This is a genomic window from Methylobacterium ajmalii (assembly GCF_016613415.1).
Classification (GTDB): domain Bacteria; phylum Pseudomonadota; class Alphaproteobacteria; order Rhizobiales; family Beijerinckiaceae; genus Methylobacterium; species Methylobacterium ajmalii.
The window spans coordinates 1-56,788 of sequence record NZ_JACWCT010000161.1 but is presented as its reverse complement, the minus strand read 5'-3'; the positions used below and the strand labels follow the sequence as shown (position 1 = coordinate 56,788).

The 56,788-nt window shown below is 69.6% G+C and carries 55 protein-coding genes and 1 rRNA gene (1 of these 56 cut by a window edge); 50 read left to right on the top strand and 6 right to left on the bottom strand.

The annotated features are described in order from the left end of the window. From HPY23_RS28610 to HPY23_RS28575, 9 genes are all read left to right on the top strand, one after another. Positions 1 to 439 carry the 3' portion of a DUF3310 domain-containing protein gene (locus tag HPY23_RS28610; RefSeq protein WP_200601544.1) on the top strand. It extends 251 nt beyond the left edge of the window, so the window shows 439 of its 690 coding nt (coding positions 252-690); the start codon falls outside the window, past its left edge; its stop codon occupies positions 437 to 439. Beyond that, positions 436 to 609, top strand: a complete 174-nt coding sequence (locus HPY23_RS28605; RefSeq protein ID WP_200601545.1) for a hypothetical protein — start codon at positions 436 to 438, stop codon at positions 607 to 609. The genes HPY23_RS28610 and HPY23_RS28605 overlap by 4 nt, the downstream gene beginning before the upstream one ends. Further along, entirely contained in the window at positions 606 to 926 is a 321-nt protein-coding gene (locus HPY23_RS28600; protein WP_200601546.1) for a hypothetical protein, read from the top strand. Before HPY23_RS28605 ends, HPY23_RS28600 begins: the two co-directional genes overlap by 4 nt. Before the next feature lie 225 nt (positions 927 to 1,151). Further along, positions 1,152 to 1,364 (top strand): hypothetical protein, encoded by a 213-nt coding sequence (locus HPY23_RS28595; RefSeq protein WP_200601547.1) that lies wholly within the window; start codon positions 1,152 to 1,154, stop codon positions 1,362 to 1,364. A 3-nt stretch (positions 1,365 to 1,367) separates the two neighbouring features. Continuing rightward, positions 1,368 to 3,071, top strand: coding sequence for a portal protein (locus tag HPY23_RS28590; RefSeq protein ID WP_200601548.1), 1,704 nt, complete (start codon positions 1,368 to 1,370; stop codon positions 3,069 to 3,071). Between the two features lie 3 nt (positions 3,072 to 3,074). Then, positions 3,075 to 3,992, top strand: coding sequence for a hypothetical protein (locus tag HPY23_RS28585; protein ID WP_200601549.1), 918 nt, complete (start codon positions 3,075 to 3,077; stop codon positions 3,990 to 3,992). Continuing rightward, positions 3,992 to 4,309 carry a hypothetical protein gene (locus HPY23_RS28580; RefSeq protein WP_200601550.1) on the top strand — a complete coding sequence of 106 codons (318 nt, stop codon included), beginning with the start codon at positions 3,992 to 3,994 and terminating at the stop codon, positions 4,307 to 4,309. The genes HPY23_RS28585 and HPY23_RS28580 overlap by 1 nt, the downstream gene beginning before the upstream one ends. Positions 4,310 to 4,328: 19 nt before the next feature. Further along, positions 4,329 to 4,460, top strand: a complete 132-nt coding sequence (locus tag HPY23_RS33680) for a hypothetical protein (RefSeq protein ID WP_268926646.1) — start codon at positions 4,329 to 4,331, stop codon at positions 4,458 to 4,460. After that, positions 4,457 to 5,512, top strand: a complete 1,056-nt coding sequence (locus tag HPY23_RS28575) for a major capsid protein (RefSeq protein WP_200601551.1) — start codon at positions 4,457 to 4,459, stop codon at positions 5,510 to 5,512. Before HPY23_RS33680 ends, HPY23_RS28575 begins: the two co-directional genes overlap by 4 nt. Positions 5,513 to 5,563: 51 nt before the next feature. Here the strand turns inward: HPY23_RS28575 and istB are convergent, their stop codons facing one another. Continuing rightward, positions 5,564 to 6,307 (bottom strand): IS21-like element helper ATPase IstB, encoded by a 744-nt coding sequence (istB, locus tag HPY23_RS28570; RefSeq protein ID WP_091891940.1) that lies wholly within the window; start codon positions 6,305 to 6,307, stop codon positions 5,564 to 5,566. A gap of 11 nt (positions 6,308 to 6,318) precedes the next feature. Further along, positions 6,319 to 7,857: an IS21 family transposase gene (istA, locus tag HPY23_RS28565; RefSeq protein WP_091891943.1), complete on the bottom strand. Its 1,539-nt coding sequence runs from the start codon at positions 7,855 to 7,857 to the stop codon at positions 6,319 to 6,321. A gap of 296 nt (positions 7,858 to 8,153) precedes the next feature. Between istA and HPY23_RS28560 the strand changes: the two genes are divergently transcribed. From HPY23_RS28560 to terL, 14 genes are all read left to right on the top strand, one after another. Beyond that, complete coding sequence (locus tag HPY23_RS28560) at positions 8,154 to 8,780, top strand: hypothetical protein (protein ID WP_200601552.1); 627 nt, start codon at positions 8,154 to 8,156, stop codon at positions 8,778 to 8,780. A gap of 1 nt (position 8,781) precedes the next feature. Then, positions 8,782 to 11,337: a phage nozzle protein gene (locus HPY23_RS28555; protein ID WP_200601553.1), complete on the top strand. Its 2,556-nt coding sequence runs from the start codon at positions 8,782 to 8,784 to the stop codon at positions 11,335 to 11,337. A 179-nt stretch (positions 11,338 to 11,516) separates the two neighbouring features. Beyond that, entirely contained in the window at positions 11,517 to 11,822 is a 306-nt protein-coding gene (locus HPY23_RS28550; RefSeq protein WP_200601554.1) for a hypothetical protein, read from the top strand. Then, positions 11,813 to 12,364 carry a virion core protein, T7 gp14 family gene (locus HPY23_RS28545; protein WP_200601555.1) on the top strand — a complete coding sequence of 184 codons (552 nt, stop codon included), beginning with the start codon at positions 11,813 to 11,815 and terminating at the stop codon, positions 12,362 to 12,364. The genes HPY23_RS28550 and HPY23_RS28545 overlap by 10 nt, the downstream gene beginning before the upstream one ends. A 404-nt stretch (positions 12,365 to 12,768) precedes the next feature. Then, positions 12,769 to 13,044, top strand: coding sequence for a Thoeris anti-defense Tad2 family protein (locus tag HPY23_RS28540; RefSeq protein WP_329618765.1), 276 nt, complete (start codon positions 12,769 to 12,771; stop codon positions 13,042 to 13,044). A gap of 17 nt (positions 13,045 to 13,061) precedes the next feature. Continuing rightward, complete coding sequence (locus HPY23_RS33675) at positions 13,062 to 16,718, top strand: CHAP domain-containing protein (RefSeq protein ID WP_200601557.1); 3,657 nt, start codon at positions 13,062 to 13,064, stop codon at positions 16,716 to 16,718. Between the two features lie 9 nt (positions 16,719 to 16,727). Beyond that, on the top strand, positions 16,728 to 20,648 hold the full coding sequence (locus tag HPY23_RS28530; protein WP_200601558.1) for a hypothetical protein: 3,921 nt from the start codon (positions 16,728 to 16,730) through the stop codon (positions 20,646 to 20,648). Positions 20,649 to 20,654: 6 nt separating this feature from the next. Further along, positions 20,655 to 21,407, top strand: coding sequence for a phage tail fiber domain-containing protein (locus HPY23_RS28525; RefSeq protein WP_200601559.1), 753 nt, complete (start codon positions 20,655 to 20,657; stop codon positions 21,405 to 21,407). Beyond that, positions 21,407 to 21,745 (top strand): hypothetical protein, encoded by a 339-nt coding sequence (locus HPY23_RS28520; protein WP_200601560.1) that lies wholly within the window; start codon positions 21,407 to 21,409, stop codon positions 21,743 to 21,745. Before HPY23_RS28525 ends, HPY23_RS28520 begins: the two co-directional genes overlap by 1 nt. Positions 21,746 to 21,755: 10 nt before the next feature. After that, positions 21,756 to 22,145, top strand: coding sequence for a hypothetical protein (locus HPY23_RS28515; protein WP_200601561.1), 390 nt, complete (start codon positions 21,756 to 21,758; stop codon positions 22,143 to 22,145). Positions 22,146 to 22,148: 3 nt separating this feature from the next. Further along, a complete protein-coding gene (locus HPY23_RS28510) occupies positions 22,149 to 22,430 on the top strand; it encodes a hypothetical protein (RefSeq protein ID WP_200601562.1) in 282 nt (93 codons plus the stop codon). A gap of 4 nt (positions 22,431 to 22,434) precedes the next feature. Further along, positions 22,435 to 22,722, top strand: a complete 288-nt coding sequence (locus HPY23_RS28505) for a hypothetical protein (RefSeq protein WP_200601563.1) — start codon at positions 22,435 to 22,437, stop codon at positions 22,720 to 22,722. Positions 22,723 to 22,786: 64 nt separating this feature from the next. After that, positions 22,787 to 23,002 carry a hypothetical protein gene (locus HPY23_RS28500; RefSeq protein ID WP_200601564.1) on the top strand — a complete coding sequence of 72 codons (216 nt, stop codon included), beginning with the start codon at positions 22,787 to 22,789 and terminating at the stop codon, positions 23,000 to 23,002. After that, a complete protein-coding gene (terL, locus tag HPY23_RS28495; protein WP_200601565.1) occupies positions 22,995 to 25,007 on the top strand; it encodes a phage terminase large subunit in 2,013 nt (670 codons plus the stop codon). The genes HPY23_RS28500 and terL overlap by 8 nt, the downstream gene beginning before the upstream one ends. 913 nt (positions 25,008 to 25,920) lie before the next feature. On the opposite strand, the gene HPY23_RS28490 is transcribed toward terL, so the two are convergent. Continuing rightward, entirely contained in the window at positions 25,921 to 26,088 is a 168-nt protein-coding gene (locus HPY23_RS28490; protein ID WP_200601566.1) for a ribbon-helix-helix protein, CopG family, read from the bottom strand. Positions 26,089 to 26,479: 391 nt separating this feature from the next. Between HPY23_RS28490 and HPY23_RS28485 the strand changes: the two genes are divergently transcribed. The 18 genes from HPY23_RS28485 to HPY23_RS28405 all read left to right on the top strand — a co-directional run bounded on the left by HPY23_RS28485 (position 26,480) and on the right by HPY23_RS28405 (position 39,174). Continuing rightward, a complete protein-coding gene (locus HPY23_RS28485; protein ID WP_200601567.1) occupies positions 26,480 to 26,746 on the top strand; it encodes a hypothetical protein in 267 nt (88 codons plus the stop codon). An 89-nt stretch (positions 26,747 to 26,835) separates the two neighbouring features. After that, the gene (locus HPY23_RS28480) at positions 26,836 to 27,069 is read left to right on the top strand and encodes a hypothetical protein (RefSeq protein ID WP_200601568.1); all 234 of its coding nucleotides are present in this window, start codon (positions 26,836 to 26,838) and stop codon (positions 27,067 to 27,069) included. 254 nt (positions 27,070 to 27,323) lie between these two features. Further along, positions 27,324 to 27,827 carry a hypothetical protein gene (locus tag HPY23_RS28475; protein ID WP_200601569.1) on the top strand — a complete coding sequence of 168 codons (504 nt, stop codon included), beginning with the start codon at positions 27,324 to 27,326 and terminating at the stop codon, positions 27,825 to 27,827. Positions 27,828 to 27,995: 168 nt separating this feature from the next. Next, entirely contained in the window at positions 27,996 to 28,862 is an 867-nt protein-coding gene (locus tag HPY23_RS28470; RefSeq protein WP_200601570.1) for a tyrosine-type recombinase/integrase, read from the top strand. Beyond that, positions 28,853 to 29,080, top strand: coding sequence for a hypothetical protein (locus HPY23_RS28465; RefSeq protein WP_200601571.1), 228 nt, complete (start codon positions 28,853 to 28,855; stop codon positions 29,078 to 29,080). The genes HPY23_RS28470 and HPY23_RS28465 overlap by 10 nt, the downstream gene beginning before the upstream one ends. A gap of 367 nt (positions 29,081 to 29,447) precedes the next feature. Next, positions 29,448 to 32,141 (top strand): DNA-directed RNA polymerase, encoded by a 2,694-nt coding sequence (locus HPY23_RS28460; protein WP_200601572.1) that lies wholly within the window; start codon positions 29,448 to 29,450, stop codon positions 32,139 to 32,141. Between the two features lie 186 nt (positions 32,142 to 32,327). Next, a complete protein-coding gene (locus HPY23_RS28455) occupies positions 32,328 to 32,687 on the top strand; it encodes a hypothetical protein (RefSeq protein WP_200601573.1) in 360 nt (119 codons plus the stop codon). Next, entirely contained in the window at positions 32,687 to 32,998 is a 312-nt protein-coding gene (locus HPY23_RS28450) for a hypothetical protein (RefSeq protein WP_200601574.1), read from the top strand. The genes HPY23_RS28455 and HPY23_RS28450 overlap by 1 nt, the downstream gene beginning before the upstream one ends. Positions 32,999 to 33,138: 140 nt before the next feature. Further along, positions 33,139 to 33,534 carry an HNH endonuclease signature motif containing protein gene (locus tag HPY23_RS34155; protein ID WP_413231085.1) on the top strand — a complete coding sequence of 132 codons (396 nt, stop codon included), beginning with the start codon at positions 33,139 to 33,141 and terminating at the stop codon, positions 33,532 to 33,534. Next, positions 33,464 to 34,102, top strand: coding sequence for a hypothetical protein (locus HPY23_RS28440; RefSeq protein WP_200601576.1), 639 nt, complete (start codon positions 33,464 to 33,466; stop codon positions 34,100 to 34,102). Before HPY23_RS34155 ends, HPY23_RS28440 begins: the two co-directional genes overlap by 71 nt. A gap of 1 nt (position 34,103) precedes the next feature. Further along, complete coding sequence (locus tag HPY23_RS28435) at positions 34,104 to 34,463, top strand: hypothetical protein (RefSeq protein ID WP_200601577.1); 360 nt, start codon at positions 34,104 to 34,106, stop codon at positions 34,461 to 34,463. A gap of 9 nt (positions 34,464 to 34,472) precedes the next feature. Next, complete coding sequence (locus HPY23_RS28430) at positions 34,473 to 36,143, top strand: hypothetical protein (protein WP_200601578.1); 1,671 nt, start codon at positions 34,473 to 34,475, stop codon at positions 36,141 to 36,143. Positions 36,144 to 36,212: 69 nt separating this feature from the next. Continuing rightward, positions 36,213 to 36,668: a hypothetical protein gene (locus HPY23_RS28425; protein ID WP_200601579.1), complete on the top strand. Its 456-nt coding sequence runs from the start codon at positions 36,213 to 36,215 to the stop codon at positions 36,666 to 36,668. Continuing rightward, positions 36,665 to 36,871, top strand: a complete 207-nt coding sequence (locus HPY23_RS28420; RefSeq protein WP_200601580.1) for a hypothetical protein — start codon at positions 36,665 to 36,667, stop codon at positions 36,869 to 36,871. The genes HPY23_RS28425 and HPY23_RS28420 overlap by 4 nt, the downstream gene beginning before the upstream one ends. Then, positions 36,868 to 37,005, top strand: coding sequence for a hypothetical protein (locus HPY23_RS28415; RefSeq protein WP_200601581.1), 138 nt, complete (start codon positions 36,868 to 36,870; stop codon positions 37,003 to 37,005). The genes HPY23_RS28420 and HPY23_RS28415 overlap by 4 nt, the downstream gene beginning before the upstream one ends. Then, complete coding sequence (locus tag HPY23_RS33910; protein WP_200601582.1) at positions 37,006 to 37,704, top strand: N-acetylmuramoyl-L-alanine amidase; 699 nt, start codon at positions 37,006 to 37,008, stop codon at positions 37,702 to 37,704. It abuts the gene before it with no gap. A gap of 106 nt (positions 37,705 to 37,810) precedes the next feature. Continuing rightward, the gene (locus HPY23_RS34150; RefSeq protein WP_353890304.1) at positions 37,811 to 38,143 is read left to right on the top strand and encodes a helix-turn-helix domain-containing protein; all 333 of its coding nucleotides are present in this window, start codon (positions 37,811 to 37,813) and stop codon (positions 38,141 to 38,143) included. Next, positions 38,029 to 39,174: a tyrosine-type recombinase/integrase gene (locus HPY23_RS28405; RefSeq protein WP_200601583.1), complete on the top strand. Its 1,146-nt coding sequence runs from the start codon at positions 38,029 to 38,031 to the stop codon at positions 39,172 to 39,174. Before HPY23_RS34150 ends, HPY23_RS28405 begins: the two co-directional genes overlap by 115 nt. A 626-nt stretch (positions 39,175 to 39,800) precedes the next feature. Here HPY23_RS28405 and HPY23_RS28395 read toward each other — a convergent pair. The 3 genes from HPY23_RS28395 to HPY23_RS28385 form a co-directional block, all read right to left on the bottom strand. Continuing rightward, positions 39,801 to 40,499 carry a hypothetical protein gene (locus tag HPY23_RS28395; protein ID WP_175540096.1) on the bottom strand — a complete coding sequence of 233 codons (699 nt, stop codon included), beginning with the start codon at positions 40,497 to 40,499 and terminating at the stop codon, positions 39,801 to 39,803. Between the two features lie 1,048 nt (positions 40,500 to 41,547). Then, on the bottom strand, positions 41,548 to 41,967 hold the full coding sequence (locus HPY23_RS28390; protein ID WP_060848820.1) for a hypothetical protein: 420 nt from the start codon (positions 41,965 to 41,967) through the stop codon (positions 41,548 to 41,550). Positions 41,968 to 42,406: 439 nt separating this feature from the next. After that, positions 42,407 to 44,614: a TonB-dependent receptor gene (locus HPY23_RS28385; RefSeq protein ID WP_210344322.1), complete on the bottom strand. Its 2,208-nt coding sequence runs from the start codon at positions 44,612 to 44,614 to the stop codon at positions 42,407 to 42,409. 560 nt (positions 44,615 to 45,174) lie between these two features. Between HPY23_RS28385 and sbnA the strand changes: the two genes are divergently transcribed. The 9 genes from sbnA to HPY23_RS28340 form a co-directional block, all read left to right on the top strand. Beyond that, positions 45,175 to 46,173, top strand: a complete 999-nt coding sequence (gene sbnA, locus HPY23_RS28380) for a 2,3-diaminopropionate biosynthesis protein SbnA (protein ID WP_091891393.1) — start codon at positions 45,175 to 45,177, stop codon at positions 46,171 to 46,173. Between the two features lie 44 nt (positions 46,174 to 46,217). After that, the gene (gene sbnB / locus HPY23_RS28375) at positions 46,218 to 47,228 is read left to right on the top strand and encodes a 2,3-diaminopropionate biosynthesis protein SbnB (protein ID WP_091891389.1); all 1,011 of its coding nucleotides are present in this window, start codon (positions 46,218 to 46,220) and stop codon (positions 47,226 to 47,228) included. Between the two features lie 12 nt (positions 47,229 to 47,240). Beyond that, positions 47,241 to 49,061 (top strand): IucA/IucC family protein, encoded by a 1,821-nt coding sequence (locus HPY23_RS28370; protein ID WP_091891386.1) that lies wholly within the window; start codon positions 47,241 to 47,243, stop codon positions 49,059 to 49,061. Beyond that, positions 49,058 to 50,254 carry an MFS transporter gene (locus tag HPY23_RS28365; protein WP_091891383.1) on the top strand — a complete coding sequence of 399 codons (1,197 nt, stop codon included), beginning with the start codon at positions 49,058 to 49,060 and terminating at the stop codon, positions 50,252 to 50,254. Before HPY23_RS28370 ends, HPY23_RS28365 begins: the two co-directional genes overlap by 4 nt. Further along, on the top strand, positions 50,251 to 53,703 hold the full coding sequence (locus tag HPY23_RS28360) for an IucA/IucC family protein (protein ID WP_091891380.1): 3,453 nt from the start codon (positions 50,251 to 50,253) through the stop codon (positions 53,701 to 53,703). The genes HPY23_RS28365 and HPY23_RS28360 overlap by 4 nt, the downstream gene beginning before the upstream one ends. Further along, positions 53,700 to 54,482, top strand: coding sequence for an HpcH/HpaI aldolase family protein (locus tag HPY23_RS28355; RefSeq protein ID WP_091891377.1), 783 nt, complete (start codon positions 53,700 to 53,702; stop codon positions 54,480 to 54,482). The genes HPY23_RS28360 and HPY23_RS28355 overlap by 4 nt, the downstream gene beginning before the upstream one ends. Continuing rightward, positions 54,479 to 55,687, top strand: a complete 1,209-nt coding sequence (locus HPY23_RS28350; protein ID WP_091891372.1) for a type III PLP-dependent enzyme — start codon at positions 54,479 to 54,481, stop codon at positions 55,685 to 55,687. Before HPY23_RS28355 ends, HPY23_RS28350 begins: the two co-directional genes overlap by 4 nt. A gap of 2 nt (positions 55,688 to 55,689) precedes the next feature. Then, the gene (locus HPY23_RS28345) at positions 55,690 to 56,208 is read left to right on the top strand and encodes a ParB N-terminal domain-containing protein (protein WP_175540095.1); all 519 of its coding nucleotides are present in this window, start codon (positions 55,690 to 55,692) and stop codon (positions 56,206 to 56,208) included. A gap of 321 nt (positions 56,209 to 56,529) precedes the next feature. Next, positions 56,530 to 56,788: ribosomal RNA gene (locus tag HPY23_RS28340) — 16S ribosomal RNA — on the top strand; the annotation flags it as partial.

The following is a 56,788-nucleotide window of genomic DNA, read 5'->3' as shown; positions in this document are numbered from 1 at the left end:
CCTGGAGCAGGCCGTGACGGAGAACCTCCTGGCGGCCGAGGCCATGGGCATGGTGGACGCCGGGGAGCTGGAGGCAGCCTGCGCGGCCTCCCTCGCCAACCCGCCGCAGCCCGCAGGCACAGGCAAGCCCTTCAAGCCCTACGTGGCGGGGTGCCGGTACTGTCGGGACGGAGAGGTGGCCTGCGGACTCCCCGAGGCGTGCAAGCGCCAGGCGGGGGCCCCGGGCGACAACGTCCACCTCCCGAAGCACTATGCCCGCTTCAAGATCGAACCCATCTCGTTCATTTGCGAGAACGGGCTCAACTTCTTCCAGGGCAACGTCGTCAAGTACGTGCTCCGGCACGACGCGAAGAACGGGCTCGAAGACATCCGCAAGGCCAAGCGGTACCTGGAGATGTACGAGAAGTACCTTCAGGGCGACAAGGAGTGGTGGAGATGAGCCTGCCCGTCGTTCTCCTCCTCGTCCACTGGAACAGCTCCGGGGGGCCCACCGTCGTCACCCAGCGGTTCACCACCGTGGCCGCCTGTGAGCGGTTCGCAGCGGACTACCGCGAGCTGCGCCCCTACAGCGGCACCCCCTCCTGGCGGTGCCGGAAGGACCCCGAATGATCCCGCACAAGCCCAAGAACCACGTCCAGGAGGTCATGGAGACCATCCGCCAGGACGCCGCCACGGGCACCGTCTGGCCGGACATCCCGGAGGACCTGGTGGACTTCCTGGACGCCACCTTCCCGCCGCGCTGCTACCAGTTCGGCGCGGAGGCCTTGGAGGAGCACCTCCTGTACGCCGGCTCGGTCGCCCTCGTGCAGGTCCTCCGGGGCGTCTTCGAGCGCCAGGCCAAGGAGGCCGAGGACGACGCGGAGGATGGCAGCGAGGAGTCATACTGGGCCGACCGGGCCGCCGCCGGCCTCGACACCGGGGGCTGACTGTGTGCTTCGGCGGCTCCAAGTCCACCAACAACGTCAACTCGCCGGCCTACGCCGCGACCCCTGAGGGCGGCGCCACGGCCATCCAGCGGGACAGCGTCGCGTCCCCGGCGGACAACACCCCGGCCGGCCGCGGGCTGGCTGACAGACCCACCCAGGCTGACGTGACCTCCGTGGACCGGAGGACCAACGCGGCTGGGATCAACGTGAGAGGAATGCTCTGACATGTGCTTCGGTGGTGGTGGCGACGACAAGCCCACACCGGCCCCCGCGCCGGCTCCCCCGCCCCCGGCCCCGCTGGCCGAGGAGACCGACCCCACGGCCCCGCGCAAGGCCGAGGACAAGGCGAACTACGACAGCACCACCCCGAGCCTGAGGGTGGACCGCTCGACCACCTCCGGCGGCGTCGGGGCGGGTGGTAGCGGTCTTCGGATGTAGCGGGTGGCTGACAACTTCCTGCCCGCCACGGGCCAGGGGGTAGCCGCAGACGAGGACTGGGAGGAGGGGGAGGACCGGGGCGAGTACAGCCTCGGGGAACCGGCCAAGGACGCCTACGAGGCCCTCTCGACCTATCGCGAGTCCGTCAACTGGATGGCCCGCCGGATGGCCGAGCTGACCATCCCCTCCGTCTTCCCCCCGCAGGGCTACCGCGCCGGGGACGACCTCCCGGGCAACAACCACTCGCTCGGCGCCCAGTGCGTCAACACGCTGGCCTCGAAGCTCCTCTTCATGGCCTTCCCCCCGGGCCAGCCCATCGCGAAGCTGGAGCCGGTGGTCGCCTCGATGCAAGAGGCCATCGACCAGGACCCGGAGCTGTACGCCAAGACCCTCCTGGCGCTCTCCCAACTGGAGCTGATGCACCGCAACAGGTTCGCATCGACCCCGCTCCAGGCCACCTACGTGGGGTACCTCAAGCTCCTGCTCATCGCCGGCAACGCGCTCTGGAAGCACATCCGGCTGGGCTCCCCCACGTTCCACCGCTCGGACTGCTACGTGGTCTCCAGGGACCGGAACGGGCACCCGCTGGTCACCATCCACCACGAGAAGGTCCGCGTCACCACGCTCCCGAAGGACGTGCAGGAGGCCATCTACGAGGACCGCCCCGAGCTGCTGGACGTGAAGCCGGAGTGGTCCCGCGAGGCCGACATCTACTCCGTCTGCAAGCTGAAGACCGGCGAGGCGGACGATGATGGGGACGAGGACCGCTCCTGGCTCTACTGGCAGGAGACGTGCAAGGGGAAGCTCATCCCCGGCACCGAGGTGGAGACCGACTACGACGACGCCCCCATGTGGCCGGGCTGGCTCATCGCCAACTACGGCGACAACTGGGGCCGGTCCTACTGCGAGGAGTATCGAGGCGACCTCTTCTCCGCGGAGGTCATGGCGTCAGCCCTCAACGACGGCACGGCGCTGGCCTCGTGGGCCCTTACGTTCGTCAAGCCCGGCTCGCGGACCTCCGTGCGCCAGGTCCAGAAGGCCCGCAACCTCGACATCCTCTCGGGTGCCGCCGAGGACGTGACGGTCTTCCGCTCGGACAAGACGGCCGACTTCAACTTCGTGGTCAACCGCGAGGCCACTGTGGGCCGCCGGCTCGGGGCCGCCTTCCTGCTGGACAGTGCGACCCGCCGTGAAGGCGAGCGCGTCACAGCCGAGGAGGTCGCCCGGGTCGGCCGCGAACTCGACCAGGCCATGGGCGGTCTCTACACGCAGATCGGCCACGGCGACCAGCGGCGGATCATCATGCGGGCCATCCGGCTCCATGAGGAGGAGAACCGCAAGGTCCCCGCGCTCCCCAAGGGCGTGGTGGATGTCAACGTGGTCACCGGCGTGGACGCCATGGGCCAGTCCACCGAGGTCAACAACCTCACGGGGTTCGTGAAGGTCCTCGCCGAGACGTTCGGCAACGAGGCAACCGCGAGTCTCCTCAAGGCCGGCAACTTCGCCTCCCGCCTCGCCGCCGCAATGTCGGTCAAGCCGGATGGCCTCGTGCCGTCCCAGCAGGAACTCGACCAGGCCAAGGCCCAGGCCCAGCAGCAGGGCATGGCCCAGGAACTCATGGGCAAGGCCGCCGGGCCGGTCGCCGGAGCGCTCGCCGCCCGCATGGCGGATGGCGGGCAGTCACCCCCAACAGAAGCAGGACAGTAACGCATGAGCGACACCAAGCCGGGCGCCGTCGAGGTGGAGATCGTCCGCCCCGGTACCGCCACGGAGAAGCCGACCGGCGCCAACCCGCAGACCGTCCAGTCCGACGACACGGAGCTGGACTTCGGGTCGGGCCTCGGGCCGGAGGACCAGGAGGACGAGGAAGACCTCCCGGAGACCACCCCCGAGGACGAGGACAAGCCGGAGGGCGACGACGAGCCGTCCGAGGGCGACCTCCCGGACTACGACCCGGACAACGAGGAGACCAAGGCCGCCTACGACAAGAAGTACTTCACCGACGGCGGCAAGGTGAACCTCCAGGTCCTCTCCGCGGAGTACTTCACGAACGCCGAGAAGGGCGAGGACAAGGCGGGCCTCAACGCCGGCACCTACGCCTACCTGGAGGATACCCTCGGGCTCGACAAGGCGGCGGTCCAGGAGATCGAGCGAGGGCAGCTCGCCCTCCGCGACCAGGCCACCCAGGCCTTCTACACCAAGGTCGGCGGCAAGGAGGGCTACGAGGCGGCCCTCGCGTGGGCCAAGGACGGCGGCTACAGCGAGGCCCAGCGCCAGCGCTACAACGCCCTCCTCGCCAAGGGCGGCGCGGACTTCGAGGACGCCGCCGAGGCCCTCATGGCCCGCTACGCCAAGGCCACCGGCAAGGCGGCCCCCGAGGCCGGCCGGCGTGGTCCCCCGCGGGGCCGGCGCCCCAGCTCGCCCCAGCGTGACGTGACCGGAAGCTCCCGTACGGGGTCCGGCGAGGGCGGCCCGAAGATGACCCAGGCGGCCTACGGTCAGGCCTGGCGCGGCGTCCTGGACGAGGTCCATGCGGCCAAGAAGTCCGGCGACAAGGCGGCCATCCGTGCGGCCGAGGCCAAGCGGGACAACCTGCGGGCCAAGGCTCGCCGGCAGGGGCTCGTCTGATGGGCGGCGCCGTCCTCTCCTTCCAGGTCAAGCAGGCCATCTCCTCGGGCCTCGCGGCCCTGGTGGCCCTCGCGGCCATCTGGGGGTTCGACCTCTCGGCCCTCAACAACCCGGTGGTCCAGGGCATCATCATGTCGGTGGCCGCCGCGGCGGCGTCCTTCCTGGTGAAGCCCCCGGCCAAGTCCCCGCCCACCCTGGAGGAGGCCTACCATGTCGTGGACAAGGCCAACCAAGCTCGCGAGCGCAGCGTGCTTCGCGATGCTTCTCCCGATCGGCTGCATGAGGACGACGGGTTCAAGCGGCCCGACCCGCAGTAGCCCGCCCAGTTACCAGGCGGTGGTCTGCAAGACCCTGAAGCCCATCGCCTGGTCTGACAAAGACACCGCCGAGACCATCCGCCAGGTCAAGGCCAACAACGCCGCCTACAAGTCCCTCGCCTGCGGGCAGGGCACCAAGGAGAACCAATGAGCGTCTACACCGACTCCCGCTCCCGCCCCGGCGCCAAGGGCACGAACGACACCAACGACCGGACCACCTTCCTCACCGAGTTCGGCGGCATGGTGCTCAAGGCCTGCGACGAGGTCATGAACTACGACTCGATGCGCTGGACCAAGCAGATCACCCAGGGCAAGGCGGACACCTTCCCCGTGATCGGCCGGAAGCGCGACGGGCAGGAGCACGAGCCGGGCGAGCTGATCCTCGGCGGCAAGATCGACCACGACGAGGTCGCCATCTCGCTGGACAAGATGATCGTGGACTCGGTCTTCATCGCCGAGATCGATGAGCTGATGCTCCACTATTCCATCCAGGAGCCCTACGCCAACCAGCTCGGCCAGTCGCTCGGGTCCATCACGGACAAGCGCATCGCTATCATGCACATCCTGGCGAGCCGCGGCGCCAGCATCCACCAGGACGCCGGCAACCTCCCGGTCCCGGGCTACTACTGGGCGGCGGACCTGAAGACCAACGCCGCGAAGCTGGAGGAGGCCCACTACGCCGCCAGCCTCTACGCCCGGCAGAACGACATGTCCGGCGAGCCCTGGAAGTCGATGCTGCCCCACCAGCAGGTCCTCCTCCTCGCCCGCTACACCGGCATCGAAGGCGGCCCGGTCTCGACCGGCTCGGCCAACCGGGCGCAGGGCACCGTGGGCCCGCTGGGCGGCATCCAGCCGAACGGCACCAACCACATCCCGAACGTCAACATCACCACCGGCAACACCAAGTACCGGGGCAACTTCTCGACCACGGTCGGCCACATCTCGAACCGCATGGCGGTCGGCACCCTGGAGCGCCGCGGCCTGCGGATGAACATGGTGGACCAGAAGGACCGCCTGGGCACGCTCATCATCGCGTCCATGCTCAACGGCCACGGCACGCTGCGCAACGAGTGCAGCATCGAGCTGCGCACCGACGCCATCTCGGTGCGTATTCCGACGAAGCCGGCCGGGTGTTCCGATCTGATGCCGGCCATCACTCCAAAGCGAAGCCGGCCACCGGCCCGATCTGAAGGCGGCCGGTGACGGGGTGCTCCCACGGGTCAGAGAGGAAGATCACGAGGTTGGGTCAACGGGTCAAGCGGCGGGCTCGGCAGCCTTGCGCTTGCGCAGGCTCTCGCCGGCCAGCTCGATGCGATGAGCGTTGTGGACGAGCCGGTCGAGAACGGCGTCAGCCAGCGTCGGGATGCCGATGATCTCGTACCAGCGGTCCACCGGCACCTGGCTGGTGATCAAGGTCGAGCCGGCGTCGTAGCGATCCTCGACGATCTCCAGGAGGTCGCGGGCTTGCTCGGGCAGGAGCGGCTCGGGTCCCCAATCGTCGAGGATCAGCAGGTTCACCTTGGCGATCTGACGCAGCAGCCGGCCGTAGCGGCCGTCGCCACGGGCAAGGCCGAGCGCCGCAAACAGGCGCGGGACCCGGTAGTACAGGACCGAGAAGTCGTCCCGGCAGGCCTTGTGCCCGAGCGCGCAAGCCAGCCAGCTTTTGCCGAGGCCGCACGGGCCGGTGATGATGAGGTTGCGCCGGGTTCGGATCCAGTCGCCGGTGGCGAGCCTGAGGAACAGGGCCCGATCCAGGCCGCGATGGCTGCGGTAGTCGACGTCCTCGATGCTTGCGGGGTGACGCAGGCGGGCCGCACGGGCGCGGGTCTCGAAGCGCTTCTGGCGGCGCGCCGTCGCCTCGTGCTCGAGCAGCAAACCGAGCCACTCGGCGTGGTCGAGCGCACGGGCCTCCGGGTTGGCCTCGAGCGTCTTGAACCCCGCCGCCATGCCGCTCAGGCCGAGGTCGTGCAGGAGATCGAGAGTGGGATGGGTCAGCATCATCGTCTCCGTCACTGGAAGTAGCGCGGGCCGCGCAGGTTGGGATGGAGCAGCACCGGGGCTGGCTCGGGAGGCGCTGCGGCGCGTTCCAGACCGTTGGCCAGGATCGAGGCAATGCTCGCGTAGGTGAGCGCCCCGATGGCCACGGCCCGAGCCGAAGCGGCCTCCGCCCGGCCAGGGGCGAGCCCGCGATAGAGGCGCAGGATGCCGAGGCAGGTGCGGAAGCCCTGTTCGGGATGCGGCCGATCATGGAGGACGGCGATGACCAGCCCTTCGGTCTCCGGTCCGATGCTGCGCGCCCAGCGCCGGAAGCGCTCGGGGCTCCACTCGGCGTAGCGCCGATGCGCGCTGGGCATGTGCGCGGGATCGGTCCCGTGGCGCCGGCCGCCGTAACGACGTTCGTGAGCGGCGACGCGCTGACCGCGGTGGAACACCTCGACCGTGTGCGTCGTGAGGCGGACGTCGACCTGCTCGCGGATCAGGGCATGGGGCACCGAGTACAGGAACCCGCCCGCCTCGACGTGGTAGTCGAGGTTGACCCGGGCCAGCCGCCACTCGGCGAAGATGTAGTCCTCCTCCGGCAGCGGACGCAGAGTTGCCCGCTCGATCGCCTCGAACAGGGCGCGACGCGTGGTCCCGAGCCGGCGCATGAGATGAGCGTTGATGCGCTCCACCATCTCGGCAATTGCGGCGTTACATTCGGCCAGTGAGAAGAACGTCTGCCGGCGCAGCCGTCCCAGGATGTAGCTCTGGGCAAAGCGGACGCCAGCTTCCACTTTGGCCTTGTCGCGTGGCTTGCGGGGCCGCGCCGGCAGGATCCCGATACCGTAGTGGTCAGCCATCATGCCGTAGGAGCGGTTGATCTCCGGGTCATAGAACGAGGCCTTGTGCACCCCGCTCTTGAGGTTGTCGGGCACGACGAGGCGGGGAACGCCGCCAAGGAAGCGGAACAGGCGAACGTGGGCGCCGATCCAGTCGGGCAGCGCCTGGGTCCAGGTTGCCTCGGCGTAGGTCAGGCTCGACGCGCCGAGCACCGCCACGAAGATCTCGGCCTCGCGTACGACGCCCGTGGCAGGATCGACGATCCCGATCTTCTTGCCGGAGTAGTCGACGAAGATCTTGTCACCGGCCGCGTGGTGCTGGCGCATCACCGGCGTGAGACGGCCCTCGAACTCGCGGTAGAGGTCACAGAAGCGAGAGTAGCCGTAGCCCTCCGGATGAGCCTCCCGGTACTCCTCCCACAGCACCATCAGGTTGACCCCGGGCCGGCGCATCTCCCGCACCAGCGACGGCCAGTCCGGTTCGGGCAGCCTACGCAGTCCCGGCTTCACTCCGGCTCGGGCGAACAGGCGCTGCTCCAGCATCGCGTCGCTGACCTCGGGGCCAAGCGGCCAAGTCACGCCGGCGGCGCTCGCCCGGGCGAGGTTGTCCTGCACGGTGGAGCGGGCAATGCCCAGTGTTCGTCCGATCTCGCGCGAACTCACACCGTCGTGGGCGAGCCGCAGCATCTGTCTGATCTGTCGCATGGTCAGCTCTCTCCTGGCCGGCATTCCGCTCTCCTCGTCGTCGAGGACAGGATTGCCGCGGTTGCTGACCCATGGGAAAACCGCCGCCGATTTCGGCTACAGACTGGCCGGCTTCATCTCGGAAAGGTGGCCGGCATCAAATCGGAACGCTGGCCGGCTTCGTCTCGGAAGAGGTGGCCGGCTTCCTTCGGAATCCGCAATCTCGGGCCGCACGCCCATCTCGGCCTGACGCCAAGGGACCCCCGGGAGCAATCCTGGGGGTCTCTCCTTTCGCGTGGGCTGTCGCCTCCCGCTGCCCAGCCGCAAGGAGAACCCCAACGATGTCCTCAGGTATCGAACCGTCCGGCCTCACCGCCGCGAACGGCACCACGCTGCTGCAAGCCGTCAACCAGATGCTCCAGGCCATCGGCCAGGCGGGCGTGATGAGCTTGCAGACGGAGAACATGACGGAGCCCGCCCAGGCAGCCCTCCAGATGCTCTCGGACACCAACGCCGAGGCCCAGAGCCGGGGCTGGCACTTCAACACGGACGAGGAGCTGCTCCTGGAGCCGGATGTCTTCGGCTTCATCAACCTCCCGGCCAACGCCCTGTCGGCCACCATCAACCCCCGGAGCTACCCCGCAGATTTCACCTGGCGGGGCCAGCGGCTCTACGACCGGGGGCGGCACACCTACCAGTTCACCGGGCCGGTCTACGTGGACCTCACCTCGGCGCTGGAGTTCGAGGAGACCCCCCAGCCCTTCCGCTGGTACGTGATGGCGTCCTCGGGGCGGAAGTTCGGGGTGAGCCGCCTACCCGACAGCGCCACCTACAAGTTCACCAGCCAGGTGGAGCAGGACGCCTGGGCGGCGCTCCTCCAGTTCGACCAGGACGCCCGATCGGCGGACCTGTCCAGCACCAGCCCGCACTTCGCCAGCTTCAGGCGCGGCCAACGGAGGATCGTCTGACATGGCGATTACCTCCAAGACCGTCCCCAACCTGGTCCAGGGCGTCTCCCAACAGTCGCCCCAGCAGCGCCGGGACAGCCAGTGCGAGCTTCAGTATGACTGCGTGAACTCGCCCAAGGACGGCGCAGTGGCCCGCAATGGGGCCGAGGTGGTCCGCTACCACGCCGGCTTGGACCTCCGAAACGCCTACTGCTACGAGCTGATCCGGGGCCGCCAGGAGCACTACCTGGTGGTCTGCCGTCGGCGGGCGGAAGGGGGCGTGACGGTCTTCGACTTGGCGACAGGCCAACCGTGCGTCGTCACCTACCCCGCGGGAGCGCCGCCGGCCTACTTCGACAGCGACGAGGTGGCCGAGTACGCTTTCACCGCTCAGACGGTGGACGACTACACCTTCATCGCCAACAAGACTGTCCGCCCCGGCTTCACCGCGGACCGCACCCTGTCCCGCCCCCGGGAGGCCCTGGTCTTCTTCAAGGCCGGCGGCTACTCGATGACCTACGCCATCTCCATCCTGTGGAACGGCGTCACCTACCGCTGGCTCTACCAGACCCCGGACAACTCCACCTCGGCCAACGCCCCGTATATCGCCACCAACTACCTCGCCGCCATCTTCTACCGCGCCATGTCCGGCTCCGTGCCCGGCGGGACGGTCTCCGGCGAGGCGGTGGGCGGGGTCTACGACGGTAACCCTGGGACGGGCAGTCTCCGCGCGGAGACCTCTCAGGATGCCGGGGCCGCCCCGACGCTCCCCGAGCTGGGCTTCTCCATCGCGATCAACGGCAACCTCCTCCGCATCTGGCGGAACGACGGCCGGAACTTCACGATGGACACCTCGGACAGCGCCGGGGACACCTACCTGCTGTGCTTCAAGGATACCGTCCGGTCCTTCACCGAGCTGCCCCGGGGCGGATTCCAGGGGTTCCTCCTGAAGGTCAAGGCCAAGCCCAGCTCGCAGGACAACACCGCGGACTACTTCGTGGAGTACGTGGCTGGCGGCGCGGCGGCCTCCTACTGGCAGGAGCGGGCGGCGCCCAACATCCCCTACGTGCTCGACCCCGACACCATGCCCCACGCCCTCATCAACACGGGCCCCGGGCTGTTCGAGGTCCGGCCCCAGGTGTGGTCCACCCGGATCGCGGGGGATGGGGAGGACACGGCGAAGGACCCAAGCTTCGTCGGGAAGCCGATCGAGCGGATGTTCTTCCACAAGGGCCGCCTGGCGTTCCTCACGGAGGGGTCCGTCATCTTCTCGAAGGCGAGGAACCCCTTCACCTTCTTCCCCGACACCGTTCAGACCCTCCTCGCGGACGCGCCGATCGACATCACCCTCACGGCCTCCGAACAGGTCGCCCTCATGCGGGATGTCGCCCAGGTGGACGAGAGCCTCCTGCTGTGGGCCCAAGGCGCCCAGTTCCGGGTGGCATCGGGCAACGACCCGTTCCGCCAGGACACCGTCGAGGCCAGCCTCACGACCGCCTACGAGTTCGCCGAGAAGGCTAACTTCGCGCGGGTGGGGGCGAGCCTCTACTTCGCCACGGAACCCAACGCCTACGCCACGGTGCGGAACCTCCTGTTCAACCAGGGGCGCCCCGTCGGAGACACGGATGTCACGGCGCACATCTCCGAGTACATCCCGGCCGGCATCAAGCGGCTGTCCCCGAGCGACACCGGGCAGTTCCTCTTCGTGCGCTCCGGTGGCGCCCCCGGCGACCTCTTCGTCTACAACTACCTGGTCCAGGATCGGACGGTGGTCCAATCGGCTTGGAACCAGTGGCGCTTCCCCGTGGTGGGCATCCTCTGGGCCGCCGTCTACCGCCTCGACCTCCTACTCCTGGTCCAGCTCCAGTCCGGCGTGGCGTTCCTCAAGCTGCCCTTGAGCGCCCGCGCGGTGGACGACGAGGCGGGCTCCGGCTACCGGACCCGTTTGGACCTCCGCGTCACCGAGGCGGCGTGCTCGGTGGTCTACGATGCGGATGCCGACACGACCACCGTGCGGCTGCCCTACGCCGTGTCCGACCTCCAGGCCATCGGCTGGCTGTTCGTCAGTCGGGCCAGCTCGGCGGCTCGGCCTCGGGGGCGGGAGGCCATCATCGTGGGGAGGACCACCGAGCTTCCCGAGACGGGCCGCGGGTTCATCCTCAAGGGCGACTGGAGCACCACCCCGTTCTACGCCGGCAACCGGATCGTCTCGGAGCGGCTGGAGAGCACCTTCTACCTCCGCACCGAGGAGGGCGTGGTGCCCACCGACAGCATCACCCTTCGAGAGTTCAACCTCCGCTACGCTGACACCGGGTACTCGCGCGTCGAGGTGGACCGGGGGGCCGGCCGCGAGCTGGCCCGCTACGAGCTGCACCCCATCTCGGTGGGCACTTCCGACGCTCCGGTTGGGGCGCCCCCGAGCCTCGCCAAGGGGACCCTCAAGGCCACCCTCGACGCGCCGCACGAGTCCGTTCAGGTCCGCCTCATCAACGACTCGTGGCTGCCCTCGCGCTGGCAGACGGCGGACTGGCGGTACGATGCGGTCCTCCGGGCCAAGACGGGGGCTGGGGGGCGATGATGGAGTTCGAGGTGCGCCCCGCCCACCCGGACGACACCTACTGGGTAAACCGGGATGTGCGGCGGGACGATCGCGTGGAGTGGGCTCTGGCCGCCGGCCGTCCGCTCCGCCGGACCCTCCGCGAGGCCATCGAACTGGGCGAAGGGCACGTCAGAACGATGTGGCTTCTGCGGCCCTTCATGGACCGCCCCCTCTGCATCTGGGGCGCCACCCCGATCCCCGAGCGGCCCGGTGTCGGCCGCGCCTGGCTCATCGGGACCAACCTTGGGCAGCGGCACGTCCGCCGCGTCCAGCGCCACTTCTGGGCCGGCCTCGGGGAGCTGCACGCCCGCTTCCCGCTCCTGGAGGCCTGGGCCTACGAGGGAAACACCCTCCATCACCACTGGATGGAGCGCCTCGGGTTCGAGCGGACCGGCGACCGGCAGCTCATGGGCCTGGGCGCCCCCTTCATCCACTTTGAGAGGAGAGCCTCCGAATGTGCGTAGCGGCCCTGCCCATCCTCGGGCTGGCCATGTCTGCGGCGTCCGCTGTCGTCGGCTTCGCTGCCAAGCAGCAGCAGTACGAGAAGGACGTTAAGCAGTACAACCAGAACTACCAGAACGCTCTTGCGGCCAACCGGGATGACCAGCGCCAGATCGCGGTCCGGCAGATGCAAGAGGAGCAGGCGTTCCGACAGAAGGACCATGTGGCTGCCATTGAGCAAGCCCAGAAGGAAAGCCAGGTCTCCGTTGCGGCGGCCTCGGCCGGCGTCGGGGGTCTGTCTGTCGGGAACCTCATCGCCGACATCCACCGCAACACCGCCCAGAACCGCTCCGTCATGGAGACCAACTGGATGAACACGGCGGCGCAGCTCCAGACCCAGAACGACGCGGCCACCAACCGGGCCCAGTCCCGCATCCAGTCCATGCCGGTGCCCACGGCCCCGAGCCCCCTGTCCATGTTTGTGGATATTGGCGGGAGCGCGGTGAAGGCTTTCAGCGGCAGCGGCAGCGGCGGGGCGGGCGGCGGAGTGCAGTTCGCCACCTAACAGGAGAGCACCATGAATATCGGGTTCTTCGTCATTCGGGGTTGATCGGGGCTCACAGCAGCCCAGATCGGCACCAGTCTGGGCCCGGCCGGAAGGGTGCGCGTTAAATGAAACACAACTTAGAGGGCTATAGCGCTGTTCTCGCGGTCGTTCGCTCCGCTTGGGCGCTCGTGGACAACACTGCTTATCACGATTGGCTTCCGCTCACCGTTAGCCGCGATGATTGGAATGACTTGGTGGCCGACCTCAACAGGCTGAAAGCGTTCATCCCGCCTGACGAGCTACCAGCCGAGCCGCCTCACGCGGTTACCTGTCTGTTGTTTGGACGGCCATCAACCCCGAACGACGAAGCGGGCTTCAAGCCCGCCTCTCGTCCATCAACCTCGAATGACGAATGACCGAATATCGGAGAAGCGGTCTCCGCCATGCGGGATGCCCGCTGGGTGCGCCGCGCCGGCTGGAACGGGCAAGGGATGCACCTCTACCTGGAGGATCACCTCTACCGCACCATGCCCCGCGCCGACGCCAAGGGGCGGGTCACCTACGAGGACCAGGGCAAGTACGAGCCCTGCGTGGTCCTCTTCACCGCGAACGGGCGCCACCAGCCTGGCTGGAACGCTTCGACCCCGGACCTCCTCGCCGAGGACTGGGAGGTCGTCCCCTGGGACGAGATGCGATAACCCCCTAGGAGCACCGGATGGCCCGTGAGCCTTACCGTGGCGTTGAGCTGACGGAGGCCTACCGGCCCGTAGCTGCGCCCGTCGATACCTTCGTCCAGGCCCAGGCCCCCTCCCGCGACACCTCCCTCCAGGACCTCGCCCGCTCCCTCGCGGGGCTGGGCGGGAGCCTCGGGGAGCTGATGGGGAAGCGCGACAAGCAGGAGGAGGAGGACCAGCGCCTCCAGGGCGAGGCCGCCTTCCACACCAGCAACCAGCAGGGCTACGCCGAGGCGGTGGCGTCGGGGGCGATCCCGGCGCAGGCCTCCAAGACCTTCGTGTCCGGCTTCAAGCAAGCCCAGGGCACCGCCGCCGGCAATGACATGGAGCAGCGGTTCGCCGCCGCCTATGACACCTGGGAGGGGAAGAACTCGGCGGACCCGAAGGCCTATGACGGCTTCGTGGCCAAGTTCATGAAGGACAACATCGGGACCAGCGACCCCGATGTCCTCCGCGGTCTCCTGCCCAAGGTCCGCCAGATCACGGCGAACTACCAGCAGAAGCACATCGGCGACGTGTCGGCGGCCATGATGAAGGACGCCGTGCGCACCGAGGGCGCCATCAACGACCAGGCCATCGAGACCGCGGTGTCGGCCGGCCTGGCAAGCAAGAAGGGCACCGACTACGCCACCGTGGCGGCGACCCTGGAGGCGAACCGCGCGGCTGCCCTCAAGCGGGGCATCACCGAGGACGCCTACGACCGCTCCCTGGTGGACGGCATCACCGCCCAGGCCATCAAGCAGAACGACCCCAAGCTCCTCGGCATCCTGGACCGCAAGGTCCCCGGCAAGGATTATACCTGGGCCAACACCCCCTATGGCCGAGACGAGAAGGCCAAGGCCCAGGAGACCATCGACGTGGCGGCCCGCAAGGCTGTCGTGGAGGCCGAGAAGGCCCGGCGAGAGGCCAAGCAGGCCGACAAGGACGCGGTCACCCGCGACACCATCAACTTCATCCTCAAGGACCCCAACGCCCCCGTCCCGGAGGCCCTCCTGGCCCGCGGCGAGAAGGTGGACCCGGACTTCCGGATCAACGTCATCACCTGGCGGGACAAGATCGGCAAGGGGACCCAGACCTCGGACAACGGGGACCTCCTGCGGGTCACCCGGGACATCCTCGACGGGGGCGGCCCCGCGGTGGTCCAGAAGGCCATGCGGGACGGGGTCTTCAAGAACCCCGAGGACCTCCGCACGGCCTGGAAGTTCGCCGAGGGGATGCAGAAGGAAGGCCCGAAGATCGACGGCATCCTCAAGGGACAGTCCGTCAAGACCCTCTTCGACACCATCAAGGTCCGCACGGCCAACGACAAGGATGCGTCGAAGGTCTTCGATGATGGGTCTGTGTCGAACGAGGGGCTCCAGGCCCAGTACGACTTCCGCACCCAGCTCCTCCAGTGGGCCATCGACAACCCGAACGCCAACGTCCTCCAGCAGGAGAAGGCGGTGGCCGACATCGGCGCCGGCATCCTCAAGCGCCTGGAGCAGCCCGGAGGCGACCTCACGGGCATGACGCTGAACCGGCAGGGCCTCCCCGAGCCCAACAAGTTCGGCGCGGCGACCTCGCCTCAGCCCGGTGCCCCTGGTGCCCCGGTGGTCCAGACGGTGCCCAACCCTCTGGTGCCGCCCCCGGCCGCCTCGCCGCAGCCCCAGGCACCCGCCCAGCCACAGCCGCCGGTCCCCGGGCTTCCTGGCGCCGCCACATCCGCGACCCCGGGGGATGTCGCCCGAGACGAGTACGGGATGCCCCGGCTCGATGCCCCGGCTCCGCAGGCCCAGGCCGCCCCGGTGCCGGCCCCAGCGCCAGCTCCGGCCCCCGCTCCGGCCCCCGCTCCGGCCCCGCAGGCCCAGCCTCCAGCCGCCCCGGCGAATGCCACCGAGTGGCTCGGCTCCCTCCCGCCCGCCACCCGGTCCGCCCTGGAGGGGATCGCGGCGAAGAAAGGCCAGACCTTGGAGCAGACCGCGGCGGAAGCCTACCAGAAGGGGGTTGCCTCAGGTCGCATCCCCGCCCCGCCGGCCCCCGGCAAACAGAGCATGGCGGCCCCGGATGGGACCCCGATCGCGCCTGCCTCCCTGGCGCCCGTCACCGATCCGGCAACCGGGCTTTCGGATGCCATCGAGCGGGCCGCCCAGGGCGCCTACGTCGGCCGAGCCACCTTCAACGGGAGCACGGCCACCCTCAACGGCCAGACCTTCACCGGCCCCGCCAGCCCGGACCAGGTCGCCCGGAAGTTCGAGGGGTTCAGCGAGAACGATCCCCAGCAGCGACAGGCCCTCACGGCCTTCCTCTCCAAGGCGGCCGGCAAGGAGATCGACCCCCAGAAGATCCCCTGGTGCGCCGCCTTCGTGGATGCCGTGCTGGACGCCTCGGGCAAGCCCAAGCGCGGCTCCCTCATGGCGGTGGACTTCCTCGACTACGGTACCGCCACCGAGAAGCCGACCAAGGGCGACGTGGTGGTCTTCAAGTCCATGGCCGCCGGCTCCTCGGGGCACGTCGGGTTCGTGGTCGGGATCGAGGGGGATCGGGTCCGCTACATCGCCGGGAACGACGACAACAAGGTGCAGGAGGACACCCTCCCGCTCTCCAAGGTGGCCGGCTTCCGCCACCCGCCCGAGGCCGGCACCGCGCTGCCCGAGCCTGGCTCCAGCCCCACCCAATCAGGCTTCGCTCGCGCCTTGACCAGCGCCGAGCCCACCCAAGGGAACTACACATTGGCTGTCATCAAGGACAACCCGAAGGCCGCCCGTATCCTCGACTTCGTGGCGGGCCCCGAGAGCCGCGGCAACTACAACGCCTACTTCGCCAACGCCGGGTCCACCGAGGACCTCTCCAAGCGGACCCTGGACCAGACCATCGAGTGGTCCCAGAGCCGCGGCACCAAGTCCTCGGCCACCGGCCGCTACCAGTTCATGGCGGCGACCCTGAAGGACCTGAAGTCCAGCATGGGACTGAAGGGCAGCGAGCCGTTCACCCCCGAACTCCAGGACCGCATGGCGGTGGCCCTACTGGAGCGCCGCGGCTTCTCGAAGTGGCAGGCGGGGAAGATCACCGACGCCCAGTTCGCCAACAACCTGGCGCTGGAGTGGGCGAGCCTCCCGAACGTCACGGCCCAGAATGGGCGCCAGGCCGGCCAGTCGGCCTATGCGGGCGACGGTCTCAACAAGAGCCTCGTGACCCCGGACCAGGTGCTCGGCGCCCTCCGCGGCTCCGGTGCGCTCCCCGGCGCCCAGCTCGCCCAGGCGGCCCAGCAAGCGGTCAAGAAGCCGGGCCTCGTGGAGCGGGCCAAGCGCATGTTCGGGATCGGCACTGCGCCGGCTCCCGAGGCCGCGCAGTCGCCCGTCAAGCCGGTCCCGCTCCCGGCCCCGGTCAAGGCCGCCCATGACCAGGTCCTCGCCGGACTGGAGCCGGATGTCGCCGCCGTGGTCCGCCGGGCCCAGGCCGACAACCCGAACCTCCGCCTGGCGCCGGTCGCCGGCCGCGGGGGCTACGTCACGGTCCGCCGGGTGGATGCCTCGGGCCAGCCCACCCAGTCCGGGGACGAGGTCGGCGCTGCGCTCCAGCGGGCCGCCGGCCAGCTCGGGGTGGGCGTCAACTTCGCCAACGGCACCCTCACCAGCACCAAGAAGACCACCCGAGCCTAAGGACCACCCATGAGCATGACCCCCGAGGAACTCGAAGCCCTGATGGCGGAGGAGGCCCCGGCCGCCCCGAAAGCCGCCCCGCAGGCGCAACCGGCTCCCTCGGGGGTCACCCCTGCGCCGGCACCCGCAGCCCCCGCTCCGGCCCAACCGGCCGCACCCACGGAGCCCCCCGCCCAGCCCACCGCTACCGGCCGCGCCATCGACCGCCTGGACGCCGCGGGCCAAATCGGTGGGGCCATCGTCACGGGCGCCGCCAAGTCCATCTATGAGACGAAGGACTTCCTCTTCGGCCAGACCGCGGAGGCCGACAAGTCCGAGCTGCGGCGCAACATCGAGACCCTGGACAAGGACCTCGGCAACGCCAGCATTGCCAACTCCTTCGTCTCCGGCCTCTCCCAGTTCGCCACCGGGATGCTCGGCGCCGGGAAGCTGGTGGGCATCGCCAAGGCTATTCCGAAGGTCGGCGCGGCGGTGGGCGCCCTGGAGGCCACCAGCAAGGGCTCCGCGGCGCTCTCCTCCGCCAAGGCGGCGGCGGTAGGTGCGGTGGCGTTCGACCCCTCCGGGCCCCGCCTCTCGGACCTGGTGCAGAAGTTCCCCGCCCTCCAGAACCCCGTGTCGGACTTCCTCGCCAGCAAGCCCGGGGACAGCGCCGCCCTGGGCCGGACCAAGAACGCCCTGGAATCCATCGGCGTGGATGCCGCCCTTGCGGGGGTCTTCGCGGCGAGCGTGGCGGGCTTCAAGGCCCTCAAGTCCGGGGAACAGGCGGTCACCGACGCCGCCCTGAAGGACCTCTCGGCCGCCGTGGCGCACAAGGACGCCAAGCTCGCGGCCAGCAAGGGAGACCTAGAGACCGTCGAGGCGCTGCGGCTGGAGCACCCCGAGGCCGTGGCTCAGGCGGAGGCGGCCCTCCCGCCGCCCCCGGCGCCTGCCCCCGTGGATGCCATCCAGTCCGACGCGATGTCGGCTCGCAGCCCCCGGCGGTCCCTGGCGGAGCGGGAGGCGGCCGGCGAGGCGGTGGACTACGGGCCGGATGCCCCGGCGGCGCTCCAGGAGGGCGGAGGTGGGCCCAGTGTCCCCTCCGTGCCCCAGGCCAAGGATGCCCTCGCCTCCGAGGCCATGAGCGCCAAGCCCCCCGCGCGGCCCAACCGGGCGGCGGAGCTGGAGGGTGACATCGCGCTCCCAGCCATCGACGTGCCGCCGGAGGCGCCCACGGTCACCCGCGTGGACTCGCCGACCCAGGGCGCCGGGCCCGAAGGACTACCCGCCAAGCCCCGCCTGATCCCCGTCTCCGAGGAACAGGTCACCAAGCTCATCTCGGACGGGATCACCGACACCGTGGAGCTGATGGGTCCCGGAGGCTGGGACGGTGCCGTGGCTCGCGGCCACCGCTTCGGCGACGGGGGGTCCATCCCCTGGCAGAAGCTCCATGCCGACCTCGGGATGGGCGACCAGGGCCAGGAGGGGCCCATGGGGGCCATGATCGGCCGGGTTGCGGAGATGCTGGAGCCCCAGCTCAACAAGGCGAAGGGCGGGAACGCGGAGGGGGTCCTCACGGACGCCGCCGTGGATCGTCTCGTGGCCCAGCGCACCCAGCTCTACAACGAGGACCCCCAGGCCCTCCTCGGGGCCATCCAGGTGGCCGGCAAGAACGCCAAGACCATGGTGGCCAACATGGAGGCGGCCCAGCTCATCGGGAATCGGGCGATGCTCGACACCCTCAACCTCCGGTCCCGCATCCAGCTCGGGATGCTGGAGGAGTTCGGCGGCGACCTCGGCAAGGCCCGCGAGGCGCTCATGCAGCACCTCGAAGTCGCCTCCTCGTTCTGGGCCGAGGGGCAGGCCATGCGGGCCTCCGCCGGCCGGGCGCTCCGTCGCAACCGCTCGGAGTTCGCCTTCACGGCCGAGGACCTGGCGGCGATGAAGGGGCTCGATGACGCCCGCTTCTTCAACCTGCTGGACAGCGTCGGGCACGACTTCCAGGTCGCCACCAAGCTCATCAAGCCCGGCTTCTGGACCCGCCTCAAGGAGGACGCCGCGTACCTGTACGTGAACAACCTCCTCTGGGGTCTCCGAACCCACTTCGTGAACACGCTCACCAACAGCTACATGCTGGTGGGACGGCCCATGGAGCGGATCATCGGGCACGGCATCCTCGGGGATGTCGGCGCGGTCGCGGAGAACGCCCGCCAGTACGGCTACATGGCGGCCAGCATCCAGGAGTCCTGGCGGGACGCGGTCCGCACCTGGAAGACGGGCGACAGCATCATGTCCCCGCACACCGCGGAGATAAGCCCCCAGGGCACCGCGGACGGCACCGGCGGCACCAACTGGGTCGCCGAGGGCTTCAAGCAGTGGGACAGCGTGCCCAACATCCTGTCCAACGCCTACACCGGCTTCATGAAGGCCGCCGGCACGCCCACCCGCCTCCTCGGGACGGTGGACGAGCTGGCCAAGCAGGTGACCTACCGCTCCAAGGTGATGGCCTCCGCCCATGCGGACGGCATCGCGGCGGGGCTGGAGGGGCAGGCGCTCAAGGACCACGTCAAGTCCACGCTGCTGAACTCCTTCGATGACGCCGGCCGGGCGGTGGACCTCCGGGCTCTGGAGGAGGCCAACATCGCCACCTTCCAGCAAGACCTCCTCCCGGGGTCCATCGGCAAGACCATCCAGACCTCGGTGGCCAACCACGAGTTCCTCCGCTACGTGGTCCCCTTCGTGAAGACGCCGACCAATGTCCTCCGGCTCGGCTGGAAGATGACGCCGGGGCTCAACATGGCCCAGGCGGAGTACCGGCAGATGATCCGGGGCGACATGGGCCCGGAGAAGCAGGCCCAGGCGATCGGCCAGATGGCCATGGGGTCCCTCTTCATGGGAACCGCGGCCACCCTGGCGGTCCAGGGCCACATCACCGGCGGCGGGCCCACCGACCCGAAGCTCCGGCAGGCCCTCCAGGCCACCGGCTGGCAGCCCTACTCCTTCGTGATCCCGCGGGAGGACGGCACCAAGACCTACGTCAACTTCGGGCGGTACGACCCCGTGGCCATGCCCATGGGGATCATCGCGGACATCATCGACATCGCCTCCCGCGACCAGGACGGGGACGGCTACGGGGAGCAGGCCTGGAATGCGGCTGCGGGGCTCGGCATCGCGCTGGCCAAGCAGATTACCTCCAAGACCTACCTCACCAGCCTCCACGATACGCTGGACGCCATCATGGACCCGGACCGGAACATGCAGAAGGTCGCCGGGTCCACGGCGGCCAACTTCGTGCCGTTCGCCTCGGCGCTCCGCTTCGGCAACCCCGACCCGCTCCTCCGGGAGACCCGCGGGGTGGTGGACAAGATCATGGCCACTGTGCCGGGGCTGTCCGAGAAGCTGCCACCCAAGAGGGATGTCTTCGGGGACCCGCTCACGGTCCACAAGGGTCTGTGGGTGGACGGCGAGCCCACCGCGGTGGACGCCGAGGTCCGCCGGATGATCGATGAGTCCGGGATGGCCCCGCTGGGCCCGCCCAACCCCAACTACAAGGGGACCGACCTCCGGGACGTGTCCATGTCGGACGGGCGCAACGCCTTCGACCGCTACCAGGAACTCGCCGGCCATCCCGCCAGGGGCCCCTCCCTCAAGGAGACCGTGGCGAAGGTCATGAAGACGGAGGCCTATCGCAAGGCCCCGGACGGCGACCCGGAGACCAAGGGCACCCGGGCGGCCATGCTCACCGGCACCGTGGCGAAGTACCGGGAGGCCGCCATGAAGGCGCTCAAGGCCGACCCCGCGGTGCGGGCGGCCATCACCAAGCGGGACATGGAGGCGAAGGCGGCGGTCGCCAAAGCCTACGCCCCGAAGTCCAACACCCAGACCGGAGCAGAGCAGCTCAACGCCCTCGGTAAGGCCGCAGGCGTGGACCTCTCGGGCTTCCTTCCGCAGTGAGGTAACATGCCCTACAGCCTCGTCGAGACGCCAGCGCTCGGCGACACCAACGCCTTCCCGGTTCCGTTCCCCTTCCTGAAGCGGCCCGACATCCACGCCTACGTGGACGAGGTGGAGGTCCGCCCCCTCACCTGGCTCACCAGCAACCTAGTGCGCCTCCCGGTGGCCGCGGGGGACCTCGCGGGGAAGGTGGTCCGCATTCAGCGGATCACGCCCAACCAGGACGCCGTGGTCACCTTCAAGCCCGGCCAGCTCGACCAAGGCGACCTCAACCGGGCGGTCTTGCAGCTCCTCTACGTGTCGCAGGAGGCCGCCGACCGCGTGGCCGCCCTGCCGACACCGCTCCCGGGGAACCGCTACGACTTCAAGGGCCGCCGGGCGGTGAACCTCGGGGACCCCGTGGACCCCCAGGATGCCGCCACCGCGGCGTGGACGCGGGAGCAGACGCAGGTGGCCATCGAGCAGGCCCTCTTGGCCGACCTCCTGTCCACCACCTCGGCAGCCTTCCGCATCCTGTTCGCGCGGTTCCTGGCGGGGCTCCCGAACCAGCCCCCGCCCGGCGACCTCCAGCCCTGGCTCAACGGCGGCCTTCTGGCCGTCACGGACGGGGAGATAGCGCCGACGAGTCCCCAGCAGGCCGCGTTCAACGCCACGTTCGGTCCCTTGTTCGTGGCGTACCTCCAGAACCGGCCCACGGTCCCCTCGGGCGCCCCGCAGGAGGTCTACCTCAACGGTGGCCTCGTGGCTCTCGCGCCCTGATGGCGTCCACCGCCGAGCCGGAGGGTGATGCCCCCCGCAAGGGCCGCGGCAACGCCATCCTCACCTACGAGACGGTCGCGGCGCTGGACGCCAAACTGGTCCGCCTCGACGCCAAGATGGACGGGGTGGTGGACGGTATCCGCCGCCAGGAGGCCGACCACGCGGACCACGAGGCCCGCCTCCGCTTCCTCGAAGGCCAGATGGCGGGCATAGCCGCCGCCTCGGCCGCAACGAATGCCGCCCGCGTCTCCACTCGGACAGAATACCAGTGGGCGTGGGGGGTTCTCCTGACGGTCATATCCCTCGGATTGTCCGTCCTCACCTACCTACACAAGTAAGGATCACTCCATGTCGTCTTCCCAGGTCGGCTTCAAGCCCCGCGTCGAGGTCGGTATCCCGGCGGCGGACCTGCCGAACAACGTCACCCAGAACTTCCTCTGCCCGGACGACGGCACGCTCTCGGAGCTGTCCGTGGTGGTCCAGGCGGCGGTCACCACCGGCGGCACCATCACCGTGCAGAACTCGGCCGGTGTCGCGGTCGGCGGGCTCCAGGTCACCGTCCCGAACGGCGCGGCAGTCGGCACGATCCTCAAGGCCACCGCCACCAAGGGCGACACCAACCGCCCGTGCGTCCGTGACGGCCTCGCCAAGCTGGTCCCGGCGGGCTTCGCCACGGCCGGCGCCGTGCGCTGCTACGTGACGGTCCGCACCAACGACAACCCGCAGCAGCCGTTCTGACGCATGGAGGAGCCCGAGGGCGGTAACCCCGCCGAGGAGGCCGCCTTCCTCGACCTCGCGGGGAAGACCCTCCACGAGGTCCTCCTGGCCGGCCATGAGGCACTCCTGCGGCGCTACGTGGCCAAGGCCCAGGCCGGCACGATCGGCCACCAGGAGGCGGCGATCCTCCGCAATCTCCTCCGCGACAACGGCATGACCTACGCGCCGCCCCCGATGAAGACCATCGAGCACCAGGAGCGGAAGGCCCTGCCGTCCTTCGATCGACCCGACTACGAGGACGCCTGACGCCATGGACACCAAGGTCACCATCACGAACCTGGACGGACACTACGCCCTCTTCCACGCCACCCCGGCCGCCGTCGAGGAGTTGGAGCGCTACGACACCCAGGACCAGGGCGTGGCGGGGCTCAACGCCGCCCTCGGCGACCAGCCGGCCACCTTCTTCCTCGTGGACCGGCAGGCCCGCGAGCGGGTCTACGAGGTGGCGTGGCCGGGCCGCTCGGCTGCCCCTGCGGAGCCGGTGAAGGACGAGCCCGAGGCCACCCCGGCGCCGACCGCCGAGCCCGACACCAAGTAACCACCAAGTCCCCGCGCTGCCCTCCCCGGGTGGTGCGGGGCTATCTGTTTTAGAGGAGAGCCGTATGCCCCGCTTCATGCTTCTCACTGATCTCGCCGACGACCCGGTGATGGTCAACGTCAACGACATCGTCGCGGCCATTCTCAGCTTGGAGCACAACGGCGCCACCTCCGTGGTGATCCGCCAGCACGCCGAGGCCATGGGTGTGGCTGCCATCCGCGTGAAGGAGACCCCGGAGGTCATCTTCAACTCCATCGAGATGCTGTTCGGGCGTGCCTAAGCTCATCGACCCCCTCAAGGCCCTCCAAGAAGACCGCGAAGCCACCGGCGGGACCTCCTCCGCCGAGGTGACGGGGGCTCGGAAGAAGACCGCCAGACGGCCGGCGAACGCGAAGGTGGTGGGGCCGGCCCAACAACGCCACCTCGACAGCACCACCAGTCACACCCACCCGGGCGGCCTCCCCGACGAGCAGAGCGAGGAGGCCCGCTACATGGCGGCCATCCTGGCGGACTTCCGGGTCTTCCTGACGTTGGCCTGGCGGTTCCTCCTCGGCAACGACCCGAACGAGGCCCAGCTCGCCCTCGCGTACCGGCTCCAGCACGGCCCCGAGCGGGACGTTATTATGGCCTTCCGTGGGTTCTCCAAGAGCTGGATTGCAGCCCTCTTCGGCATCTGGCTCCTGTTGAACAACCCGCAGCTCAAGGTCATGGTGGTGTCGGCCAGCTCGAAGCGGGCGGTGGCCACGGTCAACTGGTGCTTGCAGGTCATCATGACCATGCCGGAGCTGGAGAGCCTGCGGCCGAAGGCCCACCAGCGCCAATCCAGCCAAGGCTTCGACGTGGGGCCGGCCCTTCCGGAGCAGAGCCCCTCGTTCTTCGCGCTTGGCATCACGGGCCAGCAGGCCGGCTGGCGAGCGGACTTCATCCTGCCGGACGACGTGGAGTCCGACCAGAATTCCCTCACCGTGGACGGTCGGGAGAAGATCAGCGAGGCGGTCAAGGAGTTCGACGCTATCCTGAAGCCCTACGCGCCGGAGGTGCATGGGGCGAACTTCAAGCCTAGCGTCAAGTTCCTCGGGACGCCGCACGATGCGGCCTCTCTCTACAATGAGCTGCCCAAGCGCGGGTACGGCGTCTTCATCATGCCCGCCCGCTACCCGGACGCGGCGCAGATCAAGCGGTACGGTGACAGGCTGGCCAAGTGGGTCCTCGCCCAGCTCGCCAAGCACGGCCCGGGGCTGGTCGGCCGGTCCATCATGCCCCTGCGGTTCACCGACGAGGACTTCGCCAAGCGCGAGCTGGCGGTGGGCAAGAGCGAGTTCCAGCTCCAGTTCATGCTCGACACCTCGCTGTCGGACAAGGACAAGTACCCGCTCAAGGTCCGCGACCTCATGGTGATGTCCCTGGACCCGCGGCTCGGCCCCGAGACTGTCTTCTGGTCTGGCGAACCGGCCCACCGTGACTCGACGTTGCCCGCCCACGGCTTCGACGGCGATTACTGGCAGAAGGCCCAGGTGGAGGAAGGAACCGCCAGGGTGCCCTACAGCCGCATTGTGGGGCACGTTGATCCGTCCGGCCGCGGCACCGACGAGACGACCTTGTGGATTGCCGGCGAGCTGAACGGTTTCGTGTTCCTCCTGCACATGTGGGCGGGCATGGGCGGGTCTACTCCGGCGAACCTTCAGGCCATCGCTAAGTGCTGCGTTCGCTACCGGGTCAACACGCTCAACGTCGAGGAGAACTTCGGCTCCGGTATGTTCGCCCAGCTCCTCCGGCCGGTCATCGAGAAGGAGTGGGAACGGGCCAACAAGGCGGCTCGTGCGGCCCGCAAGGAGGAGGGCGGCACCGCGGTGGAGGACGTGAAGGCCACCAACCAGATGAACAAGGAGCGGCGCATCCTGGAGGTCCTGGAGCCGCCCTGCCAGGCCCACCGCATCATCGTGAACCGCTCCATCATCGAGTACGACGAGGAGTCGGTCCGCGCGATGGAGGGCGTGGACACGCGACACCGCTACGGCTGGGGCTACCAGCTCACGCACCTCACCCGCGAGAAGGACTGCCTGCACCACGATGACCGCATAGACGGCATGGCGGGGGTCGTAGGGGCCTTCGCGGATGTGCTGGGGGTGGACCCCCAGATGATGGCCACCCGGGCCTCAGAGGAGCGCCAGGACGAGGAGTGGGAGCGCCTCTTCGGCCCTGACGATGGCGAGGACGAGAATGGCCTGCCGATCATGGGCCGCTCGGATCGCAGGGCGGTGGGCCTGAAGCCGACCGCGAGGTAGGCAAAAAGCCACCTCAATGAAATCAATGACTTAGACCCCCTAATTAGCTTCGTATATGAAGGGGGCACCTCCAGGTTACCTATAGGAGATAGATAGAGGGAGAGACCCATCCATCTCCCTCCTCCAAGGGGTCGCAGAGAGCACCGGGGTACTGTGCTTAAAGTGACCGACTAGAGGCCCCTCCTCGCCCACCACCAGGTATCGAGGAGCTGTGCGCAATATGACCGAGAAGACCCTAGGCCTCCTCGAAGCCACCCTCACCTTCCTCGCCAGCATGGTGCCGCTCCTCCTGGTACTCTGGCGGGGGAGGCGGGATAGGGGACAGCCCCCGTAGCAAGGCAGATGGTCACCCACCCGAGGGGACACCCACGCGCAGCGGCGGCGAGGTTTCCCCCCTATGGGGTGCCCGACGGCCCTCCTGGCCGCCAAAAGGGCACCGGGTGGGGGCCTCGGGCTGCCATGGGCCGCTAACCCATTGAAATCATTGGGATCAGATGTCCTCGGCTAAGGACATTGGGCCGGCCTGGGGCTACCATCGAGGGGGCATCGAGCCGCCTCGGGCCCTCAGGCTGTCACCTCTCCTCGTGTGATACCATCTGTGGACCTCTAGTCGGTCACTTTGAGCACCACAGGCGCAGAGGGGTCTTGATGCCCGCCTAGGGCAGCCCCGATGTCTCCGCGGGGCCGGCCTGAGGGGTGCTAGGTGCTGGCGCGGGGTCCGCCCCGAAGGGTGAGCACACGGGCGCCCTCAGGAGGCTCACGGCCCGGCACACGGACACGGCGCCTGTCTTGCGGTCGATGCGCCAAGCCACGTCCCGGGAGGGGGATGCGAGCCCGTAGGGGCCGGCCGAGCTGGCCCACGCCAGGCCAGCCGCCAGGGCGACCACAGCGCCGCCTACGGCGAGGATGTCTCTCATGTGGCCTTGCCCATGGCCTTAGCGTGCGCCTCCAGCAGCCGCTCGATGTAGGCAGCCACCGTGCGCCCCTCGGCCTGCGCAAGCTCCGTGATGGTGCGCTTCAGGTCGGGCGTGATGCGCACCGTGAAGCTCTCCGACCGGATCTGCTTGGGCAAGGGCGTCATGGGGTGCGTTGTCCTGCCGCACCCAATGAGTGCGGATGAGTGTTGACGAGTGCGGTTCGCCCATACAACTTAGGGCCACAGACGGCGAGCGCCAAGCGGCCAGCCGGCTCCCTCCCCAAACCTTCGGCTCAAAAGCTCTTCCCAGAGGACGACCCGTCATGCCCGACGCCCTGCACTCCCGCTCGACCACCGCCCGTAGCCCTCGCCGGCCCATCTGGGAACGCGAGGCCCCGACCACGGTCCCGAGCCTGACGGGTGAGCTTGATGCCCTCTCGGGGGACTTCGACGGGCCGGCCCACATCACGGTGGAGGCCGCGGCGGACCTGCTGGGGTGCTCGGCGGCTGTCCGTCGGTCGATTGCGTCGCGTGGTCTTTGAGGGAGGGCGGAACGATGGCTCGCACCTGGCAAGAGCGCACCTACAGCAACGGCGTCTACCGCCCGATCAAGGACCTTGTAGCCGAGGGGACGCACAGCATCGGCTACACAGGCAACAGCAGGGACGGCTGGTTTCCCTGCCTGGTGCAGGGCCAGACCATCATCGACATCGGGCCGCTGTTTGCCCGCGACCTAGGGGACAGACTGCGGGACCTCAAGGAAACCGCAGGCCGCCTCTACGGCGTCGCGCCGTCATCCCTGCGGTGCGCCCGTACCTGGTGACCTGGCGCTCCGCCTCGGGAGCTTGAGGCCATCCCTCAGGCTCTCGCACGGAGCGCCAGCGGACCTGGCGACGACTGAGGAGAGAAGCAATGGCCACCCACATCATGTCCCTCACCTGCGGCGGACGGGCTCGTGCGAAGTGCCGTGTGCATCTCCACGACACGTACATCATGGTCAACTTCAACCCGGGCACCCAATTTGCCCAACGCATCATTGCGAACGCCCACGGCGAGCAAGAGCAAGTGTGCGCCCAGATCGGCTACAAGCTCTACGGTCTTCGCCAGTGCCCGGGTAAGGCGGTGGGCTTCGAGGCGGCCCGCTGACATGCTCCCTCTCTACGCCTTCCTCTTCTGCGGGCTCCTCGTGCTCGCCCTCTCGGTCACCCTCCTCGCCATTGCGGAGGCTTGACGTTCCGCCTCGGGGCCGTGCTGCTAAAGTAGCAGGCGGCCTCGCACGGAGCGCCATGGAGAACGCCTAAGGAACGATTGCGGAACATCGCGCATTCTTAGGATTGCCAAAGTCACCGCATGGGTTCTCCTGCCGGTCCAAGCTCAACCTCAACTGAAGGCACGCCCACATGACCAACACCGCTACCAACGTGACTGCCGCCCCGTTCGCCTCGCGCACCATCCCGGTCCACAAGACCGACGAAGAGGGCGTTCTCTTCATCAACGCGCTGTCGGGCGTGGTCCAGCAGCCGATCGAGGACCGGCCGGAGTGGGCCGATGGTCTGTCCTGCGCCCTCCTGGCGGAGCGGCACGGCTGGTACGCCTCGCGGCTCGGCTCCCAGTACGCGGACGAGCACAAGATGCCGGAGGTCTTCAACTACGCGGACCTCGGGTGGATCGGCGTGACGGAGGAGGGCGAGGCCGTCGAGATCGCCGCGGACGACGAGTTCCGCATGGAGGTCATCTCAGAGGTCATCGGCGCCGACCGCGACGAGGGCACCATCACCGGCGAGGGCCGCACCGAGGTGGAACTCTCCCTCGACCGCACCCGCACCGGCGACGAGGTGGCGGCCCTGGAGCACGCCCAGGAGCAGGGCTTCGAGCCGATCCTCAAGGACGGCACCCACAACTGACCACAGCCTGACATCGGCGCAAGGCAACGCCTGAGCCATCGGAACAAGATGGGGTCTCCCTTGCGGGGGGCCCCTTTTGCTTTGCCATAGGGTGAGAGCACGAAGTTCTCACGGAGTTCTCATCCTATGCCAGAGCAGACGAAGGACACGAGGACCTTAGAGGAGGCCTTGCGGGAGACAGCGGGTCGCAAGTGGCAGGGCCGGCGGTGCTACGCCACCAACATGAGCCAGGCGGAAAAAGCCATCCGCGCGGTGGCCTACGAGGCGGCCATGCGCCTTCGCTTCCCGCGGGACGGCGCCGAGTATCGCGTGGTGATGGTCGCCCAAGTGTCGGACCTCGACATCCGCCGGGCCACCTCGGAGTGGTACGTCCACGGCCTCTCCCCGGCCACGATCAACAAGCGGCTCAACTGCCTGTCGGCGATGGGTGTATGCGTCGAGGGTTGCCGAGCAAGGGAGCCCAAGATGCTCAAGTGGTGGTTGAAGCCGGAAGACGAGGAGCGCCTCCGGCGGTTCCTCCTCGCCAAGAAGACCGAGGGGGGCGTGCTGCACTCGCGGTACGGCGACATCTGGCGGTTCATCCAGTGGACGACCCGCACAGGCCTGCGCGTTGAGGAGACGCTGCGGCTCCGCCGGTCCGACTTCTCCGAGGACGGCGGCAAGTGGTCCGTCACGGTTCCCGGGCTCAAGACGGCCGGCGCCCAGGCCACGCTCCCCTTGAGCGACGAGGCCGCGGAGCTGGTTGCGCAACGCTTCCCGCCCGGGGCTGCCCCCGACGCACCGTTCATCTTCGCGGGTTACGACGCCTTGAACGGGTTGTGGCAGGAATGTCGCGAGTTCCTGAAGGTGCAGGACAACCCCACGGCCACCCTCAAGGCCCTCCGGCGCTCCGCCGCCCGCCACCTCCACGTCACCAAGGGGATGCCCCTGGACATGGTCCGCCAGTACCTCCGCCACGAGGACATCGAGACCACCATGGGCTACCTGCGCCTGACCGGCGGGTACGGCACCGAGGAGATGCGGAAATGGCTGTGACCGACCAGACCTTCACCGAGGCCGAACTCGCGGAGTTCGACAACGCATCCCGGCAATCCGCGAGCCGCGATCAAGTCGTGCGCATCTCCGGGAGGCAAGCGCTGCGGGCTCTGGTTGAGCGCCACGGCAAGCCAAAATGCGACGCGATGTGGGAGGCCATCCAGGCGCGTGAGAAGGCCGCCCGGCTTGGCCGGAGGAAGAAGGAGAAGGGGGAGTGAACGCCGGCCTCCCGATCGCCCGCAGCTACGCCCGCGAGGACGCCGAGGGCAACCTCGTCCACGTCCGGGTGCTGCGCCATCCTCGCTCGGGGGCCTGCGTCCAGGTCACTCGGGCCGTCGAGGGGGCCTCACTGCGGGGGTCGTTGAGCGGCTGCGGAGCTTGGCTTCGTGGGGCCCTGCGGCGGGCATCCGGCCGGCCTTGAGGTCCTCCATGCGGTCGGCGGTCGTCTCCTGGGCCGCCTCCCGCACCTGATCCTGAACACGCTTGAAGGCGCGGCCCGGGCGGTCCCCGGGTCGCACTTCGTCGGGGCCCGAACGCCGGGGCTCCAGTTCCGCGTCGTCGCGTCCCGAGGGAGCTTCAGAAAACATGCTGACCGATCCTCCGTCCTATCCGACTAAGGCTCCCGAGCCCTTGAGGGGCGAGGAGCATCCGCTGTGGTCCCGACAAGTCGAGATGGAGCGCGGGATGCTCCACGATGGCGCCGATCGGGTGCGGGACAGGGTGGTCAACGCCACGCGGCAGAAGACCATGACCGCCCTCGCCCCCGTCCGGGGCCTCCTCACGGACTGGCTCCCCGATGTCGCTAAGGACCTCCGGGAGTGGGTGGACAGCTTCGACAAGGTGCGGGGGCCGAAGCCCATCTCCCTCGCCAAGCTGCGTTACGCGACCAAAGCTGTGGACCCGAAGACCGGGGCGCAAACCTCTGAGCCAACCCTCGCGGACCCCTTCGTGATGGGCATGGTGGCCCTGAAGGTCGTCCTCGACGGCATAGCGACAGAGCGCCACGGTATCACGGGCCTTGCCATGGAGATAGGGCGGGCATGCGAGCATGAACAGCAGGTGCGGGCGTGGGAAAAAGCTGACCCCGACTTGTTCCATAGGATACAGCGCCGGCTAGACAAAGACGGTGCCACCGAAGTTCACCGCAAGAGAGTGAACATCAATCGGTTCAACCACCTGTTGTCTACAGGTGAGCTACAGGTTAGCTGGGATAAATGGGGCCAGGAGATGCACCTCCGCGTGGGCGTCGCCCTGCTGGATTGCATCATCCGCGCTACCGGCTGGTTCGAGCGTATGCCGGACCCGAACCACGTCTTTAAGGCGGGCTCGAAGCGCGGCCCGAAGGAGGTCTTCGTGCCCAAGCCCGGGCTGTTGGAGCACCTCGCCAAGGAGCTTGACCACTGGGAGCTTCGCTCACCCGCCTACAAGCCCACGATCATCCCGCCCAAGCCTTGGACCAATACCCGGGACGGCGGCTACTGGACCCCCTACGTCCGCGGCCCCCGGCTGATCCGCTTCAAGGCCCACCAGGAGGCGCAGAAGGAGTGGGCGGCCGACGAGTACGAGGCCATCGACATGCCCCAGGAGTACGAGGCCATCAACTGGCTTCAGGACCGGCCCTGGCGCATCAACAAGGCGGTGCTCGCGGTGATGCACCTCGCCTACACCCACAACATGGCCATCGGCGGCCTCCCGCTCATCGAGCCCATCCCGGAGCCGGCCCAACCGGCCGACATCGCGACGAACAAGGAGGCGCTCAAGAAGTGGAAGCAGCAGCGGGCCCAGGCGGTGAAGAAGAACCTCCGCCGGCTCGGAGCTTGTCTACGCACGGATAGGCTCCTCGGGGTTGCCTTCGAGTACCAGGACTTCGAGGAGATCTTCTTCCCGCACATGATGGACTTCCGGGGCCGCAAGTACCCGATCCCGGTTGGCCTCCAGCCCCAAGGGGACGATGCCTCCCGGGCCCTGCTGGAGCTGGCCAACGGAAAGGCGGTCTCCTCGGACGAGACGGGCGGTTGGATCGCCGTCCACCTCTCGGCCTGCTGGGGCTTCGACAAGGCCAGCTACGAGGACCGCATCGAGTGGGTGCGGGAGCGGGAGGCCCTGTGGCGGCGCATCGCGGCGGACCCCCTCAACAACCTGGAATGGACGGCCACCAGCGGCCCCGACAAGGTGGACAAGCCCTGGTGCTCCCTAGCGGCCATCTATGACTGGGTCGCCTTCCTCGACCACGGCGAGGGCTACATCTCGCACCTCCCCATCTCGGTGGACGGGACGTGCAACGGCATCCAGCACCTCTCGGCCATGACCCGGGACGAGGTGGCGGGTGCCTACGTCAACCTCATCCCCGGGGACAAGCCGCGGGACATCTACAAGTACGTGGCGGGGCTGCTCCAAGACGAGCTGGAGGCCGTGGAGAGGGGCGGGGTCAACGCGGAGCACGCCACCTACTGGCTCGACCTCTGCGGCCGGAACCTGCCCCGGGGGCTCACCAAGCGCCAGGTCATGGTGCTCCCCTATGGCGGCTCCAAGGACGCCTTCTTCAAGTACACCCGCGAGTGGTTGGACGAGGCCGATCCGCTGCCCGAGGAGCTGGACTGGGAGAACCCGGCCACCCTGGCGATGCTCACCGAGCGGACCACACGCATCACCTGGTTGTCGCTCAAGATGTGGGACGTGGTGCGTCGGGTGGTCTCCGGCGGCGCCACGGTCATGGAGTGGCTCCAGGAGACCGCGAAGGCGACCACGAAGGGCAACCAGCCCATCTTCTGGACGACGCCGTCCGGTTTCGTGGTGCGGCACTTCTACGGGAAAGTGCTGGAGAAACAGGTCAAGGTCATGCTCGGGGGTGACACCGTCCAGCTCCGCGTGGGGGAACAGACGGCCGACCTCGACGCAGCTTCGCAGCTCCGGGGCATCGCGCCCAACTTTGTCCACTCGCTCGACGCCGCGGCCCTGACGCTCTGCCTCCTGGCGGCCAAGGAGCGCGGCCTCGACGGGTTCACCTGCGTGCATGACGCCTACGGTACCCACGCGGCCGACATGTGGGCGCTCTACCACATCCTCCGGGAGGCCTTTGTCCTGGTCCACTCGGAGAACATGCTCGCCGCGTTCCGGCAGGCGTGCTCCACGGTGGTCATAGGCCAGCTCCTGGCGGAGCGGCACGACTTGGACTTCGAGCGGGCTGGCGAGCTTGCCTCCGAACAGCTCCCCCAGCTCCCCGACATGGGCAGCCTGAACCTCGCCGACGTGCTTTCCAGCGACTACTTTTTCGCCTGATAAATCAAAGGCTTATAAATAGGCTTCGATATGAGAAGACCTAGCGCCCGCCGCCAGGCCTTCCCACCGGCAGACAGCGAGCAAGACACTGGCCAGGTCCACGCTCGGAGGGGCTCGGGGTTCACACCTCGGGCCCCTCGCCATTTGTGGCCGACCCCCACGCACCCTCACCATCAGGAGCACACGATGGCCCGCAAACAGAAGTTCGCCACCACCATCCGCATGGGGGCGGCCTACAACGACATCACCACCCGGTCGCTGGACGGCAAGAAGACCGCTACGCTCCCCCTGCCGCGGCCCGAGAAGCGGGACCGCAAGGACGGCCGCAAGCTGGCCCTCGCCGACCTCACCAGCGTGGCGGAGATGGTGTGCGAGCTGCACGGCATCCGCGAGCCCCTGAAGCGCAACGCCAAGGGCCACTTCGAGAAGCGCCAGCCCAAGCCCAAGGCCGTGAAGCCCTACCGCCCGCTCGGCGGCCACCGCATCGTCACCAACCCCCGGGGTACCCACTGCGGCCTCCAGGTCGGCATGGTGGTGCCCGCCTGATGAAGCTCCACGGCCACCGCCCGCTGGACAAGGACCAGCTCCACGCCACCCCCCGCGAGGAGGCCCTCCGGTGCGCCGCCCTGGCGCTCGATGGCATCCAGCGGGAGACCCCCGAGGCCCAGGTGATCGCCGCGGCCACCCTCTTCGCTGCCATCTCGGCCCGCACCGGGATGGATGCGGAGCAGCTCCACCATCTCGGACGGCGCGTCCTGCGGCCCGAGAAGCATCACACGAAGGCGAACATGATGGCCGAGAGCACCGCGGATTTCGTGGGGCTGGTCATCATGGGGCAGGAGGTCGTCTGCGCGTGAGCCGAGTGGTCCGCATTCTGGAGGCCTTCCGGTTGGAGGGCGAGGCCGTTGTGCGGGCCAGCACTGGCGCCGAGGTCGTCTTCCGCCCCGGCAAGCGCGGCTACTGCACGGTGCGCCTAGGTCGGCGCGGGGAGGGCTCCATGGAGTACCACCGCGTCAAGTTCGTCCTGGTCAACGGGTATCTCCCGCCCAGGGTGGATCATGCGGACCGGGACCGCTCGAACAACCGCAAGGGTAACCTGCGGGCGGCCACGCCAGCCCAGAACGTACAGAACAGCTCCGCCCACCGTGACAGCGCCGCCGGCCTCAAAGGGGTTTCGCGGCACGGGTCGGGGTGGAGAGCCCAGATATTCACTGACGGACGCAAGCGCCATCTCGGCACCTACCGCACACCGGAGGAAGCGTCCGCCGCCTACCAATCGGCAGCCCGTGCAGCGCACGGAGCCTTCTTCATGGAGCCGCCCAGTGGCAACCCCCGCCAAGCGCACCTACCGGACCTCGCCGTTCGGCAAGGCCGTCCACCCGTGGTTGAATAAGGCCGACACCAAGTTCAACGAGGCCGGCGTCTTCAAGACCGGCCAGCGGGTCCCCATCGCCGAGGCCCAGGCCATGATGGACCTGGTCCAGAAGGAGGCCGAGCGGTACCTCGCCGAGGTCACCGAGGGCATGACCGCGAAGGACCGCAAGGCCTGGACCCTCTACGTCCCCTTCGAGGTGGAGACGGACGACAACGACAACCCCACCGGCTTCGTGGTCTTCAACTACAAGCAGAACGCCACCATCCGCCTGAAGTCGGGCGAGGAGAAGAAGATCACCATCCGCCTCCAGGATGGTACCGGCGCGGACAACGCCCGGCCGATCTTCGGCGGCTCGGACATCCGGGTGCTCTATGCGCTCCGGGACGTGAAGATGACCTCTGGCAAGCAGGCCGGCGTCCGCCTCGACTTCTGCGGCGTCCAGGTCCGCAAGTACGCCGAGGGCGGCCAGGCGGGCGGCGGCTTCGGCGCGATCGACGGCTGCGAGGACGAGGACTACGGGGCCGGCGAGGCGATGCCTCCGGCGGACCGCTCGGGTTCGGCCGCCGCCGCGGACGGGGACTACTGAGGTGGGCCGAGGCGCCGCCCTCCACTCGCCGCTCGCCCTCCGCCACCTCGACGTGTTCACCCTGCCGGCCTTCGCGACCGGCGGCCCGGTGACGGGCTTCAAGGACGGCGTGGCGTTCACCGACACGGTGGCGGCCAACACGCCCTACAAGGCCTACGACAAGGACACCGCCCGCCGGGACATCTGCATCGTCGCCACCGGGGCGAATGACGGCGAGTACGGCTACACTGCGGACCTCCAACCGGGCCGGGGCTGGCTCTGCATGGCTGGCGGGGGTGGTTACGCGGAGACCATTGCGCACATCGGCGAGGTCTACCTGGCGAGCGGCGCCGGGACGACCTTCCGGGTGAACCGCGCCTAGGAGGCCACCGTGCCTCCCGTCCTGCCGCCGGCCTCGGCCCAGCTCATCTCGGTGCCCGGGATCTCCGCCCCGCATGTCCTCGGGCAATGGTTGAAAGACCCCATTGGGGTGGAGCGGTTCAACTGCAAAGGAGACTTCAACGGCTCCACCGGATTCGATAACCAGAAGACCCTCGCGGAGGCCATAGGGTCTGGCGAGAAGCTGGTGTTTGCGCCGGGCAAGGCCTACCTCACCGGGGTTCCCCTTGTCGCCACCAACCGCGCCCTCGGGATGGAGGGGACCTACGGGGCTTCGGCCATCGTCATGCCGGCCGGCGTGCCCGGCATGGTGGTGTCGCAGGATACCTACAGCCACGCCACAAACATCCGCAACCTAAACTTTCTGACCCTCGGTACGGAGACCGCCCAGAAGTCCGCCCTCACCGTGCAGTACGCGGTGGATGACAGCGGCAACTTCCGCAACCACGAGCGATGCTCCTTGGAGGGCATTGTGGTTGGCGGGGTGGATTACCTCCAGCACGGCTGGGATGTGGGCATCGACACGATCGACGTACACAACCTCAGTCTGCGGTACCCCTTCATCCGCGGTCGCCGGAACTTCGCAGACTACGGCGGGGGCCGGTTGTCGTTCGCGACGATGACGGCGGGTATTCGAAACACCGGCACCAGCGAGTCCAGCCGGCCCAGCGACGCGCTGGTGGAGCGGCCTTACGTCTTCAACGCCAAGACCGCCATCCAGAGCCGCGGCGAGGTCGAAGGCTTCGCGGTCGAAAACCCGATCCTCGTGGCCGTCCTCGTCGGCTTCGACATCCAGAACTCGTCGGCCCGCCCGTGGGGGAGCATCAGCGGAGGGCACATCTCCGCGCTCGATGTCATGATTAGCGCCAAGAACTGTCCGTCGTTCATGGCGCGGGACATTCTGTTCTACAAGGGTGCCCCGGCTGGCGTCATGCCGGCGGGCATGTACCCCACCGACATCGTACCGGGACCGGCGGGCACCGTGGTGGTTTACCTGGAGGCGTGCCCCGGGTTCGACCTCTCGGGGCTCAAGGCCATCAACAACGCGGCGGACTACGCCTCCGGCGGTGCCCACATCGGCGTGGTCTTGAAGGACTGCCTTGCGGGTGACATCCGCGAGTTCCGCCACAACAAGCCAACCGTCAGCGTTTACGAGATCGGAACCTCGGGCGGCAACATCACCTCGAACCTGCGCACGCAGGGGACGTACACTGGCTCCCCGGTTGCGGAGTACGTGGACCGAAGCACGGGTGGTGGCAACGAGCGCACGGACGGCAACCGCCCGGTGGGCACGGTGACCAACGCCGCCCCCATCACCGTTGGCACTACACCGGACCAGACGGTCTTGGTGTTCGTGCCGATGGCCCAGGTTGGCCAGCGGTACCGCGTTGACGTGCAAGTGGAGGCGGGCCTCACGACAGCCGGGGAGGTGAACTTCTCGTTGTCGAATGCCGGCGGTAGCGCATCGGGCGCTTGGGCTGCCAGCGCCGGCTACGTCCCCGATCGGGGCCAATCGGCGGCCGGTACCCGGGGGAGCACGATGAGCGGCACCTACACGGTGTCGGCCCGGGGATCGCTCGCCCTGCGGCTGTCCCTTCAGATGCTGAGCGGCGCGGCCACTGTGGGCGCGGGGAAGGCCCAAATGACCGTGACGCTTCTCTAGGCCGGCGCCGTGCCCAACCCCCCAGCTCGCCACTGGGCCGCCCGGACGCGATCCTCGGACGCCCGCGGCATGGCTCACGGCTACCGCTCGGGACTGGAGGCGAAGAACGCGAAGCACCTCGAAGCCCTCGGAGAGCCCGTCCTCTTCGAGGTCTTCAAGGTCCCCTATGTCATCCCCGCGGCCAAGCACACCTACACGGTGGACTTCAGGCTGCGGAACGGCATCCTCGTGGAGACCAAGGGGCGCTGGCTGTCGGCAGACCGCGCCAAGCACCTCTTCGTCCGCCTCCAGTACCCGGACCTCGACATCCGCCTGGTCTTCGACAACCCCAAGAGCAAGATCGGCCCCAGCTCCAGCACCACGGTGGCGGAGTGGGCCGACAAGCACGGGTTCGTCTGGGCCGTGAAGACCATCCCCGAGGAATGGACCCGCGAGAAGGGTCCCGAGGTCAGCCCGGAGGAGGCCCTGAGGAAGGGGCCCCAGGGCTTCCAGGACCTACTCAAACAGGAGCGCAAACGGAAGTGATCGCCCCCGAGACCCTCGACACCATCCACGCCCAGGTCCAGCAGGAGACCTCCGCGCGGGCCGAGAAGCTCGCCCGGATGCAGGGCCTCCTGACCCGCACCCAGAGCGTGAAGGAGCTTCAGGCGAAGCTCAACGCGGAGGTCCAGGCCATCCAAGACGCCTTCGCCATCGAGATGAACCCCCTGGTGGCGGTGGCCTCGTGAAGGCTGGCCTCCTCTTCCGCCTCGCGAGCTTCTGGGTGGGCGCCCACTGGTCCCCCTACAACCGGCGGCTCTGTGTCAACCTCGTGCCGTGCGTCACGGTCTGGGTGATGCTGCCGGGCGGGAACGCCCCCTAGGTGTTCGCCTGGCGCCCCCGCACTAAGACCACCCGCCTCATCGTCCACTCCTCCCACATGGCGGCCTCGGTGCCGAACCACTGCGCCGCCATGCGGGCCAGGGGGCGGGAGATGGGGCTCCTGGAGGTCGGCTACCACTTCGTCATCGAGCGGGACGGCTCCCTCGTGGAGACCCGCCCGCGCGGCTCGGTGGGCGCCCACACCCCCGGCAACAACCACAACAGCATCGGGGTCTGTCTCGCCGGGGACGCGGCCTCGCGCCACACCGTGGAGCAGAGGGTCATGCTTCACGCCCTGGTGGTGGACCTGATGTGGCAGTTCGGCCGCCTCGAAGTCGTCGGCCACACCGAGCTGCAACGCTACCGGAACCGCGAGCTGCGCTGTCCGCACCTCGACATGGACGAACTCAGGGAGACCCTCATGCACATCACCCAGGACATCCCCGACAAGGCGCCGGCCGCGGCCGAGCCCGAGGACAAGCTCACCCCGCAGCAGCGCCTCATCCTCGACTACCTCGGCGCAGGCCGCACGCTGACCACCAAGGTGGCGGTGACCTCCCTGGGCATCATGTCGGTGTCCAGCCGCATCGCCGAACTGCGGAAGATGGGCCACCCGATCCTGGAGCGCGAGGCCAGGGACCACTTCGGCAAGCGGTACCTGAAGTACTTCGTGGAGCAGCCGGCGGAGGCCGTGGCGTGACCTGCGCCACCTGTCTCCTCGCGGGGTTCCTGGTGACGTGCCTGGTGTGCCTCGGGATCGCGGCCAAGGCGGCGGACCGGGGGCTGGCCAAGTGGGACCTCGGGAGATGGGGCCCGTAGTCCCCTCCCCCTTGGCGGCGGCTTTCGAGAGCAAGGCGACCATCTCGGCCCCGGAGCTGTGCCGCCTCCTCCCCCTGGACCCGAAGACGCTCAAGCGCCACTGTATGGCGGGCCACATCACCTACGTGCAGACGGGCTTCGGGGAGCGGCGACGCTTCACCCTGGAGGCCGTCATGCGCTTCCTCGCCGAACGGAGCAGGACCGAATGTCCGTCTACAAGCCTGCCAAGTCTCCGTACTACGCCTACGACTTCCAGCGGGGTGGTAAGCGCTATAGTGGCTCGACAAGAGCGACTTCAGAGCGGGCGGCGAAGGCTGTAGAGAAGCACTTGATTGCCGAGGCGGAGAGAACGCTCAAGGTGGTGGGAGGGCCTGCCGCCATGAGCCTGTTGGAAGCTGCGGACCGCTACTATGCGGAGGTGGCCAGCCACGGCTTCGACCCGAAGACGGCCGGTGAGGTGCTGGGTCGCATGACCAGGCTGGTAGGCAAAGACCTCCCGCTAACCGCCGTCACGGATGAGGTTGTTGCCCGCGCCGTTGCCGCCCGCCGCGCCGAGCACCGCTACGGGGACCCCTCCAAGGGCCTCGTGCTCCCCTCGACGGTCAACCGCACGCTCACTCAACCCCTCCAGCGGGTCCTCACCCGGGCCAAGAAGGTCTGGCGCATCCCCCTCCCCCAGGAACCAATCTGGGGAGACCACCTCCTGCGGGAGCCTAAGGAGCGGGTCCGGGAGCTGCGCTATGATGAGGAGGAGAAGCTCGAAGCCGCCGAGAGGGAGGACTACCGGGCCCCGCGCCTCTTCGCCCAAATCACCGGCCTCCGCCGCCGCGAGGTGGCTGGCCTGACGTGGTACCAAGTGGACTTCGCCGCCGAGGTCATCCGCGTGGTCGGCAAGGGGGACAAGCCGCACGTCCTGCCCATCACGCCCGAGCTGCGAGCCATCCTCGCGCCGCTTCAGGGACACCACCCCGAGGCGGTCTTCACGTACCGGGCGAGCAAGACCCGGGACTGCAAGAGGCTCGGCCGCAGGGTGGTCCGCGGCGAGCGTCTGCCCATCCACCCGGAGGGCTTCAAGCGGGCCATGCGGGCTGCCCTGGACAAGGCCGGTATCAAGGGGATGCGGGCGGTCCATGACCTCCGCCACACCGCGGCCACCCGGACCCTCAGGGCCACCGGGAACCTGCGGCTGGTCCAGAAGCTCCTCAACCACTCCTCGCCATCCATTACCGCCAAGTACGCCCATGCGGACCTGGGCGACATCCGGGAGGGCATGGCGAAGGCGGCGGAGGATACCGCGAGGCGCCGAGAGTCCCGGAAGAAGCCCCAGACTGGGGAGGAGGTGGAGGTCTAAGACCCCTATCCCAAACGGTAAAACGACCCGCCAGCTCGTGCAGCCTTTGCATGATCACCACGATGGCGGAACGGACGGGGTCGTTGAGGCGGGTCGGCACCGCCTCCAGGAACCACTGGGCCACCGCCTCGCGCACCCGCTCGGAGGCGGCGCCGTCGACCGAGATCGGGTCGTCGAGGATCACCCGGTCGCCGCGCGAGCCGGTGATCGAGCCGGCCGAGACCGCCTCGCGCAGGCCGGTCGCCGTGGTCTCGAACCGGCCCTTGCGGTTCTGGTCGCGGGTAAGCCGCACCCGATTCCCCCAGAGGCGCCGGTACCAGGGCGAGGTGATCAGGCGGCGCGTGCGCAGGTTGTCGCGCAATGCCAGCCGCTCGGTGTGCGAAACCGCGACGGTGCGCAACGACGGGCGGTTCTTCGGCCCCCATTCCCAGGCCGGCCAGAACACGCCGGCGAGCAGGCTCTTCATCGTACCGGGCGGCACGTTGATCAAGAGCCGGGTGATCTCGCCGGCGGTCACCGCCTCGAGATGGGCGGAGACCGCGTCGATGTGCCAGCCGTGGATGTAGGGCGCCCCCGGCTCGATCGCCGGCCAGGCCCGGCGCACGAAGCCCGCTAGGCTCTCCTCGCTATCGAGCCGATCGAGGGCCCGGATCAGGGCCGGTGGGTCGCTCAGCCAGGCGCTCGGCGATGGCCCGGAGCTGGGCGCGCTGCTCGCCGTCGAGGAGGCGGAAGGCGGTTTGGGGATCGAGGGACGCGGTGTCGTCACGGAGCTTTCCGTCCCCCTTGCCGTCGAGATCCCAGGCCTGGCGTTCGAGGGCGATCCACAGCCGCGCCGCGGCGGCGAGGTCGCGCAGGGCCGCGACCCGCTTCTGCAGCGCCGCGGCGCGGGCGAGCCCGCTCTCCTCCGGGGCGTTCTCCGGTCCGGCTTCCTCGGCGATCGCCGCCCGGAGGTCGTCGAGGAGCCGCAGGGTCAAGGCGGCGCCCTGGGCCACCACGACGCGGTGGCCGCCGAGCACGCCGCCGGGACGGGCTGCGTCCGGGGAACCGTCGCCCGGGAGAACGACCGTCGGGGCGTCCCACCCCTCCGCCCGCGCCCGTCGCCGGAGCGTCTCCGGGTTGAGGCCGAACTGCCGCGCGATGGCGGGCCCGCTCTCCGGCGCCGCCCGGTAGGCTGCCGCGACGCCCGTCCAGTCGACGACGCACCGGGCCGCGGGCTTGGCCGGATGGTTCGCGGTCGAGGGCTTTCGTGTCGATGCCGGTTGCGCCGCCGTCCGTTCCCGCGGCGTCTCTGCTCGTGGCGTCCTTGCTCGTGGCGTCTTGGCCATGTCGCCTCGTCGGAAGGTGGGAGGCGCCGGCGCAGCCCGAAACCGCCGGCCCCGAGGCCGACGGGCACGAGCCGCCCTTCGCCTCGGTGATGCCGTGGGCCGGGTCCGGGGACACATCCCCGCATCGGCGGGGCAGTCGAGCAGCCACCTCCCCCGAGGGGCAGGCCGCAGACCCGGATAACCTGAAACCCTTGTACCCGCGTCGCCGATGTTCGTCAAATGTTCTTTTCGAGGGGTGCGATTTATGGCTGGGCTTGGCCTGCGCCGCTTGCGCCACCCCCCGCAAGCAAAGATATTGCGTGCTCATGTCGATGCATTTTATTGATTGATATGCAAGATGTGATTTTTTACTATTCGATCGCATTGATCATATTTTACATCAGTTCATTGCAAATATATTCATGCCCACCGCCCTGCCGGCGACCTTCGTTGTCGAGTGGTGCTGGGTTGAAGAAGGCCCGTCGTGTTCGCAGGTATCTGCCGCCTGTCATTGACGGCCCGGTTGCGCGCGTGGCTTTGGCGGCGGCTCCGATGGATGGGACCGTCCCTCTGCAGCGGGCCTTAAGTGTCTCTCACAAAACTCCCGATCACCGCCTCGGCTTGCTGTAGCAGCGACATTGCGGCGGGATTTTTGTGAGGTGCACTAAGTCCGACGCCCCCGCGCTACTCGATCAGGTTGCGCAGATGTCCGGCTCGCGTTGATCCAAGAACACCTTGATCCAAGAACACCTTGATCCAAGAACACCTTGATCCAAGAACATCTTGATCCAAGAACATCTTGATCCAAGAACATCTTGATCCAAGAACATCTTGATCCAGGACCGCCTGACTCGAGGCCGGGGACGGACAGACTCGAACGTGTCTCAAACATCGATATGGTGATTCGATCTCCATGAGTTATGGGAGATCGAGGACATAATGGAGAGCTTCATGCGCCCGGCTACATCGATGCCGGCCGGCCCTCCAAACGAGAATCGCCGGAGCACGGAGGCTCCGGCGTCGATCGCTAGCCGACGGGCCGTCGGGCAAACGGGGCGCCGGTCCTCCCTCAGCAGCTCAGCTTGCGGCCCTCGCGGAAGCCGTGGACCCGGAAGTGCTTGTAGCCCGACTCCATCTTGCCGGCGAGCACGGCGCGGGCGACGTCCGGGTTGCAGCGCAAATACTCACGCTCGTTGAAGGCGGCGGCGCCATTGTCCCGTGACCCGCGGTCCCGGTCACGTGCGCCATAATCCCGGTCTCGGTCGCGATAGCCGTAGTCGCGATTGCGGTAGTCGTCCCGCCGGCCGTAATCGTCGCGGCGATCCCGATAGTCGCGGTCGCGATAATCGCTGTCTCGACTGCGGTATTCGCGATCCCGGTAGTCGCGGTCGCGATAGCCGTAGTCGGGCCCCCAGGACTGGGCCGAGGCGGTCCCCACCGCGCCGATCAGGCCCAATCCGATGACCGCCATCACCCCAAGCGTCCTCATCGTCTCCGATCCTCCTTCGCACGGCGCATCGCCGCCGCTGCGGAAGCTAGAGCATCGAGGCCCGATGGGGATAGCGCCGTGGTGTCTCGGATGGAGTCGACGCAGAGCGCGCGCCGGCTCGGTGCGCCAGCGGCCGATGGCGCGCGGGCGGCACGGATGGACGAAGCTGACGCCCCCGACGGCGTGGCCGTAAAGGTCTCCACCCCTGAGGCGCGGGCCAAGTGCCTCCCGCCGCGGGTGCATCGAAGGCGGCCTTGGGCACGCGATCTCCGCCTGACACGCTACCGGGAGCAGAACCCAGCGGCGATGGAGGACGGCATCAGCATCGCCGGCCGCCGCAGGCTCATACGGTTCGATGAACCGGACGAATCTGGCAGGGCGGTCTGTCGCACATGCAGTACCGGTGCCCCGATAGGAGGGAGGTCTTGCTTGCGTCCGGTCAGAAATCCACCGAGGCCGACAGCAGGAACGTCCGCGGCGCGCCCTGGCTCAGGATGCCGCGCCCGGTCGAGGCCCAGTAGTTGGTGCCGGTGACGTTGGCGACGGTGGCCCGCAGGGTCAGCGGCCGCTCCTGGAACGTCGTGGCGTAGCGCAGCCCCACGTCCAGGGTCGCCCAGTCGGGGATCTTCTGGCTGTTGGCGAGGTCGTAGTACTGCGCCGAGGTGTAGATCACGCGGCCTGTCAGGGTCAGACCGGGGACGAGGCTCGGCGGCAGGTCGTATTCGCCGTAGAGGTTGAGCTGCACGTCCGGTACGCCGACCGCGGTCCGCCCGACGTTGCGGGGATCCTGCGCACGCACCTGCACCCCGTCGAGGAGGGTGATGCCGCCGAGGAGCCGCACGCCCGGCACCGGCTCGCCGAACACGGTCAGCTCGACGCCGCTGTTGCGCTGGCGGCCGTCGACGGAGAAGACCAGGGTGCGCGAATCGAGGAAGCCGGAGGGCTGCTCGATCTCGAAGGCCGCGAAGCCGACCCCGACCGTGCCGAAATCGTACTTCGCGCCGACCTCGGTCTGGCGCGAGACGAAGGCCGGGAAGGCCGCGGTGGCGTTGACGGCGTTCACCGGCGCGGCGGGCGAGGTCAGGCCCTCGATGTAGTTGGCGTAGAGCGACAGCCTCTCCCACGGCTTCACCACGAGGCCGACGCCCGGCGAGAAGGCGCCGCTCTCGCTCGCCCCGGTCCGGTACCCGGTGGTCGCGCTGTAGGAATTGACGTCGAGGCTCTGCCAGCGGCCGCCGAGCGTGAGGAGCACCCGGTCGTCGAGGATCGACAGCGTGTCGGCGATGGCGATGCTGCGGTTGATCCGGCTCGAGGTGCGCGGCGTCGCGTTCGACAGCCCGAAGGTCGAGCGCGGGGCGACGTAGGTCGGGTCGTAGAGGTTCGAGGTGATCGTCGATCCGACGGTCTGGGCCGGGGGCTGGGCGAGGTCCTGCCAGAACCCGACCGCGGCGAGGCCGAAGCTGTGCTTGACCGGGCCGGTCTCGACCGTGCCGCGCAGGCCCGCCTCCGCGGTCTGGTTGACGATGTGGAACGGCAGGTAGCTGATGGGATCGCGGTAGTCGCCCCGTGCATTGAAGATCGTCAGCACGCCGCCGAAGTATTCCTGACGGAAGTTCGACACGCCGTAGGCGCCGTAGAGCGTCAGGTCCGGGGTCAGGTCGTACTCGATCCGGGTGGCGAGCTGCTGGTTGGCGCTGTCGCGGTATTCCCAGGGCTGGTGCTGGTTGAGTGTCAGGTCGGGCGCGCGCGGGATCCGTACGCCCGCCGCCACGCTCCGGTTGCGCAGCGGCGAGGTGAAGTCGAGCTCCTGGTAGCCGAGGTCGAGGCTCGCCCGCAGCCGCTCGCCGCGATAGTCGAGGGCGAGCGCGGCGGTGCCGAAATGGACGCTCTGGTTGTCGATCGGCGTCGCGCCGTTGTTGAAGGCGCCGTTGAAGCGCACGCCCCATTCCTTGTCGTCGCCGAAGCGGCGGCTGACGTCGATCGCCTTGTAGATTGTCGCATTGGAAGCGTAGCCGATCGTCGCGCGGGTCAGCGGCTCGTCGAGGGCCCGCTTCGGGATCAGGTTGATACTGCCGCCGATATTGCCGAAGGGCGGCACGCCCGAGAGCAGGGTCGAGGGGCCGCGCAGCACCTCGACGCGCTCGATCGGCTCGATCGCCGGGTTGAACGCGTCGGCGACGCCGTAGAGCCCGTTGAACGCCATGTCCTGGGCGAAGACCGGGAAACCGCGGATGAAGAAGCCGAGAATCCCCGAGAAGGCCGGCACGTTGGTGCGGATCGACGGGTCGTTGTTGACCACGTCCTGGACGTTGCGGGCCTGCTGGTCGCGGATCAGCTTCTCGGTATAGCTCGTCGCGCTGAACGGCTGGTCGAAGACGTTGCGGTTGCCGAGGAAGCCGAGGCGCGAGCCGGAGCCGACGGCATCGCCCGCATAGGCCGGGGGCGGCGGCCCGACCACGCCGGTCGGCGGAGCCGGCCGGGCCGCGGGCATGGCGCCGCCGCCGCCGCCCGCCACGGTGATCTCGTCGAGGCGGATCTCGCCCTCGGCGAGCGCGCCCTGCACGAGGCACGGCAGCACCAGCGTGGCCAGGCCGAGACCGGCTTCGAGGCGGCGGTTCCTGGGACGGGGGCGTCGGGCGTACCGCATGCGATGACGATCCAGCAGAGAGTGGTCTGAGCGCCGGCGCGCCGCCGGGTCGTTTTTTCTATTCGGTGTCTCCACGCGGCACGCAACGGTTTCGCGATCGATCTTTGCGGTTATCCGCATGATTGTGGCCGTTCGGGCACAAACTTTAAAATATAATATCTCTAAACTACGGGCTCATTCAGGACATCGGTCTTATGAATGCTGCCGGGATCCGGCGCGACATCGATCCGACTCCTGCGGCATCGTGACCGATCCGGCGATGCGGACGGACAGCACCGGTGCCGCCGAGAGCCGGCCGTGCATCGCAATCCCCTGTTCTCCCTCGAAAAATCCCGCTCCCTCGAATTTGTCGAATTCCGATACGGTCGCTCTCTCGCGACGATCGCGATCTGGAATAATAACAGCTTGCGAATACTGCGAACAAAATCGTTTGAATGCTGCGCCGTCATGGCTATCTACGCCGCACATCGGACCGGCGCCTCACGAAGACGGGCAAACATCCTGTCTCGTCTGCAGAGATCACGGCCGATGTCGAACGAACGCCAGACGGGGAGTTGTCCATGAAGCCGGCGCTTGAAATCCGTGTCGGAGACACGCCGCTCGTCGCTCTCGACAGGTTGTTCCCGCCGGATATCGTCCCGGTCTTCGCCAAGCTCGAGATGCTGAACGTCGGCGGCAGCGTGAAGGACCGCACCGCCCACTACATGGTCTCGCAGGCGCTGGCCGCCGGCCGGGTGACGGCGGACAGCCACCTCGTCGAGAGCTCGTCGGGCAACCTCGCCATCGCGCTCGCGATGATCGCGCAGCGCGTCGGCATCCCGTTCACCGCGGTCGTCGACCCGAACATCGCGCCGACCAATTGCCGCCTGATCGAGGCCTTCGGCGGCCGGGTCGACATGGTGCGGGAGAAGGACGAGGGCGGCGGTTACCTCCACACCCGGGTGCGGCGGGTGGCGGAGCTCTCGCGCACCATCCCGGGGGCGGTCTGGCTCAACCAATACGCCAATCCCGACAACTGGCGGGCGCATTACCACGGCATCGGCGCCGAGATCGTGCGCGAGATGCCGGCGGAGCCGACCCACCTCGTCGCCGCGGTCTCGACCTGCGGCACCCTGATGGGGATGGCGCGCCGCCTGCGCGAGCGCTGGCCTCGGATCGAGGTCGTCGCCGTCGACCTCGACGGCTCGGTCATCTTCGGCGGGCCGGGCGGACGGCGCGACATCCCGGGCATCGGGGCGAGCCGGGTGCCCGAGCAGCTCTCGCTGCCCGAGGTCGACGCCGTCATCCACGCCACCGACTGGGAATCGACCCTCGGCTGCCGGGCGCTGGTGGCGCGCCAGGGCATCCTGGCCGGCGGCTCCTCTGGCACGGTCGTCGCGGCGATCCAGAAGCTGATCCCGCATCTCGGCCGCGGCGCGCGGATCGTCACGCTGCTGCCCGATCGCGGCGAGCGCTACCTCGACACGGTCTACGACCCGAGCTGGCCGGCGGCGGACCGGCGCCTGACGAGGCCGTTCGAGGCTTCCTACCGCCGGATCGCGACCCGCTCCGCGGCCTGAGCCGCCCGCGACGCCCCCATCACGCACCGACAAGGACCGTCACCATGGCTTCGACCAGCCTGCGCTACCTCTCGCGCTCCGACATCGTCGAGATCGGGGGCGACCGCTCCGAACTCTACATGGCGGCGATCGAGGAGGGCTTTCGCCTCCACGCCGCGCGCGACTTCGTCCAGCCGCTGAAGCCCTACCTGCGCAGCCCGCGCGCCACCCACATCGCCGACCGCATCATCGCGATGCCGGCCTGGATCGGCGGCGACCGGCCGGTCGCCGGCCTCAAGTGGATCGGCTCGAAGCACGACAATCCCTCCGCGCGCGGCCTCGATCGCGCCAGCGCGGTGATCGTCCTCAACGATCCCGAGACCAACCACCCGGTCGCCGTCATGGAGGCGGCGCTCATCAGCGCCATGCGTACCGCCGCGGTCACCGGTCTCGCCGTGCGCCACCTCGCCCGGGCGGGCTTCTCGGAGGCCGCGCTGATCGGCTGCGGTCCGATCGCGGCCCGGCAGGCCCAGACGCTCGCCGAGCAGTTTCCGACGCTCGATTCGGTCCGCCTGTTCGACCTGCGCCCCGAGGCTGCCGAGGACCTGGCGGCCCGACTGCGCGACCGCTTCCCGCGGCTGCGCACAATCATCGCCCCGAGCGCCGAGGCGGCAGTGCGCGACTGCCCGGTCGTCGTCACCTGCACCGTCACCGACACCCCCTACCTGCCCTATCGCTGGCTCAGCCCGGGCACGCTGCTCGCCAACGTCTCGATCATGGATGTCGAGCGCGAGGTGTTCCTGAAGGCCGACAAGGTCGTGGTCGACGACTGGGACCAGTGCAATCGCGAGAAGAAGATCATCAACCTCCTGGTCGAGGCCGGCGAATTCTCCCGCGACAAGCTCCACGCCGAGCTCGGCGAGATCGTGGTCGGGCGCAGGCCGGGCCGCGAGAGCGACGACGAGATCATCCTGCTCAACCCGATGGGGATGGCGATCGACGACATCGCCTGCGCCCGCGCGGTCCTGCGCCGCGCCGAGGAGGCGGGGGCCGGCACCGTGCTGCCGCTGTTCTGAGGGAGCGCCTCGATGAACGCCGTGCCGTCGATCCCCGCCCCTTCCCGGTACATCGCCCGGGATCGCCCCCGCGCGCCCGCGCCGCATGGCGCCGCCCGGGAGATCCTGTCCGAACTCTTCGACGCGCTCTGGATCGAGGACGTCGCGGGCCTGCGCAGCCGCGGAATCCTCGGGGGCCCGAGCGAGGACGGGACCCACGACTACGCCCTGGCCCTCGGGCCGGGCCACTTGCGGGCCCGGGTGCGGCCGGACGAATGGCGCGACGGCGTGCGGCTTGCCGGCGGCACCCGGTTCGAGACCGCCCGCGGGACACGGGAGCTCGACGCGGCGGGGCTGCTCGCGCTCGCCCTCGACGCGCTGCCCGACCTCCCGCCCGCCATCCGCCAGCGGACCCTCGCGGCGATGGACGGCGTCCTCGACGCGCTGCCCGACCGCGAGGCCGCGACCGACCCTCTGGTGGCGCAGGCGCTGTCGGGCGATGCGGTGGCCGCGCCGCTCGCCTGGGAGCGCCTCGCGGCCTGGCGCGACCGGCCGTTCCATCCGCTCGCCCGCGCCCGCGGCGGCTTCGACAGGGCCGAGAGCCTCGCCTACGGCGCCGAGGCCGGGCGCTATTTCGCCCTGTCCTGGTGCGCGCTCGCCCGCGACCGCCTGGACCGCTCGCCCGGCGCGGCGCCGCTGGATCCCGCCGCCTGGCTCCTCGATCCGTCGCAACGGGCGCTGCTCGCGCAAGAGATGGAGGCGTGCGGCCTCGACGGCTCGCACGTCGCCCTGCCGCTCCATCCCTGGCAGGCCGCGCACGTTCTCCCCGAGCGCTTCGCCCCCGAGATCCGGGGCGGGCGCCTCGTGCCCCTCGATTTTCGCGGGCCGCTCGTCGCCGCGACCTCGTCGTTGCGCACCGTGGCGCTGCCGACGCGGCCGGGGCTCCACCTCAAGCTGCCCCTCGACGTGCGGACCCTCGGGGTGCGCCGCCTGCTGCCGCCGCAATCGCTGCATAACGGCCTGCACGGCGCGGCGCTCCTCGCCGCCGGGATCGCCCGCGACCCGGAACTCGCCCGCACGGTCCTGATCGCCGACGAAACCGCGTTCTGGCACTTCGCGGAGGCCGACGGCGACCTCTACGCGGAGCGTCCCGGCCTTCTCGGCTGCGCCTTGCGCCGCTTGCCCGTAGCCCCGGCGGTACCGCTCGCAAGCCTCGCGGTCGCGCCGCGCGGCGGCGTGCCGCCGGCCCTGCAGGCGGTCGCCGGGGACGCACCCGATCTCTCGGTCCTGTTCACGGACATCGCCGGCCTCGTCCTCGGCACGGCCCTGCGCTGCGCCTGCCTCGGCTTCGTGCCGGAGCTTCACGGCCAGAACGCCCTCGTGGCCTTCGAGTCCGGACGGCCCCGCCGCCTGATCCTGCGCGACCACGACACGGTGCGCACCGCCCCCGACTGGCTCGCCGGCGTCGGCCTGCCGGTCCCGGCCTATCTGGTCACCGATCCGCGCCGCAATTCCCTGCTGTTGCGCCGGCCCGAGGACCTGATCGCCTACGCCCAGACCCTGGCGCTCGACGTGGCGCTCCGGGCGGTGGCCGAGGCCTTCGCGGCGGCGGGCCGCGGCTTCACCCTGGCGCAGGCGCGCCAGATCCTGATCGCCACGGTCGAGGCTGCGCTCGACGGGGTGGAGGTCCCGGCGGCGCGCAAGGCGCTCGTCGCGTCCTGCCTCGTCGCCCGCCCGGACGCGCCGTTCAAGGAGGTGCTGGCGCCGCTGCTCGCCGCGCCGGCGCTCACGACCTCGATGCCGAGCCGGCTCGGCCGGGCGCCGAACCCGCTCGCCCCCGGGGTGGGCCGGTGACGGCGGGGGCGGGCTGGCCCGCCATCGGCCGCGCCGGGCTCGCCGTCCTGGTGCTGCTCCAGCTCGCGGTGACGGCGGCCCCGCTCGCGCTGCTGCCGGTGCTCGGGCTCCATGTCGCCAGGATGGAAGCCGCCCGGATGGGCGCGACCCCGGCCTTCTGGACCGCGTTGGTTCTGGCCGCGCCGGCCGTCACCACCCTGGCGATGACGCCGGCCTGGACGGTCCTGTCGCGGCGCCTGTCGCTCTCCTCCCTGGTCGTCTGGACCGGCCTCCTGTCGGCGGCGAGCTGCGGGCTGATCGCGCTCGCGACCGATCCGCTGCTCCTCGTGGTCGGCCGTCTCGTCCAGGGTCTCGCCGGCGGCGGCGTCGTGCTGGCCCTCGCCTTCCGGGCGACGGGCGGCAGCGCGGGGCGCGGCTTCGCGCTGATGCAGCAGGCGGTCTCGGCCGGTTGCCTTCTCGGACCGCTCGCCGGCGGGCTCGCCTTCGAGCGCGGCGGGATCGGCGGGCTGATGCTCGCCTGCGCCGGGCTGATCCTCGTCCTGACCCTGGCGGCGGCCCGCGCCGCCCGGGGGCTGGCGGCCGAGCCGGAGGCCGCGCGCGCCACCTCCGGCACCCGCGATGCGCCGACGCTCCTGCCCCTGCTGCTCGCCGGGACCTGCGGCAGCGCCGGCGCCTTCGCGTTCGTCGCCTTCTTCCCGACCTGGGCGAGCGCGCACGATGCCGGCCTCTACACCCCCGGCCTGATCGGCCTCCTGCACAGCCTGAGCTGGGCCGTCGCCCTCCTGATCCTGCCGCTCTGGGCGCGGGGTCTCGACGGCGCCGCGCCGGTCCTCGCGCTCGGCCTGTCGCTCGTCGGCTGCGGCCTCGCCTATGCGGGCGTCCCGCTCGGCCTCGGGCTCGCCGGCATCGTCGCCCTGCGCCTCCTCCAGGGGGCGGTGTTCGCCGGGCAGGCGCCCGCCCTGTTCGCGGCAGCGGAGAAGGCGGGGCCGAGCCGCACCACCGCCCTCGCCCGGGCCCGGGCCGGGCTCACCGTCGGCCAGCTCCTCGGTCCGGTCGCGGCGGGCCTCGCCCTCGCGCCCCTCGGCCCGTCGGGCCCGCTCCTCGTGGCGGCGGGGCTGTCGCTCGCCGGCGCCCTCGCCCTCGTTCCAGTCCTTCTCGCCCCTCACCCCGTTGCCCGGAGCCGCGCCCCATGATGCCCTCGCCCCTCGCCCGGCCGGCCCCGGAGGCCGTCGATGCCGTGCAGGCCGGCCTCGCCGTCGAGCGCCTGATCAACACCTGGCTGCGCGAGCGCAGCCCCAACCTCGTGCCCCCGGAGGGCGAGACCTGCACGATCCCCCTCGGCGACGCGACGCTGCTGGCACCCTGCCGGCACGCCTCGCCCGGCGGGTTCCACGCCTGGGGGCCGTGCCGGCTGCGGCTGCCCGACGGCCGCGTCGTCGACCTCGACGGTCCCGCCGACCTCGCCCGGCGGATGATCGACGCCGCGGTGCCGGAGGCGACGCCGGTGCGGGAGGCGATGAAGCGCCGCCTCCTCGACGGCCTGCGCCGCTCGCGCGACCATGCCCGGGCCTGCGCCGCCCGGCCCTTCGAGCCGACGCCGACCGGGCTCGAGCAGGGCCTCTGGCACGGCCACCCGTTCCATCCCCTCGCCAAGAGCGTCGACGGCTTCTCCGAGACGGATTCGGACCTCTACGCCCCGGAGCGGGCGGCCTCGTTCCGCCTGCGCTGGCTCGTGGCCGATCCCGCCCTCGCCGCGACCCTGTGGCGCGAGCCCGAGGCCGAGGCGTGGATCGGCGCGGCGCTCGCGCGCCTGTCGGGGCTGTCGCGGGAGACGATGGCGGGCCGGGTCGTGATCCCGAGCCATCCCTGGCAGGCCGCCCGGCTCGAAGCCGATCCGGCGATCCGGGCCCTCGTGGCGCAGGGCCGCCTCGCGATCACCCCGCCCTCCGGCACGCCGGTCACGCCGACCTCCTCCGTGCGAACGGTGTTTTCCGCCACCGAGAACCTGTTTCTCAAGCTGCCGATCGCGGCCCGCATCACCAACTTCGCCCGCACCAACAGCCGCGAGCACCTCGCCCGCAGCCTGTCCGCCGCCCGCGCGCTCGCGGCCCTGCCCGAGACGGTGGCGGCCTGCGGCCTCGACATCCTCGGCGAGCCCGGAGCCCTCGCCCTCGCCGATCCCGCGTTCGAGGCGGTCACTGGCGTCCTGGTACGGGAGGGCCCGGCGGGCCCGGCCCTGGTGGTGGCGGGGCTCCTCGAACCCTCGCCCCGCGACGGCCGCCCGGTCCTCGCCGCGATCGGGGCGTCGCTCGCCACGGCCGAGGACGCCGCGGCGTGGCTGCGCGCCTATGCCGGCGCGGCGATCCTGCCGCCGTTGCGCCTGTTCGCCCGCACCGGCATCAGCCTCGAGGCGCACGCCCAGAACAGCCTGCTCGTCCTCGACGGCGGCCTGCCGTCCCGCCTGGTGGTGCGCGACCTCGAAGGTGCGAGCATCGACGGCGCGCGTTTCCGCCGCCGCGTACCCGACCTCGCCCTCGACCCTGCCGTCCTCTACGGCGCCGAGGAGGCCTGGCGGCGCCTGCTCTACTACCTCGTCGTCAACCAGGTCGCCCATGTGGTCGCGACGGTGGCCCGGGCCGCCGACCTCGCCGAGGCGCCGCTCTGGCAGGTCGTCGCGCACAGCCTCGCGGCCTGCGACGAGGACGCCGCGACGACGGCCCTCATCGAGCGGCTCCTCGCCGCCCCGACGCTCCCGGCCAAGGCCAACCTCGCGAGCTGCCTCGCCGGCCGGGGCGAGCGCCCCGACTACGTCGCCCTCGCCAACCCGCTGAGAGCCGCCCGCGCGCAAAGCGAGGCGCAGGCCTGGCACGAGGCCGGCACCCGGGTCACCGGGCAGCTCCTCGGCGCCCTCCTGCACGAGGACCTGCTGCCCGCTTGCGTGGCCACCCTGTCCGGGCCGGACGCGGACCTGTCGATCACCCTCGTCCCGTCGCACGGCCGGACGCGCTACCGCGCGCGGGGCCGGCGCATGCGGGGATACGAGCGCGTCCTGGTCATCCCCGGCAGCATCGTGGCGGAGACCGATCCGGCCTCCACCGCCGAGTCCGTCCGCGACGCCCCGTCGGTCGACGCCTCGTCGGTTCACGACGCTTCGGCCTTCCTCGCCGACCTGCTGCCGGACCTGCCCGGCACGGGCGCCGACCACGCCCGCTTCGCCGAGGAACTGGCGCGCACGCAGGCAAACCACGCCGCGAGCCTCCTCCAGGGCGCCGGCACGGCCCTCGCCGGCCTCTCCTACGAGGCCCTGGAGGGTGCGCTGCCGGACGGGCACCGCTACCATCCCTGCTTCAAGTCCCGGATCGGCTTCACCCCGCGGGACAACCGCGCCTTCGGGCCGGAATTCGGGCGGCCCCTGCGCCCGGTCTGGATCGCCGTCCACCGGTCGCTCGCGGTCGCCGGCTCCCTGGCCGAGGCCGGCGGGCAGGACGACGCGCTGCTGGCCCAGAGCCTCGGTCCGGAGATCCTGGCGGAGTTCCGGGGCCGGCTCGACGGGCGGGCGGACGAGTTCGTGCTCCTCCCGGTCCATCCCTGGCAGTGGCGCCAGGTCGGCGAGGCCGCGACCGAGGCCGAAGAGCGGGCCGGCCGCGTGGTGGTGCTCGGCGAAAGCCCCCACCTCTACGGCGCGCAGCAATCGATCCGCACGCTCGCCGACCGCACGGCGCCGGGCGCGCCTTCGCTGAAGCTCGCGCTCTCGATCCGCAACACCTCGACGGCGCGCACCCTCGCCCCCCACACGGTGCTCAACGCCCCGATCGTCAGCGGCTGGCTCGCGGAGATCGCGGCCGAAAACCCCTACCTGCGCGACAGCGGCGTGGTGCTCCTCGCCGAGCGGATGGGCGTCGCGGTCACCGCGCTCCCGCCGCACGACCGGGACGGCACGACGCGGGGCGCGCTCTCGGCGATCTGGCGCGATCCCCTGACGCCGCACCTGCGCGACGGGGAGGCGGCGGTGCCGTTCACGGCGCTCACCCACCACGACCGGGGCGCGCCGTTCATCGCCGGCTGGATCGCCCGGCACGGGATCGAGCCGTGGCTCGACCGGCTGCTCGCCGTCGCGATGCTGCCGGTGGTGCACCTCCTCCTGGCCGAGGGCATCGCGGTCGAGAGCCACCAGCAGAACATGGCGCTCCTCCACCGCGACGGCTGGCCGGCCCGCGTCGCCCTCAAGGACTTCCACGACGGGGTCCGGTTCATCCCCGACCACGTCGCCCGGCGCCCGCTCCTGACCCCGACGCCGCCCGAGCACGCCCGCGTCAACGCCAATTCCTACGTCGAGGCCCGGGACGTCGAGGACGTGCGCGACTTCATGGTCGACGCCCTGTTCGGCGTGAACCTCGCCGAGCTCGGCTACGGCCTCGACCTCTGGTTCGGCTATCCCGAGGCGCGGTTCTGGGAGCGGGTCGTCGCGGCGTTGGCCGGGCATTGCACGGCCCATCCGGCGGCCCGGGCCGGGGCGCTGCGCTACCGCCTGACCGCCGACACCCTGGTGGTCGAGGACCTGGCGCGCCGCCGCCTCGATCCCGCCCACGCCAGCGGCCGGCGCCGGCCCAACCCCCTGGCCGGCCTGGGGCCGCTTCTGTGAGCGCGCGCCTTCGCCTGAAGCGCCTCATCGAGGCCGGGCGGACGGCCGGCGGCCTGTTCGTGTCGATTCCCGCGCCCGAGATCGTCGAGATCGCCGCGGTGGCCGGTTTCGACTTCGTGCTCGTCGACCTCGAGCACACGCTCGTCGACGGCGCGGACCTGGAACGGATGATCGCGGCGGCCGACCGGGCCGGCCTCAGCGCCCTCGTGCGGGTGCCGGGGGCGGGCTCCGAGCGCATCCTCCAGAGCCTCGATGCGGGGGCGGCCGGCATCGTGGTGCCGCGAGTCTCCTCCCTGTCCGAAGCCGCCGAGGCGGTCCGGCGCGCCCGCCACGCCCCCCTGGGGATCCGCGGCCTCAATGCCGGGCGGCTCGGCCGCTACGGCGACGCCGACCTTCCCGCCATGCCGGCCCGCCTCGACGCCGAAACCCTGGTGATCGCGATGATCGAGGATCCGGCGGGCCTCGAGGCGGCCCCGGCCATCGCCCGGCTTAAGGGCGTCGACGGGCTGCTCTTCGGGGCGGCCGACTATTCGCAGGCGATCGGCCTGCCCTGGCAGACCGGCGCCCCGGCCGTCGCCGCCGCCGGCTCGGCGGTGGTCCGCGCCTGCCGGGAGGCCGGCATCCATGCCTTCGCCGTCACCCGCATCGAGGCGGACCTGCCGCGCCTGCGCGAGGAGGGCGTGCGCGGCCTCCTCGTCGCCAACGATCGCGGCCTGCTGCGCCGCGCCCTCACCGACGCCGACCGCATCTGGCGCAACCTTCCGGGAGCCTCCCGATGACCCTGTATCGCCCCACGACCGAGACCGTCGCCGCCGTCGCGCGCGCGGACCGGCCGGTTTGCGCCTTCCTGCACGACCTCGACGCCCTGCGGCGCCAGGCCCGAATCCTGACGGCGCCGCTCCCGCCCGGCACGTCGTTCCTCTACGCCGTCAAGGCCAACAGCGACCCGCACGTCCTGCGCGCGCTGGAGCCCTGCGTGAGCGGCTTCGAGGTCGCCTCCGCCGGCGAGGTGCTGCGGGTGCGCGAGGCGGTCGGGCCGGAGGCCCGCATCGTGATGGGCGGGCCCGCCCGCACCGAGGAGGACATGCGGGTGATCCTCGCCCACGGGGTTGAGCGGCTGCACGTCGAAAGCCTGCACGGGCTGCATCTCGCGAACGCCGCGGCGGCGCGGGCCGGCGTGACCCTGCCGATCCTGCTGCGGGTCAACCTGACCGGGCCGGTCCCGGGCGCGACCCTGACCATGGGGGGCGCCGCCACCCAGTTCGGCATCGAGCAGGGGGCGATCCCCGACGCCATCGCGCTCGCGCGCGACTACCGGTCCCTGCGCCTCGACGGCTTCCACTTTCACACCGTCTCGAACAACCGCGACGCCATCGGCCATGCCGCCCTCTGCGCCGCCGAGCTCGCCCTCGCCCGCTCCCTCGCCGCGGAGCACGGGGTGGACCTGCGCGTCGTCAATCTCGGCGGCGGCTGGGGCGTGGATTACGCCGACCCCGACTGGCGCTTCGACGTCGCCGCCTTCGCGCAGGCGCTGCGCCCCCATCTCGACGCGGGCGGTCCCGCGCTCCAGTTCGAGTGCGGGCGCATCGTGGCGGCCTACCACGCGGCCTACCTGTGCGAGGTCCTCGACGTGAAGCGCAGCCACGGCCGCGCCTTCGCGCTCCTGCGAGGCGGCACCCACCACTTCCGCCTGCCGAGCTCCTGGGCGCACGACCACCCGTTCAGTATCCTCCCGCGGGAGGCCTGGACCCATCCCTGGACTCGGCCGGAACTGGCCGACACCGCCGTCACCCTGGCGGGCGAATTGTGCACGCCCAAGGACGTGCTCGCCCGCGACGTCCCCGTGCGGCGGATCCGGGTCGGCGACCTCGTTCGCTTCGAGATGGCCGGCGCCTATGGCTGGGACATCTCGCATCACGACTTCCTGCGCCATGCCTATCCGGAGCGGCTGTTTCTCGACCAGGGCCATGTGGCGCGGGCATGACCATGAGCGAGTTGTCCCTGATCCCGCCGCGCCTGCTGCGCCCGACCGAGGAGACGGTGCGGGGCCGGATCGGCGAGGTGATCGCGCTCATCCTCGCCGAGCAGGCCTGGACCCAGCCGATCTGCGTCGAGCGCGACACCCTCGCGGTGCTCGACGGCCATCATCGTCTCGCCACCGCGATCCAGCTCGGCCTTTCCCGGGTGCCGGTGCGGCTCTACGACTATGACACGGTGCCCCTCGCCTCCTGGCGGCCCGGGATCGTCCCGACCCGCGGCGAGGTCCTGCGCCGGGCCCTCGCCGGGCACCTCTACCCGCCCAAGACCACCCGACACAGCTTCGCGCCCGAACCGCCCGCTTCCGTGGCGCTGGCTCAGTTGCTCGGCGAACCCCTTGGCGCATCCACGATTCCCGACGGAACCGAACTGTCTCCGGGGCGTCCGATGCTCCCGTTCGACGCCGGAAAACCCCACCCATCCCCGCGGTTCTGGCCCCGTGTTGACAGGGGAGCCGGCTACCCTTAGACAGCCGCTCACCGACGGGGCGCCGACGAACTGGCCGCCCCGCCGAACCTCCCCAGAGACGAGCGAGCAAGGGCCAGGGCAACCCGGCGCTGCTTTGCGTTTCCGGTAAGGTCGAGATCTGGCTTCGCCCGGATCGGCTCTTTGACAAGTTCATCTGAGAAAGAGAAGCGTGGACGGCGTCGTCCCTGCGGGTCGGTTCCTTCGGAACCGGTCGTGAGTAGGATGATGCTGGTTCGACGTTTCGGTGCTCACACGATCAGGTGGAAACGCCGATCGGTTGTGAGCCTCCGTTTATGTTGTGATCAGCTATGATCAGCTCTTCAACTTGAGAGTTTGATCCTGGCTCAGAGCGAACGCTGGCGGCAGGCTTAACACATGCAAGTCGAGCGGGCATCCTCGTGGTGTCAGCGGCAGACGGGTGAGTAACGCGTGGGAACGTGCCCTTCGGTTCGGAATAACTCAGGGAAACTTGAGCTAATACCGGATACGCCCATGGCCTCTGGCCCTGGGGAAAGGTTTATCTGCCGAAGGATCGGCCCGCGTCTGATTAGCTAGTTGGTGAGGTTATGGCTCACCAAGG

Bases quoted from the DNA above. Each gene is read 5' to 3' on its own strand.
- HPY23_RS28605 (WP_200601545.1), top strand. From the start codon at position 436: ATGAGCCTGCCCGTCGTTCTCCTCCTCGTCCACTGGAACAGCTCCGGG.
- HPY23_RS28600 (WP_200601546.1), top strand. From the start codon at position 606: ATGATCCCGCACAAGCCCAAGAACCACGTCCAGGAGGTCATGGAGACC.
- HPY23_RS28595 (WP_200601547.1), top strand. From the start codon at position 1,152: ATGTGCTTCGGTGGTGGTGGCGACGACAAGCCCACACCGGCCCCCGCG.
- HPY23_RS28585 (WP_200601549.1), top strand. From the start codon at position 3,075: ATGAGCGACACCAAGCCGGGCGCCGTCGAGGTGGAGATCGTCCGCCCC.
- HPY23_RS28580 (WP_200601550.1), top strand. From the start codon at position 3,992: ATGGGCGGCGCCGTCCTCTCCTTCCAGGTCAAGCAGGCCATCTCCTCG.
- HPY23_RS28575 (WP_200601551.1), top strand. From the start codon at position 4,457: ATGAGCGTCTACACCGACTCCCGCTCCCGCCCCGGCGCCAAGGGCACG.
- istB (WP_091891940.1), bottom strand. From the start codon at position 6,307: ATGCTGACCCATCCCACTCTCGATCTCCTGCACGACCTCGGCCTGAGC.
- istA (WP_091891943.1), bottom strand. From the start codon at position 7,857: ATGCCGGCCAGGAGAGAGCTGACCATGCGACAGATCAGACAGATGCTG.
- HPY23_RS28560 (WP_200601552.1), top strand. From the start codon at position 8,154: ATGTCCTCAGGTATCGAACCGTCCGGCCTCACCGCCGCGAACGGCACC.
- HPY23_RS28555 (WP_200601553.1), top strand. From the start codon at position 8,782: ATGGCGATTACCTCCAAGACCGTCCCCAACCTGGTCCAGGGCGTCTCC.
- HPY23_RS28550 (WP_200601554.1), top strand. From the start codon at position 11,517: ATGGACCGCCCCCTCTGCATCTGGGGCGCCACCCCGATCCCCGAGCGG.
- HPY23_RS28545 (WP_200601555.1), top strand. From the start codon at position 11,813: ATGTGCGTAGCGGCCCTGCCCATCCTCGGGCTGGCCATGTCTGCGGCG.
- HPY23_RS33675 (WP_200601557.1), top strand. From the start codon at position 13,062: ATGGCCCGTGAGCCTTACCGTGGCGTTGAGCTGACGGAGGCCTACCGG.
- HPY23_RS28530 (WP_200601558.1), top strand. From the start codon at position 16,728: ATGAGCATGACCCCCGAGGAACTCGAAGCCCTGATGGCGGAGGAGGCC.
- HPY23_RS28525 (WP_200601559.1), top strand. From the start codon at position 20,655: ATGCCCTACAGCCTCGTCGAGACGCCAGCGCTCGGCGACACCAACGCC.
- HPY23_RS28520 (WP_200601560.1), top strand. From the start codon at position 21,407: ATGGCGTCCACCGCCGAGCCGGAGGGTGATGCCCCCCGCAAGGGCCGC.
- HPY23_RS28515 (WP_200601561.1), top strand. From the start codon at position 21,756: ATGTCGTCTTCCCAGGTCGGCTTCAAGCCCCGCGTCGAGGTCGGTATC.
- HPY23_RS28510 (WP_200601562.1), top strand. From the start codon at position 22,149: ATGGAGGAGCCCGAGGGCGGTAACCCCGCCGAGGAGGCCGCCTTCCTC.
- HPY23_RS28505 (WP_200601563.1), top strand. From the start codon at position 22,435: ATGGACACCAAGGTCACCATCACGAACCTGGACGGACACTACGCCCTC.
- HPY23_RS28500 (WP_200601564.1), top strand. From the start codon at position 22,787: ATGCCCCGCTTCATGCTTCTCACTGATCTCGCCGACGACCCGGTGATG.
- HPY23_RS28490 (WP_200601566.1), bottom strand. From the start codon at position 26,088: ATGACGCCCTTGCCCAAGCAGATCCGGTCGGAGAGCTTCACGGTGCGC.
- HPY23_RS28485 (WP_200601567.1), top strand. From the start codon at position 26,480: ATGGCTCGCACCTGGCAAGAGCGCACCTACAGCAACGGCGTCTACCGC.
- HPY23_RS28480 (WP_200601568.1), top strand. From the start codon at position 26,836: ATGGCCACCCACATCATGTCCCTCACCTGCGGCGGACGGGCTCGTGCG.
- HPY23_RS28475 (WP_200601569.1), top strand. From the start codon at position 27,324: ATGACCAACACCGCTACCAACGTGACTGCCGCCCCGTTCGCCTCGCGC.
- HPY23_RS28465 (WP_200601571.1), top strand. From the start codon at position 28,853: ATGGCTGTGACCGACCAGACCTTCACCGAGGCCGAACTCGCGGAGTTC.
- HPY23_RS28460 (WP_200601572.1), top strand. From the start codon at position 29,448: ATGCTGACCGATCCTCCGTCCTATCCGACTAAGGCTCCCGAGCCCTTG.
- HPY23_RS28455 (WP_200601573.1), top strand. From the start codon at position 32,328: ATGGCCCGCAAACAGAAGTTCGCCACCACCATCCGCATGGGGGCGGCC.
- HPY23_RS28450 (WP_200601574.1), top strand. From the start codon at position 32,687: ATGAAGCTCCACGGCCACCGCCCGCTGGACAAGGACCAGCTCCACGCC.
- HPY23_RS34155 (WP_413231085.1), top strand. From the start codon at position 33,139: ATGGAGTACCACCGCGTCAAGTTCGTCCTGGTCAACGGGTATCTCCCG.
- HPY23_RS28425 (WP_200601579.1), top strand. From the start codon at position 36,213: ATGGCTCACGGCTACCGCTCGGGACTGGAGGCGAAGAACGCGAAGCAC.
- HPY23_RS34150 (WP_353890304.1), top strand. From the start codon at position 37,811: ATGGGGCCCGTAGTCCCCTCCCCCTTGGCGGCGGCTTTCGAGAGCAAG.
- HPY23_RS28405 (WP_200601583.1), top strand. From the start codon at position 38,029: ATGTCCGTCTACAAGCCTGCCAAGTCTCCGTACTACGCCTACGACTTC.
- HPY23_RS28395 (WP_175540096.1), bottom strand. From the start codon at position 40,499: ATGGCCAAGACGCCACGAGCAAGGACGCCACGAGCAGAGACGCCGCGG.
- HPY23_RS28390 (WP_060848820.1), bottom strand. From the start codon at position 41,967: ATGAGGACGCTTGGGGTGATGGCGGTCATCGGATTGGGCCTGATCGGC.
- HPY23_RS28385 (WP_210344322.1), bottom strand. From the start codon at position 44,614: ATGCGGTACGCCCGACGCCCCCGTCCCAGGAACCGCCGCCTCGAAGCC.
- sbnA (WP_091891393.1), top strand. From the start codon at position 45,175: ATGAAGCCGGCGCTTGAAATCCGTGTCGGAGACACGCCGCTCGTCGCT.
- sbnB (WP_091891389.1), top strand. From the start codon at position 46,218: ATGGCTTCGACCAGCCTGCGCTACCTCTCGCGCTCCGACATCGTCGAG.
- HPY23_RS28370 (WP_091891386.1), top strand. From the start codon at position 47,241: ATGAACGCCGTGCCGTCGATCCCCGCCCCTTCCCGGTACATCGCCCGG.
- HPY23_RS28360 (WP_091891380.1), top strand. From the start codon at position 50,251: ATGATGCCCTCGCCCCTCGCCCGGCCGGCCCCGGAGGCCGTCGATGCC.
- HPY23_RS28350 (WP_091891372.1), top strand. From the start codon at position 54,479: ATGACCCTGTATCGCCCCACGACCGAGACCGTCGCCGCCGTCGCGCGC.
- HPY23_RS28345 (WP_175540095.1), top strand. From the start codon at position 55,690: ATGAGCGAGTTGTCCCTGATCCCGCCGCGCCTGCTGCGCCCGACCGAG.